Origin of the sequence: Pelagimonas sp. (assembly GCF_050633425.1) — a bacterium.
Classification (GTDB): domain Bacteria; phylum Pseudomonadota; class Alphaproteobacteria; order Rhodobacterales; family Rhodobacteraceae; genus Pelagimonas.
Window position 1 is genome coordinate 396,146 of sequence record NZ_JBOEGM010000008.1, and the last position, 55,950, is coordinate 452,095.

General features: G+C 55.4%; 58 protein-coding genes and 1 tRNA gene (2 of these 59 only partly in view). 37 read left to right on the top strand and 22 right to left on the bottom strand.

Going from position 1 to position 55,950, the window contains the following annotated elements; all coding sequences use genetic code 11:
• The 18 genes from nuoF to ACRBB0_RS07555 form a co-directional block, all read left to right on the top strand.
• Window positions 1-128 carry the 3' portion of an NADH-quinone oxidoreductase subunit NuoF gene (gene nuoF / locus ACRBB0_RS07470; RefSeq protein ID WP_431373782.1) on the top strand. The gene continues 1,171 nt to the left of window position 1, outside the view, so the window shows 128 of its 1,299 coding nt (coding positions 1,172-1,299); its start codon lies beyond the left edge, outside the window; its stop codon occupies window positions 126-128.
• Between the two features lie 427 nt (window positions 129-555).
• On the top strand, window positions 556-903 hold the full coding sequence (locus ACRBB0_RS07475; RefSeq protein WP_431373783.1) for a hypothetical protein: 348 nt from the start codon (window positions 556-558) through the stop codon (window positions 901-903).
• A 119-nt stretch (window positions 904-1,022) separates the two neighbouring features.
• Window positions 1,023-1,415: a DUF5333 domain-containing protein gene (locus ACRBB0_RS07480; RefSeq protein WP_431373784.1), complete on the top strand. Its 393-nt coding sequence runs from the start codon at window positions 1,023-1,025 to the stop codon at window positions 1,413-1,415.
• Between the two features lie 264 nt (window positions 1,416-1,679).
• Entirely contained in the window at window positions 1,680-3,698 is a 2,019-nt protein-coding gene (gene nuoG / locus ACRBB0_RS07485; RefSeq protein ID WP_431373785.1) for an NADH-quinone oxidoreductase subunit NuoG, read from the top strand.
• A gap of 26 nt (window positions 3,699-3,724) precedes the next feature.
• Entirely contained in the window at window positions 3,725-4,099 is a 375-nt protein-coding gene (locus ACRBB0_RS07490; protein ID WP_431373930.1) for a hypothetical protein, read from the top strand.
• 7 nt (window positions 4,100-4,106) lie between these two features.
• Complete coding sequence (gene nuoH / locus ACRBB0_RS07495) at window positions 4,107-5,144, top strand: NADH-quinone oxidoreductase subunit NuoH (protein WP_431373786.1); 1,038 nt, start codon at window positions 4,107-4,109, stop codon at window positions 5,142-5,144.
• A gap of 133 nt (window positions 5,145-5,277) precedes the next feature.
• Window positions 5,278-5,622: a hypothetical protein gene (locus ACRBB0_RS07500; protein WP_431373787.1), complete on the top strand. Its 345-nt coding sequence runs from the start codon at window positions 5,278-5,280 to the stop codon at window positions 5,620-5,622.
• Window positions 5,622-6,116, top strand: coding sequence for an NADH-quinone oxidoreductase subunit NuoI (gene nuoI, locus ACRBB0_RS07505; RefSeq protein ID WP_431373788.1), 495 nt, complete (start codon window positions 5,622-5,624; stop codon window positions 6,114-6,116). The genes ACRBB0_RS07500 and nuoI overlap by 1 nt, the downstream gene beginning before the upstream one ends.
• A 12-nt stretch (window positions 6,117-6,128) precedes the next feature.
• Window positions 6,129-6,656: a hypothetical protein gene (locus ACRBB0_RS07510; protein WP_431373789.1), complete on the top strand. Its 528-nt coding sequence runs from the start codon at window positions 6,129-6,131 to the stop codon at window positions 6,654-6,656.
• Entirely contained in the window at window positions 6,653-7,057 is a 405-nt protein-coding gene (locus ACRBB0_RS07515; RefSeq protein ID WP_431373790.1) for a carboxymuconolactone decarboxylase family protein, read from the top strand. Before ACRBB0_RS07510 ends, ACRBB0_RS07515 begins: the two co-directional genes overlap by 4 nt.
• Window positions 7,054-7,662 (top strand): NADH-quinone oxidoreductase subunit J, encoded by a 609-nt coding sequence (locus tag ACRBB0_RS07520; RefSeq protein WP_431373791.1) that lies wholly within the window; start codon window positions 7,054-7,056, stop codon window positions 7,660-7,662. Before ACRBB0_RS07515 ends, ACRBB0_RS07520 begins: the two co-directional genes overlap by 4 nt.
• A gap of 249 nt (window positions 7,663-7,911) precedes the next feature.
• Window positions 7,912-8,217 (top strand): NADH-quinone oxidoreductase subunit NuoK, encoded by a 306-nt coding sequence (gene nuoK / locus ACRBB0_RS07525; RefSeq protein ID WP_097802727.1) that lies wholly within the window; start codon window positions 7,912-7,914, stop codon window positions 8,215-8,217.
• 5 nt (window positions 8,218-8,222) lie between these two features.
• Window positions 8,223-10,385 carry an NADH-quinone oxidoreductase subunit L gene (gene nuoL, locus ACRBB0_RS07530; protein WP_431373792.1) on the top strand — a complete coding sequence of 721 codons (2,163 nt, stop codon included), beginning with the start codon at window positions 8,223-8,225 and terminating at the stop codon, window positions 10,383-10,385.
• Window positions 10,385-11,941, top strand: a complete 1,557-nt coding sequence (locus tag ACRBB0_RS07535) for an NADH-quinone oxidoreductase subunit M (RefSeq protein WP_431373793.1) — start codon at window positions 10,385-10,387, stop codon at window positions 11,939-11,941. The genes nuoL and ACRBB0_RS07535 overlap by 1 nt, the downstream gene beginning before the upstream one ends.
• Before the next feature lie 12 nt (window positions 11,942-11,953).
• Window positions 11,954-13,396 carry an NADH-quinone oxidoreductase subunit NuoN gene (gene nuoN, locus ACRBB0_RS07540; protein ID WP_431373794.1) on the top strand — a complete coding sequence of 481 codons (1,443 nt, stop codon included), beginning with the start codon at window positions 11,954-11,956 and terminating at the stop codon, window positions 13,394-13,396.
• An 87-nt stretch (window positions 13,397-13,483) separates the two neighbouring features.
• A complete protein-coding gene (locus tag ACRBB0_RS07545) occupies window positions 13,484-14,224 on the top strand; it encodes a biotin--[acetyl-CoA-carboxylase] ligase (protein ID WP_431373795.1) in 741 nt (246 codons plus the stop codon).
• A gap of 12 nt (window positions 14,225-14,236) precedes the next feature.
• Window positions 14,237-15,013 carry a type III pantothenate kinase gene (locus tag ACRBB0_RS07550; RefSeq protein ID WP_431373796.1) on the top strand — a complete coding sequence of 259 codons (777 nt, stop codon included), beginning with the start codon at window positions 14,237-14,239 and terminating at the stop codon, window positions 15,011-15,013.
• A 6-nt stretch (window positions 15,014-15,019) separates the two neighbouring features.
• Window positions 15,020-16,687 carry a ribonuclease J gene (locus tag ACRBB0_RS07555; protein ID WP_431373797.1) on the top strand — a complete coding sequence of 556 codons (1,668 nt, stop codon included), beginning with the start codon at window positions 15,020-15,022 and terminating at the stop codon, window positions 16,685-16,687.
• On the opposite strand, the gene ACRBB0_RS07560 is transcribed toward ACRBB0_RS07555, so the two are convergent.
• The 4 genes from ACRBB0_RS07560 to ACRBB0_RS07575 form a co-directional block, all read right to left on the bottom strand.
• The gene (locus ACRBB0_RS07560) at window positions 16,671-17,042 is read right to left on the bottom strand and encodes a PilZ domain-containing protein (RefSeq protein ID WP_431373798.1); all 372 of its coding nucleotides are present in this window, start codon (window positions 17,040-17,042) and stop codon (window positions 16,671-16,673) included. The two genes, ACRBB0_RS07555 and ACRBB0_RS07560, sit on opposite strands and share 17 nt — an antisense overlap.
• Window positions 17,043-17,203: 161 nt before the next feature.
• Window positions 17,204-18,646 (bottom strand): DEAD/DEAH box helicase, encoded by a 1,443-nt coding sequence (locus tag ACRBB0_RS07565; RefSeq protein WP_431373799.1) that lies wholly within the window; start codon window positions 18,644-18,646, stop codon window positions 17,204-17,206.
• Between the two features lie 196 nt (window positions 18,647-18,842).
• Complete coding sequence (locus ACRBB0_RS07570; protein WP_431373800.1) at window positions 18,843-19,817, bottom strand: glycosyltransferase family 2 protein; 975 nt, start codon at window positions 19,815-19,817, stop codon at window positions 18,843-18,845.
• Window positions 19,814-21,550 (bottom strand): glycosyltransferase family 2 protein, encoded by a 1,737-nt coding sequence (locus ACRBB0_RS07575; protein WP_431373801.1) that lies wholly within the window; start codon window positions 21,548-21,550, stop codon window positions 19,814-19,816. Before ACRBB0_RS07575 ends, ACRBB0_RS07570 begins: the two co-directional genes overlap by 4 nt.
• A gap of 189 nt (window positions 21,551-21,739) precedes the next feature.
• Here ACRBB0_RS07575 and tgt point away from each other — a divergent pair, with 189 nt between their 5' ends.
• The 3 genes from tgt to lon all read left to right on the top strand — a co-directional run bounded on the left by tgt (window position 21,740) and on the right by lon (window position 26,062).
• Window positions 21,740-22,867 (top strand): tRNA guanosine(34) transglycosylase Tgt, encoded by a 1,128-nt coding sequence (gene tgt / locus ACRBB0_RS07580; RefSeq protein ID WP_431373931.1) that lies wholly within the window; start codon window positions 21,740-21,742, stop codon window positions 22,865-22,867.
• 27 nt (window positions 22,868-22,894) lie between these two features.
• Window positions 22,895-23,443 (top strand): hypothetical protein, encoded by a 549-nt coding sequence (locus ACRBB0_RS07585; protein ID WP_431373802.1) that lies wholly within the window; start codon window positions 22,895-22,897, stop codon window positions 23,441-23,443.
• Between the two features lie 213 nt (window positions 23,444-23,656).
• Window positions 23,657-26,062, top strand: a complete 2,406-nt coding sequence (lon, locus tag ACRBB0_RS07590; protein ID WP_431373803.1) for an endopeptidase La — start codon at window positions 23,657-23,659, stop codon at window positions 26,060-26,062.
• 69 nt (window positions 26,063-26,131) lie between these two features.
• Here lon and ACRBB0_RS07595 read toward each other — a convergent pair whose 3' ends face one another.
• The gene (locus ACRBB0_RS07595; RefSeq protein ID WP_431373804.1) at window positions 26,132-26,332 is read right to left on the bottom strand and encodes a hypothetical protein; all 201 of its coding nucleotides are present in this window, start codon (window positions 26,330-26,332) and stop codon (window positions 26,132-26,134) included.
• Between the two features lie 164 nt (window positions 26,333-26,496).
• On the opposite strand from ACRBB0_RS07595, the gene ACRBB0_RS07600 reads away from it, so the two are divergent.
• Complete coding sequence (locus ACRBB0_RS07600) at window positions 26,497-26,901, top strand: HU family DNA-binding protein (RefSeq protein WP_431373805.1); 405 nt, start codon at window positions 26,497-26,499, stop codon at window positions 26,899-26,901.
• A 232-nt stretch (window positions 26,902-27,133) separates the two neighbouring features.
• A tRNA-Val gene (locus ACRBB0_RS07605) sits at window positions 27,134-27,209 on the top strand.
• 110 nt (window positions 27,210-27,319) lie between these two features.
• On the opposite strand, the gene ACRBB0_RS07610 is transcribed toward ACRBB0_RS07605, so the two are convergent.
• The 4 genes from ACRBB0_RS07610 to ACRBB0_RS07625 form a co-directional block, all read right to left on the bottom strand.
• Window positions 27,320-28,504, bottom strand: a complete 1,185-nt coding sequence (locus tag ACRBB0_RS07610; RefSeq protein WP_431373806.1) for a vWA domain-containing protein — start codon at window positions 28,502-28,504, stop codon at window positions 27,320-27,322.
• A gap of 125 nt (window positions 28,505-28,629) precedes the next feature.
• Complete coding sequence (locus ACRBB0_RS07615) at window positions 28,630-28,797, bottom strand: apolipoprotein acyltransferase (RefSeq protein WP_431373807.1); 168 nt, start codon at window positions 28,795-28,797, stop codon at window positions 28,630-28,632.
• Window positions 28,794-30,176 carry a DUF2927 domain-containing protein gene (locus ACRBB0_RS07620; protein WP_431373808.1) on the bottom strand — a complete coding sequence of 461 codons (1,383 nt, stop codon included), beginning with the start codon at window positions 30,174-30,176 and terminating at the stop codon, window positions 28,794-28,796. Before ACRBB0_RS07620 ends, ACRBB0_RS07615 begins: the two co-directional genes overlap by 4 nt.
• A gap of 686 nt (window positions 30,177-30,862) precedes the next feature.
• Window positions 30,863-31,702, bottom strand: a complete 840-nt coding sequence (locus ACRBB0_RS07625; protein ID WP_431373809.1) for an AAA family ATPase — start codon at window positions 31,700-31,702, stop codon at window positions 30,863-30,865.
• 282 nt (window positions 31,703-31,984) lie between these two features.
• Here ACRBB0_RS07625 and dksA point away from each other — a divergent pair, with 282 nt between their 5' ends.
• The 4 genes from dksA to ACRBB0_RS07645 all read left to right on the top strand — a co-directional run bounded on the left by dksA (window position 31,985) and on the right by ACRBB0_RS07645 (window position 35,839).
• Window positions 31,985-32,407, top strand: coding sequence for an RNA polymerase-binding protein DksA (dksA, locus tag ACRBB0_RS07630; RefSeq protein ID WP_431373810.1), 423 nt, complete (start codon window positions 31,985-31,987; stop codon window positions 32,405-32,407).
• Window positions 32,408-32,503: 96 nt separating this feature from the next.
• Window positions 32,504-33,676 carry an FAD-dependent monooxygenase gene (locus tag ACRBB0_RS07635; RefSeq protein ID WP_431373811.1) on the top strand — a complete coding sequence of 391 codons (1,173 nt, stop codon included), beginning with the start codon at window positions 32,504-32,506 and terminating at the stop codon, window positions 33,674-33,676.
• Window positions 33,677-33,881: 205 nt separating this feature from the next.
• Window positions 33,882-34,850 carry an XdhC family protein gene (locus tag ACRBB0_RS07640; protein WP_431373812.1) on the top strand — a complete coding sequence of 323 codons (969 nt, stop codon included), beginning with the start codon at window positions 33,882-33,884 and terminating at the stop codon, window positions 34,848-34,850.
• Entirely contained in the window at window positions 34,847-35,839 is a 993-nt protein-coding gene (locus ACRBB0_RS07645) for a molybdopterin-binding protein (protein ID WP_431373813.1), read from the top strand. The genes ACRBB0_RS07640 and ACRBB0_RS07645 overlap by 4 nt, the downstream gene beginning before the upstream one ends.
• A 120-nt stretch (window positions 35,840-35,959) precedes the next feature.
• Here ACRBB0_RS07645 and infC read toward each other — a convergent pair whose 3' ends face one another.
• Window positions 35,960-36,535: a translation initiation factor IF-3 gene (infC, locus tag ACRBB0_RS07650; RefSeq protein ID WP_431373814.1), complete on the bottom strand. Its 576-nt coding sequence runs from the start codon at window positions 36,533-36,535 to the stop codon at window positions 35,960-35,962.
• 172 nt (window positions 36,536-36,707) lie between these two features.
• Here infC and ACRBB0_RS07655 point away from each other — a divergent pair, with 172 nt between their 5' ends.
• Window positions 36,708-37,820 (top strand): hypothetical protein, encoded by a 1,113-nt coding sequence (locus ACRBB0_RS07655; protein ID WP_431373815.1) that lies wholly within the window; start codon window positions 36,708-36,710, stop codon window positions 37,818-37,820.
• Between the two features lie 66 nt (window positions 37,821-37,886).
• On the opposite strand, the gene ACRBB0_RS07660 is transcribed toward ACRBB0_RS07655, so the two are convergent.
• From ACRBB0_RS07660 to cobA, 7 genes are all read right to left on the bottom strand, one after another.
• Window positions 37,887-38,348 carry a hypothetical protein gene (locus ACRBB0_RS07660; protein WP_431373816.1) on the bottom strand — a complete coding sequence of 154 codons (462 nt, stop codon included), beginning with the start codon at window positions 38,346-38,348 and terminating at the stop codon, window positions 37,887-37,889.
• 88 nt (window positions 38,349-38,436) lie between these two features.
• Window positions 38,437-39,288: a ferredoxin--NADP reductase gene (locus ACRBB0_RS07665; protein ID WP_431373817.1), complete on the bottom strand. Its 852-nt coding sequence runs from the start codon at window positions 39,286-39,288 to the stop codon at window positions 38,437-38,439.
• A 128-nt stretch (window positions 39,289-39,416) separates the two neighbouring features.
• Entirely contained in the window at window positions 39,417-39,797 is a 381-nt protein-coding gene (locus ACRBB0_RS07670) for a DUF934 domain-containing protein (protein ID WP_431373818.1), read from the bottom strand.
• The gene (locus tag ACRBB0_RS07675; RefSeq protein ID WP_431373819.1) at window positions 39,794-40,615 is read right to left on the bottom strand and encodes a phosphoadenylyl-sulfate reductase; all 822 of its coding nucleotides are present in this window, start codon (window positions 40,613-40,615) and stop codon (window positions 39,794-39,796) included. The genes ACRBB0_RS07670 and ACRBB0_RS07675 overlap by 4 nt, the downstream gene beginning before the upstream one ends.
• A gap of 4 nt (window positions 40,616-40,619) precedes the next feature.
• The gene (locus ACRBB0_RS07680; RefSeq protein ID WP_431373820.1) at window positions 40,620-42,296 is read right to left on the bottom strand and encodes a nitrite/sulfite reductase; all 1,677 of its coding nucleotides are present in this window, start codon (window positions 42,294-42,296) and stop codon (window positions 40,620-40,622) included.
• A gap of 23 nt (window positions 42,297-42,319) precedes the next feature.
• Window positions 42,320-42,619 (bottom strand): DUF2849 domain-containing protein, encoded by a 300-nt coding sequence (locus ACRBB0_RS07685; RefSeq protein ID WP_431373821.1) that lies wholly within the window; start codon window positions 42,617-42,619, stop codon window positions 42,320-42,322.
• Between the two features lies 1 nt (window position 42,620).
• Window positions 42,621-43,421 carry a uroporphyrinogen-III C-methyltransferase gene (gene cobA / locus ACRBB0_RS07690; protein ID WP_431373822.1) on the bottom strand — a complete coding sequence of 267 codons (801 nt, stop codon included), beginning with the start codon at window positions 43,419-43,421 and terminating at the stop codon, window positions 42,621-42,623.
• 156 nt (window positions 43,422-43,577) lie between these two features.
• Between cobA and ACRBB0_RS07695 the strand changes: the two genes are divergently transcribed.
• The 6 genes from ACRBB0_RS07695 (at window position 43,578) to ACRBB0_RS07720 (ending at window position 50,591) form a co-directional block, all read left to right on the top strand.
• Window positions 43,578-44,033, top strand: coding sequence for an Lrp/AsnC family transcriptional regulator (locus ACRBB0_RS07695; protein WP_431373823.1), 456 nt, complete (start codon window positions 43,578-43,580; stop codon window positions 44,031-44,033).
• A 31-nt stretch (window positions 44,034-44,064) separates the two neighbouring features.
• Complete coding sequence (locus tag ACRBB0_RS07700) at window positions 44,065-45,903, top strand: sensor histidine kinase (protein WP_431373824.1); 1,839 nt, start codon at window positions 44,065-44,067, stop codon at window positions 45,901-45,903.
• Window positions 45,900-47,129, top strand: coding sequence for a sigma-54-dependent transcriptional regulator (locus tag ACRBB0_RS07705; RefSeq protein ID WP_431373825.1), 1,230 nt, complete (start codon window positions 45,900-45,902; stop codon window positions 47,127-47,129). Before ACRBB0_RS07700 ends, ACRBB0_RS07705 begins: the two co-directional genes overlap by 4 nt.
• A gap of 263 nt (window positions 47,130-47,392) precedes the next feature.
• Entirely contained in the window at window positions 47,393-48,397 is a 1,005-nt protein-coding gene (locus ACRBB0_RS07710; protein WP_431373826.1) for a DctP family TRAP transporter solute-binding subunit, read from the top strand.
• 83 nt (window positions 48,398-48,480) lie between these two features.
• Window positions 48,481-49,209 (top strand): TRAP transporter small permease, encoded by a 729-nt coding sequence (locus ACRBB0_RS07715; protein WP_431373827.1) that lies wholly within the window; start codon window positions 48,481-48,483, stop codon window positions 49,207-49,209.
• 5 nt (window positions 49,210-49,214) lie between these two features.
• Entirely contained in the window at window positions 49,215-50,591 is a 1,377-nt protein-coding gene (locus ACRBB0_RS07720; RefSeq protein ID WP_431373828.1) for a TRAP transporter large permease, read from the top strand.
• 180 nt (window positions 50,592-50,771) lie between these two features.
• On the opposite strand, the gene tpiA is transcribed toward ACRBB0_RS07720, so the two are convergent.
• On the bottom strand, window positions 50,772-51,518 hold the full coding sequence (gene tpiA, locus ACRBB0_RS07725; protein WP_431373829.1) for a triose-phosphate isomerase: 747 nt from the start codon (window positions 51,516-51,518) through the stop codon (window positions 50,772-50,774).
• Window positions 51,519-51,637: 119 nt separating this feature from the next.
• Between tpiA and ACRBB0_RS07730 the strand changes: the two genes are divergently transcribed.
• Window positions 51,638-52,534, top strand: a complete 897-nt coding sequence (locus tag ACRBB0_RS07730) for an isopenicillin N synthase family dioxygenase (RefSeq protein ID WP_431373830.1) — start codon at window positions 51,638-51,640, stop codon at window positions 52,532-52,534.
• A 23-nt stretch (window positions 52,535-52,557) separates the two neighbouring features.
• On the opposite strand, the gene ACRBB0_RS07735 is transcribed toward ACRBB0_RS07730, so the two are convergent.
• Genes ACRBB0_RS07735 through ACRBB0_RS07750 form a run of 4 tightly spaced genes read right to left on the bottom strand, consistent with a single transcriptional unit; the run spans window position 52,558 to window position 54,865 of the window.
• Complete coding sequence (locus ACRBB0_RS07735; RefSeq protein ID WP_431373831.1) at window positions 52,558-52,941, bottom strand: HesB/IscA family protein; 384 nt, start codon at window positions 52,939-52,941, stop codon at window positions 52,558-52,560.
• Window positions 52,942-52,970: 29 nt separating this feature from the next.
• Window positions 52,971-53,807 carry a DUF3307 domain-containing protein gene (locus tag ACRBB0_RS07740; RefSeq protein WP_431373832.1) on the bottom strand — a complete coding sequence of 279 codons (837 nt, stop codon included), beginning with the start codon at window positions 53,805-53,807 and terminating at the stop codon, window positions 52,971-52,973.
• Window positions 53,808-53,844: 37 nt separating this feature from the next.
• Entirely contained in the window at window positions 53,845-54,453 is a 609-nt protein-coding gene (locus ACRBB0_RS07745; RefSeq protein WP_431373833.1) for a MarR family transcriptional regulator, read from the bottom strand.
• Window positions 54,454-54,502: 49 nt separating this feature from the next.
• Complete coding sequence (locus ACRBB0_RS07750; RefSeq protein ID WP_431373834.1) at window positions 54,503-54,865, bottom strand: SUF system Fe-S cluster assembly protein; 363 nt, start codon at window positions 54,863-54,865, stop codon at window positions 54,503-54,505.
• 141 nt (window positions 54,866-55,006) lie between these two features.
• Between ACRBB0_RS07750 and ACRBB0_RS07755 the strand changes: the two genes are divergently transcribed.
• Complete coding sequence (locus ACRBB0_RS07755) at window positions 55,007-55,810, top strand: winged helix-turn-helix domain-containing protein (protein WP_431373835.1); 804 nt, start codon at window positions 55,007-55,009, stop codon at window positions 55,808-55,810.
• A 109-nt stretch (window positions 55,811-55,919) separates the two neighbouring features.
• Window positions 55,920-55,950 carry the 5' portion of a sel1 repeat family protein gene (locus ACRBB0_RS07760; protein WP_431373836.1) on the top strand. The gene runs 530 nt beyond the window's last position, so the window shows 31 of its 561 coding nt (coding positions 1-31); it begins with the start codon at window positions 55,920-55,922; its stop codon lies beyond the right edge, outside the window.

Genomic DNA, 55,950 nt, shown 5'->3' on the forward strand with positions numbered 1-55,950 from the left:
CCATTTGTGCGCTTGGCGATGCGGCGGCTTGGCCGATCCAAGGTTTGATCCGCAACTTCCGCGGCGAAATCGAAGATCGCATCAAGGCACAACAGTCGGGAAAGCTAAGCGCGATTGCTGCTGAGTAACTGTCGGGCATATTCTGTTCTAGAAGAGGGCCAAGGAGCCCTCTTTTTTTGTTTGGAGGATTGAGCTGTTTCGGGGCTTTGGTTCAAGCAACCAGTTGCACCCGGACTTTTGTCCGGTTTGCAAACGGCATCCGTACCCAAAGGACTGCACATGCGCCTGCGGTTTTCGCGGAGGCGAAGGCCCTCATCCGAAAATGAGATTTTCGCACTCAATCCCTGTTACAATTCTTGGCGGTTTGGCCATCGCTTTGGTTTTGGTTGCCTTGCATAAACTCACCAGTTTTTAAGACCTGACTTGACCCTGGCCCAACGAGCGGCAACACTGGACGTGGCCAAGTGACATAATTGGCTTATTGGAATAAAGTGTTTAAAGTGATGGCACGGCACGAATTTTTGTTTTCGCGCGGTTGTGCACAAGGGGTCTGAAATGGGACGTTTCGCAATCTTTTTGATGATGGGTTTGGCGATGGCCGGGTGCTCAAAACTGGGCATGCTTTCCACAGGTAAGAATCCAAGCTTTGATGGGCAGCAATTTCGCGGTGGTGCCAAGGCCAACCGGTCTGATCGCCAGCATTTTGTTGCAACGGTAAAGCCTGTATCGAAATCCTTGGAAGGCGCGATCGGGGCGGCCGAGCATCAAGGGATTCGGCATTGCATCGAATATTTCGGAACCTCTGAAATTGATTGGGAGGTTGGCCCCCAGACCGATCCAGATGCCTTGGTTGTCGAAAACGACACCCTGACATTTATGGGTACTTGTCGCGACGAAGGCTAAGACGGGTCTGAAAATCTGGTGGAAAACTGCCGATTTTCAACGATCTAGACAGCTGATATTGAATATCAACGGCGCTTGGCACCATGTTTTGGTAAATGAGTTCCCAAGGAGGGCCGTTGATGCGCCTGATTCCCGTTGTTTTGATTTCCCTGTGCCTCGCTCATCCGCTGGCCGCAAAGACACCGCTGAGCCAAGTGCCAGCAATTGATGACAAATTGATGGAAATCGCCATTGCAGATGAGATTCGCAAAACCTGCGATGGTATTAACGCGCGTATGTTCCGCGCCCTGTCCCGATTGAACGATCTGCAGGACAAAGCCCTGTCGATGGGCTACTCCAAGGACGAGATCGAAGACTACGTCAGTTCCAAAAAAGAAAAGCGCCGGATGCGTTCAAAAGCAGAGGCGTTTCTTGCTGCAAAGGGCGTTGATCACACGAATGATGCTCAATTGTGCAGCTTTGGTAAGGCAGAAATTGCCCGGCAAACTGGAATCGGTACGCTTTTGCGCTGATCAAAAATGAAGGGGGCCGAAACCTCGGTTCCCTTCAACGAGACCCCGTGATCGTTAACTATTATTACGAAACTGGGCGAATCTATGAATATACATTCAGTTCACTGCATTTAAGAGCCGCCTAATCCTAGGGGGCGCGGCGATTTTTCCCGCAATTCCGTGTTCTAACGACTGGCGCCGCGCGCGTACACAGGCTAGAAGGCGAGCGACCGCGGCGTGTCATAAAGGGGCGCCGTGCCAGCCATGAACGTGGAAAGGCCGGGCATGTCCGATTTGCGCAAGATCATCATTGATGACCATGAAGTAGAAGTAGATGGGGCGATGACGCTCATCCAAGCCTGTGAAGAGGCTGGGATCGAGGTGCCGCGCTTCTGCTATCACGAACGACTATCCATCGCTGGCAATTGCCGGATGTGTTTGGTTGAGGTTGTGGGCGGACCGCCCAAACCCGCCGCATCCTGTGCGATGCAGGTGCGCGATTTGCGCCCTGGCCCGGAAGGGCAGCCGCCGGTCGTGAAAACCAATTCGCCTATGGTGAAAAAGGCCCGCGAAGGTGTGATGGAGTTCATGCTCATCAACCACCCGCTGGATTGCCCGATTTGCGATCAGGGCGGTGAATGCGACCTGCAAGACCAGGCCATGGCATATGGTATGGCGGGCACGCGGTTCAACGAACCCAAACGCGCTGTTGATGATCTCGATCTTGGCCCGCTGGTTGAAACCCATATGACGCGCTGCATCAGTTGTACCCGTTGCGTGCGTTTCACCTCTGAAGTTGCTGGCCTGACCCAGATGGGTCAAACCGGTCGCGGCGAAGATGCTGAGATCACCAGCTACCTGAATCAGACGCTTGATTCGAATCTGCAGGGCAACATCATTGATCTGTGTCCAGTCGGTGCGCTGGTTTCCAAACCTTATGCCTTTACCGCCCGTCCTTGGGAGTTGACCAAGACCGAAACCATCGACGTGATGGATGCGCTTGGCTCCAACATTCGGGTTGATACCAAAGGGCGTGAAGTCAAACGTATCATGCCGCGCAACCATGACGGTGTGAACGAAGAGTGGATTTCCGATAAATCGCGCTTTGTCTGGGATGGTCTGCGTCGTCAGCGTCTCGACACGCCGTTTATCCGGGAGAACGGCAAACTGCGCCCCGCCACCTGGCCCGAAGCATTGGGCAAGGCAGCAAGTGCGATAAAGGGTGCGACGAAACTCGGTGCTCTGGTGGGCGATCTTGCCTCGACCGAAGCGGCGTTTAGCGTCAAACAACTTGTCGAAGGGCAGGGCGGTATTGTCGAATGTCGCGTTGACGGCGCGCGTCTGCCTGCGGGCAATCGCTCGGGTTATGTTGGCACGGCTTGCATCGAAGATATTGATTCTGCCAAGGCGATCATGCTGATCGGAACCAACCCGCGCGACGAAGCGCCGGTGCTGAATGCGCGGATCCGCCAGGCTTGGATCAATGGTGCAACGATTGGTGTGATCGGTGAAAAGGCTGATCTGACCTATGACTATGCGCATTTGGGCACGGATCGTGCCGCATTGTCCAAATTGCTGGACGGCGGCCATGACGGCGCGCTTGGCAAGGACACACTTGTTATTGTCGGGCAGGGTGCTTTGACCGAGGCGGATGGCGCTGCAGTTCTGGCTGCGGCACAGAAATTCGCAGAGGCAACCGAGAGCAAGTTCATGGTGCTGCATACGGCCGCGGGTCGTGTGGGCGCGATGGACGTGGGGGCTGTCAATGATGGCGGCCGCAATGCGGTTTCTGACTGTGATGTCATCTTCAACCTCGGCGCGGACGAAGTCGAAATCGCCGCTGGCCCGTTTGTGATCTATCAAGGCTCGCACGGTGATCGCGGCGCACATCGCGCTGACGTGATTCTGCCGGGGGCCGCCTATACCGAAGAAAACGCACTGTTTGTGAATACCGAAGGGCGTCCGCAATTGGCGATGCGCGCCGGGTTTGCACCGGGTGAAGCCAAGGAAAACTGGGCCATTTTGCGCGCTCTGAGTGCCGAAATCGACGCGACTCAGCCTTGGGATAGCCTTGCAGGTTTGCGTCAGGCGCTGATTGCAGCGGTTCCGCATTTGGCCAAGGTAGATTCCGTTGTCGAAAATGACTGGCAGCTTGAAGAGATGGACACGCTGGGTCGCGCGGATTTCCGCAACGCCATCCGCGATTTCTATCTGACCAATCCGATTGCTCGGGCCTCGGCTTTGATGGCGGATCTGTCACGCGGTGCCAAAGACCGGGCAGCTGCCCCGATCGCGGCGGAATAACGTTGCGCCGCGTCGCGTTCATAACCCTGTTTGGCTTGGCCAGCAGCCTTAGCGCCTGTACGGAGCAATCCGCGCAGGCCGAGCTGCCCTTTGCCCCGGATTATCGCGGCGTTGAAACCCGTCTTTTGGACGGCGATCTGGTGAACTTTCACGTGGCGATGCGCGGTGCGCGTGACGCCAAGGATGTTGATGACTATGCCCGATGTGTTGCGGCGCAATATGCGCTTATTCGCGGCTATGGTTTTGCGCGGCATTTGCGCACGACAGTAAACGAAGAGGGTGGCCTCTGGCAGGGAGATGCGGTTTACACCATCTCGCCGGCGCTGCCCCGTGGGCTCAAGACGATCGACGCAGAAACCGTCGCTTCGGCCTGCGCTGAGAACGGAATACCGATGGTATGAGGACCTGATGGCTGAATTCTTTACCACAACCTACCTAGGCATCGCGATTGTGATCGTGGCACAAATTCTCGCGGTTCTTGTACCACTGCTGGTGGCCTTGGCGTTTTTGATGTGGGGCGACCGCAAAATTTGGGCGGCTGTCCAGATGCGCAAGGGCCCGAACGTCGTTGGTTTCTTTGGACTTGCCCAAAGTTTCGCTGACTTCATCAAATATATCGTCAAAGAAGTCGTTGTGCCCGCGGGCGCTGACCGCTTTGTCTATTTCCTGGCTCCGATGATCTCCTTGGTCATGTCCTTCATCGCTTGGGCGGTTATCCCGTTCAACGACGGTTGGGTCATTTCGGATTTGAACATCGCAATCCTTTATGTCTTCGCGGTGTCTTCTTTGGAAGTGTACGGCGTGATCATGGGTGGTTGGGCGTCAAACTCAAAATACCCCTTCCTTGGTGCTCTGCGCTCTGCGGCTCAGATGGTTTCCTATGAGGTGTCCATCGGTCTGATCATCATCGGCGTTGTTATTTCATCTGGTTCGATGAACTTTGGCGAAATCGTCAAGGCTCAGGACGGTGCAGGCCTGCTCAGCTGGTACTGGATCCCGCATTTCCCAATGCTGATCTTGTTCTTTGTCTCGGCTTTGGCTGAAACCAACCGCCCGCCTTTCGACCTTCCCGAAGCGGAATCGGAACTGGTGGCCGGGTATCAGGTTGAATACAGCTCGACACCGTTCCTGCTCTTTATGATTGGCGAATTGACGGCTGTTGTTCTGATGTGTGCGCTGATCTCGGTGATGTTCTTTGGTGGCTGGTTGTCCCCAATCGAAGGTCTGCCAGACGGGTTGTTCTGGATGGTCATCAAAATGATCATTGTGTTCTTCTTCTTCTCAATGGTGAAGGCGATCACACCGCGTTATCGCTATGATCAATTGATGCGTCTGGGTTGGAAAGTCTTCCTGCCAATGTCGCTGATCTGGGTTGTCTTTGTGGCCTTCGCGGCAAAGTTCGACTGGTTCTGGGGGTTCTACGCACGCTACGTGGTGGGGGGCTGATTGGTGCCGATCTGGAAACACACTGTTTCAGGCCTATTGTGCGGGCGCTCTGTCACGCGCAATCTGCCTAAGCGTGTTACCTCTGATGCAGGGGCGCGCATGATGCGGGCCTGCGTCAAGATCGGAGATCGCCATGAGTAAGCTTAAAGAAGCCCTGTTGAACGCAAAATACATCGACATGATCACCTTGGGTGATTTTGTGGTGCGCGATTGCGGCCTGCCGGAAACGGACGAAGACGGCAACTTGATGCCGCAAGCCAATGAAATCGCCGCGGCATTGTTTCGCTGGGCGGCAGGTGCCGAAGCGATGGCACCTGAAACGGACGATGACCAAGACGAAGACGGCGGTGATGAGGCCGCGTTGGCCGATGACGCCAGCTTTGAAGAATATGACGAAAACGGCGACCCGCTGATGGATGCGGAAACCGCTGAAAAGCTAGAGGCTGATGTAAAAGCCCAAGCCGAGGAGACCAGTTGATGGCGAACATCGATTATGGCCGTGCTGCCAAATACTTTCTGCTTGCGGACTTTGTGAAAGGGTTCCAGCTCGGGTTTAAATACTTCTTCGCCCCCAAGGCGACGTTGAACTACCCGCATGAAAAGGGCCCTCTTAGCCCGCGTTTTCGTGGTGAACACGCGTTGCGCCGCTATCCGAATGGTGAAGAACGTTGCATTGCCTGTAAACTATGCGAAGCGATTTGTCCGGCGCAGGCCATCACCATTGATGCCGAGCCACGCGAAGATGGGTCACGTCGCACAACGCGTTATGACATCGACATGACCAAATGCATCTATTGCGGCTTTTGCCAAGAAGCCTGCCCGGTGGATGCGGTTGTCGAAGGTCCAAACTTTGAATTCGCCACAGAATCCCGTGAAGAGCTGTTCTACGACAAGGCAAAACTGCTTGAAAACGGTGATCGCTGGGAGGCGGAGATCGCCCGCAACCTCGAACTTGATGCTCCCTACCGCTAAGGCCAGACTTTTATGATCCTTCGTTCGACCCTTTTTGCCGCTTTTGCCGTTGCCGTTCAGGCGTCTACGGTAAATTCGGCTGTGGCCGGGTCTGAACTGGGGGCTGAAAAGGGCGATGCGGCATGGATTGCCCTGCGCGCGCAGATTTTCGCGCAGGTCTGTATGGGCAGCGCCCCGGATTTCTCCGATGTGGATGCCAAGGCCAAGGCGGCCGGGTTGCAGCAAACCGACAGCGGCTGGCACATGCCCCCAGAAGTTTTGGTGGATGTTTTGGAACATGACAGCTTTTGCAGTTGTTTCATGACCATGCAGGCCCCGGACCAGGGCGCAATGATTGGCGCGCTTCACGGCCGTTTGATGCAAGACTACGGTGCAAGCTTTAGCGGCCCTGACAGCGGTTTGTCTGCTGTTGCTCCCTTCCAGATCGAAGACCAAGAGGTTGTTTCGATCCTTGAACCTCGCGATTTCGGCGGTGAAACTTGGGTTGCCGCTCGTCTGTCTGTGTTTGGATCCTGCGCCCAAGGGGAGGCCGACGAATGACCGGAAAGACCCCATTTGAGCTGATGATGGAACAAGCTCAGGAAGTGACCAAGGCCTTTAACCCGGCCATGACCTCTTTTGACCCAACGAGCCTCGAAAAGCTGTGGCCAACCATGGGCAAAGAGGCGATGGAAATGTTCTTTGGCAAAGGGCTGTCGCAAAACGGTCTTGATGCTAAAACCCGGCTGTTGCTGACGCTGGCCGGTCTGACAATGCAGGGCGCGCAGGCCGAAGTGCCGCTGCGCTCAACGGTGCGTCACGCTATGGAAGCCGGGGCCACCGAAGAAGAAATCGCCGAAACAATCGCACAAATGTCGATGTTCGCTGGAATTCCCGCCATGACGCGGGCCATGGAAATGGCCAAAGACGTTATGGCTGACAATAAGGATGATGAGACATGATGGTCTTTGCCTTCTATCTTTTTGCACTTGGCGCCATTGCGGGCGGGCTGTTCACCGTGATCAGCCGCAACCCGGTGCATTCCGTGCTTTGGTTGATCTTGGCCTTTATCTCTTCGGCCGGGTTCTTTGTGATGATGGGCGCGGAATTTGTCGCCATGTTGCTGATCATTGTCTATGTCGGCGCGGTTGCTGTTCTTTTCCTCTTTGTTGTCATGATGTTGGATGTTGATTTCGCCGAACTCAAGGCTGAGATGGCAAGATACATGCCGTTGGCGTTGTTGATCGGTTTGGTCATTTTGATGCAGTTGACCATGGCCTTTGGTGCGTGGGATTTTGCGGAAGTGGCGAAATCACAATTGGCGGCCCCGACACCGAACGCCGATGAAATCCATAACACCCAAGCGCTTGGCCTGATCCTTTACGATCAGTACTTTCTGCTCTTCCAACTGGCTGGTCTGATCCTGCTGGTTGCGATGATCGGTGCGATTGTTCTGACATTGCGGCATCGCAAGGACGTCAAGCGTCAGGATATCTTGGCTCAAATCTATCGTGATCCGGCCAAGGCAATGGAACTCAAAGATGTAAAACCAGGGCAGGGCTTGTGATGATGGATATCGTTTTAGCAGCATTGATTGGTATTGCGGCCTTTTTGGCCCTGCCGAAACCGCAAGCCAAACGTCTCCCGGTCAGGATCCCGGTCAAGGCCGAACGCAAAACGCGCGGATTATAAGTTTCGGGTTTGGGCCATATGCCCACCCCCCCGCCGATCGAGGCGGTCAAGTACGAAGCAACGGGTTCAAACCCGCTACGGAATTAGACGAGGCGGCTAACATGCTGCAAAAAGGACGAGGGATATGATCGGATTGGAACATTATCTGACGGTGGCAGCGGTGCTGTTTGTCGTCGGAATTTTCGGGCTCTTCCTGAACCGCAAGAATGTCATCATTTTGTTGATGTCGATTGAACTTATGCTGCTTGCGGTAAATATCAACCTTGTCGCCTTTTCGACCCATCTGGGCGATTTGGTCGGCCAGGTCTTCACGCTCTTTGTGCTGACGGTTGCTGCGGCTGAAGCCGCGATTGGCCTTGCCATTCTCGTCTGCTTCTTCCGGAACCGCGGTACAATTGCCGTGGAAGACGTCAACGTGATGAAAGGCTAACCCAGATGGAGAGCATCATCCTTTTCGCCCCACTTGTGGGCAGCCTGATCGCTGGGTTTGGCTGGAAATTCATTTCGATCCGCGGAGCCCAGTGGGTGACCACTGGCCTGTTGTTCTTGGCCTGTGCGCTAAGCTGGATCGTTTTTCTGACCCACGGCCCGGAAACTCAGCATATCCAAGTGCTTCGCTGGATCGAAAGCGGCACGATGAGCACCGATTGGGGCATCCGTCTGGATCGCCTGACCTCGATCATGTTGATTGTTGTGACCACCGTTTCGGCGCTGGTTCACCTGTATAGCTTTGGCTACATGGCCCACGACAGCCAGTTCAAAGAAGGTGAAGAGAGCTATCGCGCTCGGTTCTTTGCCTATCTGAGCTTTTTCACCTTTGCGATGTTGATGCTGGTGACGTCGGACAACCTTGTTCAGATGTTCTTTGGTTGGGAAGGTGTTGGCGTTGCTTCATATCTGCTGATCGGCTTTTACTACCGCAAACCAACGGCCAATGCCGCCGCTATGAAAGCGTTCATCGTCAACCGTGTCGGCGACTTTGGCTTCGCGCTTGGTATCTTTGGGCTCTACTTTCTGGTCGACAGTGTGAAATTCGACGACATTTTCGCAGCCGCTCCGGCGCTGGCGGAAACCAAGTTGCACTTCCTCTGGGGCACATGGAACGCAGCCGAAGTGCTGGCGGTTCTGCTCTTTGTTGGTGCCATGGGTAAATCGGCACAGCTCTTCCTGCACACATGGCTTCCCGATGCGATGGAAGGCCCGACACCTGTGTCGGCTCTGATCCACGCCGCGACCATGGTTACCGCGGGTGTCTTCCTTGTGTGCCGTATGTCGCCGCTGATGGAATTCGCGCCGAACGCCACTGCGTTCATTACATTCCTCGGGGCCACAACTGCATTTGTTGCGGCAACCATCGGGCTTGTTCAAAACGACATCAAACGCGTCATCGCTTATTCCACAATGTCTCAGCTGGGGTACATGTTCGTTGCCGCAGGGGTTGGTGTCTATTCGGTGGCAATCTTCCACCTGTTCACACACGCGTTCTTTAAGGCGATGTTGTTCTTGGGGGCCGGTTCAGTGATCCATGGCATGCATCACGAACAAGACATGCGCAATTACGGTGGTCTTAAGGATAAACTTCCCAAAACCTTCTGGGCGATGATGATTGGCACGCTGGCCATCACCGGTGTTGGTATTCCTTTGACCCATATTGGTTTCGCGGGCTTCTTGTCCAAAGATGCGGTGATCGAAAGCGCATGGGCGGGCACGCAGGGCGGTTATGCCTTCTGGATGCTGGTTGTTGCCGCGCTGTTCACCAGCTTCTACAGCTGGCGCCTGATGTTCCTGACCTTCTTTGGCAAGCCTCGTGGCGACAAGCACACCCACGAACATGCGCATGAAAGCCCGATGGTCATGTTGGTTCCGCTCGGTGTCTTGTCTCTCGGCGCGGTTTTCTCCGGGATGCTTTGGTACGGGTCGTTCTTTGGCGATCACCACAAGGTCAACACCTTCTTTGGTGTTCCCGATCATCACGCCGAAGCGTCCGAGCATAGTGACGATCATGCGGCACCAGCTGCGGATGATCATGCCGCAGACACTCACAGTGATGATCACGCAGATGATCACGGTGACGCCAAGGATCACGTCGCAGCGCATACCGATGAAGGCCACTCAGCAACAGCGGCTGCCCATCATGGAACAGCCCCTGAGGGCGCGATCTTTACCCATCCTGACAACCACGTCATGGACGAGGCGCATCACGCCCCGATCTGGGTTAAAATCAGCCCATTCATTGCGATGGTTATTGGTTTCATCACGGCCTATTGGTTCTACATTGTGAACCCATCGCTGCCCAAACGTTTGGCCGAGACACAGCGCCCGCTGTACCTGTTCTTGCTCAACAAATGGTACTTTGACGAAATCTACGATTTCCTCTTTGTTCAGCCGTCCAAGGCCGTCGGTCGCTTCCTTTGGAAGAACGTTGACGAGGCCGTCATCAAAGGCACGCTGAACGGTATCGCAATGGGCATCGTTCCCTTCTTCACACGACTTGCCGGTAAGGCGCAGTCTGGTTTCATCTTCACCTATGCCTTTGCGATGGTGATCGGCATGGCCGTTCTCATCACCTGGATGACGCTCAGCGGAGGAGCGCACTAATGGGTAACTTGCTTTCCATAGTCACCTTCCTTCCCGCCCTTGCGGCGCTAATCATGGCGTTCTTGCTGCGCGGTGGGAATGAGGCGGCTGACCGTAACGCCAAATGGCTGGCCATGTTCGCCACCTCGGCAACGTTCTTGATCTCGCTGTTTATCTTGTTTCAATTCGACCCGGCCGACACCGGTTTCCAGATGGTCGAAGAACGTGATTGGCTGCTGGGGCTGCAATACAAAATGGGCGTCGACGGGATTTCGGTTCTGTTTGTGATGCTGACAACCTTTATGATGCCGCTGGTTATCGCCGCATCTTGGGATGTGAACCACCGCGTCAAAGAATACATGATTGCCTTCTTGCTGCTGGAAACGCTGATGCTTGGCGTGTTCATGGCGCTGGACCTGGTGCTCTTCTATCTGTTCTTCGAAGCCGGTTTGATACCAATGTTCCTGATCATCGGCATCTGGGGCGGCAAAGAACGCATCTACGCATCGTTCAAATTCTTCCTCTACACGTTGTTCGGCTCGGTTTTGATGCTGGTTGCAATGGTGGCAATGTATGCCGATGCGGGCACGACTGACATCGTGGCGTTGCTCAAGCATAACTTCGCCTCTGAAAGCTTTAGCATTCTGGGTGTTCAGGTGCTTGGCGGGTTGCAAACCATGTTGTTCTTGGCCTTCTTCGCCAGTTTCGCAGTCAAGATGCCGATGTGGCCGGTCCACACCTGGTTGCCCGAAGCGCACGTTCAGGCCCCAACAGCCGGGTCGGTTGTTCTGGCGGCAATCCTGTTGAAGATGGGCGGGTATGGCTTCTTGCGCTTTAGCCTGCCAATGTTCCCGGTCGGCTCTGACGTGATGGCGAACTTTGTCTTCACACTGTCGGTTATCGCGATCATCTACACCTCTCTGGTGGCGCTGGTCCAAGACGACATGAAAAAGCTGATCGCTTATTCTTCGGTTGCGCATATGGGTTACGTGACCATGGGGATTTTTGCGGCCAACCAACAAGGTATTGATGGTGCGATCTTCCAGATGCTTAGCCACGGCTTTATCTCTGGTGCGCTGTTCTTGTGTGTCGGCGTGATCTATGACCGCATGCATACCCGCGAGATTGACGCCTATGGCGGGCTCGTGAACCGGATGCCGGCCTATGCGCTGATCTTCATGTTCTTCACTATGGCCAATGTCGGCTTGCCGGGCACGTCTGGCTTCATCGGTGAATTCCTGACGTTGATGGGTGTCTTCCAGAAAAACACCTGGGTTGCGGCCGGGGCCACAACCGGTGTGATCCTGTCAGCTGGCTATGCGCTTTGGCTGTATCGCCGGGTGGTTATGGGCGATCTCATCAAAGAAAGCCTCAAGACCATCACCGACATGAACCTGCGTGAAAAGGCGATCTTTGCACCGCTGGTTGTGATGACCATCTGGATGGGGGTCTATCCGGCTCCAATCCTTGATCGCATCGGGCCGTCGGTGACGGCACTTGTTCAACATTATGACACGGCAGTGGCCGCGGCGGACCTTAGTGCGCCAGCAGACACCTCCGACGTCGAACATCATTAAGGGGGCGGGGTTATGATCTCGGCTGATCTCAATATCATCCTGCCGGAAATCTTGCTTTCGGTCTTTGCCATGGGCGCGCTGATTGGCGCGGTCTATACCGGCAAAGACAAGCTGGCCTCGTCCATGACGTGGCTGACTGCGGCGGTTTTCCTGGTTTTGGCCTTCTGGATCGGCATGACCGGCGAAGGCACAGTCCATGGCTTTGACGGCTTGTTCGTGGTTGACGGTTTTGCCCGTTTTGCCAAGGTCGTCATCCTTGCCTCAGCGGCCTGCGTTTTGCTGATGAGCGAAGGTTATATGGCGCGCCGCGGCTTGTTGGTGTTTGAATTCCCAATTCTGGTGGCTCTGTCGGTTGTGGGCATGATGGTCATGGTTTCGGCCTCTGACCTGATGACTCTCTATATGGGCCTCGAGCTGCAATCGCTGGCTTTGTATGTTGTGGCATCCCTGCGCCGTGACAGTGTCAAATCCACAGAAGCGGGCCTGAAGTACTTTGTTCTTGGGGCGCTTAGCTCTGGTTTGCTGCTCTATGGGGCGTCGCTGACATACGGTTTCGCCGGTACGACAAACTTCGAAGGTATCATCGAAGCGGCGGTTCATGGCCATCTGTCAACTGGCTTGCTGATTGGTCTGGTCCTTTTGATCGCCGGTTTGGCGTTCAAGGTCTCCGCCGTGCCGTTCCACATGTGGACACCTGATGTCTACGAAGGCTCGCCGACACCGGTCACCGCGTTCTTTGCCACAGCTCCCAAGGTTGCGGCCATGGCGATGTTTGCACGTGTGATGTTTGATGCCTTCGGTCAGGCGATTTCTGACTGGAGCCAAGTCATCGCGTTGCTGTCGGTTCTGTCGATGTTCCTTGGGGCCATCGCCGCGATTGGTCAGCGCGACATCAAGCGTCTGATGGCCTATTCGTCGATTGCGCATATGGGATTTGCTTTGATGGGCCTTGCCGCCGGTACTCAGTTGGGCGTGCAGGCAATGCTGATCTATATGTCGATCTATGTGACCATGAATATCGGTACCTTTGCCTTTATCATGTCGATGGAACGCGACGGTCAGCCGGTCACGGATATCGAAAGCCTCGGCATGTTCTCAACCCGCGCGCCGGGCAAGGCACTGGCGATGTTGGTCTTGCTGTTCTCATTGGCGGGCATTCCGCCGCTGGTTGGCTTCTTTGGCAAATTCTACGTGCTGCGCGCAGCCTATGAAGCTGACATGGCGTGGCTGGCAATTGCCGGTGTAATTGCTTCGGTTATCGGTGCGTTCTACTACCTGCGGATCGTTTTCTTCATGTATTTCGGTCAGGAACAGGAAGAAGCGCTGGATACCAATCGCTCGCCTATTCTGTCCGGTTTCCTGATGGTGTCGGCTGGGATCATGGTCATTGGTGTGATCAACTTGTTGGGTGTCGAAGGCCTCGCCAAGACCGCTGCCGAAACTCTGATCCAGTGATCGGACTATAATCAAAACCAAACTCAATAGCGGCGCGCCACCCGGCGCGTCGTTTTGCGTTACAGGGTCCAAAAGTAGGAGGGTGCAATGGCTTGGCCGGACGGATATGGAAAACGTGTGCTCGCTGAGGTGGACAGCACAAATGCGGAAGCCACGCGTATTGCTCATGAATTGGCTGGCCCCGAGTGGATATTGGGTCTCTCCCAAACCGCCGCGCGCGGCCGGCGTGGTCGGGCTTGGGTCAACCCGTTGGGGAATTTCGCCGCGACATTGGTGTTGCAGCCGCGTGAAACCCCGGATGTCGTGGCACTCCGTAGCTTTGTTGCTGCTTTGGCCTTGTACGATGCCTTTAAAAACGTCACCGGCACGGCGGCTGGCTTGGCGCTTAAATGGCCGAATGATGTGCTGCTGAATGGGGGCAAGGTTGCTGGGATTTTGCTCGAGGGGATCGGTGGACCCGGTGGGCACTTGGCCATTGGCATTGGGGTTAATCTGATTGCCGCACCCGAGGCAGCGCAGGTTGAAACCCGCGCTATGGCGCCGGTTTCGCTTTTGGCTGAAACCGGAGTTCGTGTGACGCCAGAGGCGATGTTGACCGCCTTGGCCGAAACCTATGCGATCCATGAGGATCGTTTTGTCACCTATGGATTTGCACCAATCCGCCAGGCTTGGATGGACCGTGCCGCCCGTTTGGGCGAGGTGATAACAGCACGATTGGCCAACCATGAGGTCACGGGCACCTTTGAAGAGGTGGACGCGCAGGGCAATCTGGTCTTAAAGACCGCAAAGGGCCGCGAAGAAATCGCAGCCGCCGAAGTGTTTTTCTGAAGGGCTGTAACCATGCTTTTGGCAATTGATTGCGGTAATACCAATACGGTTTTCTCGATCTGGGATGGCGAAACGTTTTTGTGTACGTTGCGCACCTCAACGCATCATTCACGGACAGCGGATGCCTATTTCACCTGGTATTCGACCTTGGTTAATCACTACGGTCTGAACGTTGATATCACCGATGTTATCATCAGTTCGACAGTACCACGGGTGGTGTTTAACCTGCGTGTTTTTGCCGATCGGTTCTTTGGTTGCCGCCCGTTGGTGGTTGGCAAGCCGGGATGTGATTTGCCAATCGCACCGCGTGTTGATGCCGGTACCGGGGTCGGGCCGGACCGTCTCGCCAATGCTGCGGCCGCTTTTGATCGTCATGGTGGTGATGTGGTTGTGGTCGATTTTGGGACGGCGACGAACTTTGATGTTGTGGCCGAAGATGGGGCGTATGTCGGGGGGGTGATTTCTCCGGGCGTGAACCTAAGCCTCGAGGCTTTGCACCAAGGGGCCGCCGCGCTGCCCCATGTCGACATAAGCCAGCCCGAGAAAATTATTGGCACCAACACTGTGGCCTGTATCCAATCCGGTGTGTTTTGGGGCTATGTCGGCCTGATTCAGGGCATTACATCGCGGATCAAGGCCGAATATGGTCGTCCGATGAAGGTAATTGGCACTGGGGGGCTTGCGCCCTTGTTTGCCACGGGTGAAATGCTATTTGACTCTATCGAAGACGACCTGACCATGCATGGGCTGACCGTCATTTATAATCATAACAAGAAAAATGGGGGCTAGCGGCACATGGGTTCGGAGCGGCTGATATATTTACCTTTGGGTGGTGCCGGTGAAATCGGCATGAACTGTTATGTCTACGGCTATGGTAAGCCGGGGCAGGAGCGGTTGATTGTGGTCGATCTGGGCGTGACTTTCCCGGATATGGATAACACGCCGGGCGTTGATTTGATCCTGCCCGACATCACCTGGCTGAAAGAGAACCGCAACCGGATCGAAGCGGTGTTCATCACCCATGCACATGAAGACCATGTCGGTGCGGTGGGCCATTTGTTTGCTGATCTTGGTGCGAAAATCTATGCTCGGGCGTTTACGTCGAACATCGCACGCCATAAGCTTGCGGAATACGGCGTCGAAGGTGGCGCTGTGCAAACCGTTGGGAAATGGCCCGAAACCGTGCAAGCGGGGCCGTTGACCGTTGGGTTCTTACCTATTTCGCACTCGATTCCCGAAAGCAGTGCCCTTGTGATCGACACGCCAGATGGTCGTGTCATCCACACCGGTGATTTCAAGCTCGATACAACGCCGCTTGTTGGCGAAGCCTGGGATCCCGAACTATGGGCCGAGGTCTCCAAAGACGGCGTTAAGGCGCTGATTTGCGATTCCACCAACGTGTTTTCCCGCACCGCAGGTCGCTCCGAGGCCATCGTGACACCGGCGGTGGAACAGTTGGTGGCCGACGCCAAAGAGATGGTGGTTGCCACCACTTTTGCCTCCAACGTTGCGCGGGTGAAATCTCTGGCCGAAGCGGGTGCCAAGGCCGGACGGTCGGTGTGTTTGCTTGGCCGGGCCATGCGCCGAATGATCGAAGCCTCAATTGAAACGGGTGTTCTCAAAGGGTTTCCACCGGTGATTGGCCCCGAAGATGCGGTCAAAATGCCAAGAGACAATGTCATGTTGATCGTTACCGGAAGCCAAGGAGAACGACGCGCCGCGAGCGCGCAACTGGCACGTGGAAAATTCAACGGCATCACGCTAAAGGACGGCGACCTTTTCTTGTTCTCGTCCAAGACCATCCCTGGCAATGAACGCGGAGTGATCCGGATCATGAACCAGTTTTCTGAACTGGGTGTGGATATTGTTGGGGACAGCGACGGCGATTATCATGTGTCCGGTCACGCCAATCGTCCCGATCTTGAAACTATGCAAGACGTTGTAAATCCACAGATTGTTGTGCCAATGCACGGCGAACATCGGCATTTGCGTGAACATGTCAAACTGTCTGAGGCCAAGGGCCGTCAGGGTGTTTTGGCAGTAAATGGTATGATGATCGATCTCAGCGGGAACAAACCCAAAGTGGTCGACTATGTCGAAACCGGTCGGACCTATCTTGATGGGGCCGTGCAAATCGGTGCGCTTGACGGTGTTGTGCGCGACCGGATTCGCATGGCGTTGAACGGTCATGTTTTGGTGACGGTGATCATGGACGAAGATGATGAAGCGCTTGGTGATCCATGGTGCGAGGTTATGGGCCTGCCGGAACAGGGCCGCAGTCATGCGCCGCTGACGGATATTCTGGAAGAAGATCTGTCGCAATTCATGGGCCGGGCAGGGACCAAAACCCTGACCGATGACACTCGGTTGGAGGGCGAGCTGCGTAAAATCACGCGGCAAAGCTGTCTCAACGAGATTGGCAAAAAGCCGGAAGTCACCGTTGTGATCAGCCGGCTTTCCTAAGCGACCTGTTAGGCAGTTTTTCGAATTCAGCGTTTAAGCGTCTGGCGAGAAATTGTTTTACAGAGTCCGAGATCGCAAATTGAACACCGGCGGAAGTGGCTTTGGTCCAACGCAAATCCGCCGGGAACTGTCCAATTTGATGGATATGTACAATGAGTGTCTCAGCCGAGAAGGCTGATTTGGCCACCGGATCAAAGATCAACCGAGCCCCGGTTGATGAAATATTGCTAACAAAGCACGGGATTTCATATCCCTCTTGAATCGCATGAGCCGATAGGCGGGCCAGAAAACGGCGCGCCTCGCGTTTGGGATGGAACGTTTGGTCGACGTCCCGAATGATACGTTCTCTAAACAATCTTTACTCCAAAACAGGTTGGGTGCCCCCACGCGTTCAGGATGGCAGTTGTTCGTTAACGAGGTCTAAACTGATTTGAGTAGCTGTAACCAAATAAAAAGCACCTTGGCATACAGAGACCTGTACCGCCAAGGTGCTGATTCGTAGGCTTTTAATTTATCTTAGCTCGCGCGTCGCTCGTCAAAGCTGAGCGCAATAAACTCCGGCATGTGATCTCCCATACCGACAATTGTATTGTCTCGACCACCAGATGCGCGGCGATTTTCCGGCTTGGCTTTGTCATTTCGGCGGCCGCGCGTGTTCTTGGTATCGCGTGGTTCATCTGACCGGCTGCGGCTTGTATTTTCCGCAGGTTTCTCTGCCGAGTCTCTTTGCGGGGCGGCTTTACGTTCTGTACGTTCACGCACCGGTTTGTCAGATTTTGCTGACTCGGGCTTTGTTGGCCGTTCAACTGGTTTGACAGGGTTCTCGATGCGTGGGATCTCTTTTTGGATCAACGCTTCAACCGCATCAAAATACTTCTCATCACGCGGGATGACGATCGTCATTGCTTTGCCATCGCGTCCTGCGCGCCCTGTACGGCCAATACGGTGTACATAATCTTCGGCGTGACTTGGCACGTCAAAGTTGAATACGTGACTGACCGATGGCACATCCAACCCGCGCGCAGCAACGTCCGAGGCCACCAAAATCCGCAATTCGCCGTTACGGAAACCATCTAGGGTTTTCATGCGCTGCGACTGGTCCAGATCGCCATGGATCGGAGCCGCGTCATAGCCGTATTTCTTGAGCGATTTTGACACGATATCTACATCAACCTTGCGGTTGCAAAAGATAATCGCATTGGTGCATTTGTCGCCTTCACCGTCGATCAACGCCCTCAAAACTTTGCGTTTTTCACTGCCTTCACGATCACGACGTGACGCTTTGAACACAACTGCACCTTGCTCGATTGTCTCAGATGCCGTGGCCTGACGAGCGACTTCGATCCGCGCCGGTGCCGACAGGAACGTGTTGGTGATCCGTTCAATTTCGGGGGCCATTGTGGCCGAGAAAAACAGCGTCTGACGGGTAAATGGCGTCAGGCTGAAGATGCGTTCGATGTCAGGGATGAAGCCCATATCAAGCATACGGTCGGCTTCGTCGACAACCATAACCTGTACGCCGGTCAACAGCAGTTTGCCACGTTCAAAGTGATCGAGCAGACGACCGGGCGTTGCGATCAGGACATCGACGCCTTTGTCGATCAATGCGTCTTGCTCCTTGAAAGAAACGCCACCGATCAAGAGGGCTTTGGTCAGTTTGACATGTTTGGAATAGGTATCGAAGTTTTCCGCCACCTGCGCCGCGAGTTCGCGCGTTGGGCATAACACCAACGACCGGGGCATACGTGCACGGGCACGGCCACGGGCCAACATGGAAATCATCGGAAGGGTAAAGCTGGCTGTTTTGCCGGTGCCGGTCTGGGCAATGCCCAAAACGTCTTTGCCTTCGAGCGCCGGGGGAATGGCACCTGCTTGAATTGGCGTCGGGCTTTCATAGCCGGCCTCATCAACCGCTTTTAAGACTTTTGGGCTTAGGTTCAGGTCACTGAATTTTGTCATTCGGGTCCGTATCTGTGCGGACACTATCCTGGCCCACGCGTCTGTCTAGGGTTAGGCCCTGATGGCCTTGCATGTTTGCATTCACAACCCCTTGGCGCGTGGTTTAGTTAAAACAAGGCCCAAGGTCAATCATGGCGGCACTGTACCGGAAGGTCATTCGCTGACATTGTTTCCAGTGTGGCAACTTTATGTGGTTTTACAGCGCATTGATGCCAGGAAAGTGTTTGTGACGAAGCGTTTGCAAATCCATCTCGTGGCGCCGGAGCAATCCGTTGGCCTTGAGTCTGAGGCAGAGATCAATATCAGCCACGCAGACTTCGTGAAAAAACGCTTTGAGCGCGTCCTCTCCTCCGTCGGATTCGATGGCACGAAACAAATCATGCAAATTCATCGCCCCATCCGTTCGAACCTGTGGTTTGAGTTCTGAGCGATAGGAGCCTTGTGATAGGCGAAACCGATAGCTTTGGATAAAATGTTGCCAACTGTCGGCATGAAAATGGCCGAGCTCAATCTCGTCCAGTTCCACTTGTCCGGGGTTTTGGACGCCGTTTAGAATGACATTGTGGATCTTGATCTGCAGCCCTTTTTGCCCGGTGCGAAAAAACAGTTTTCCGGCGACATGAGACAAAAATCCACCAGACAGATAGGGCCCCCAGTTGGGAAAACAGGCCAAAGACGCCGCTTGCCGCTGTTTCTGGTTCAGATGAAAAGCCTTAAAAACCGTTTCGCCGGGTTCGACCGCATCGCCCGGCGCAAGGGCTTCGATGGGGCGCACGCGGGCACAGAGCGCCTGCTCAGAAAGGGCGGCCAAAGGCGCGGCGACATCACCTGATGGCAATAAGAATTCATCGACATCAATATGCGTCAACCAATCGACTTCGACCCGGCGGTTATTGGCATGGCGCGCATTGAGGCTTTGCCGTACCTGATGTTTGTCGGGGCGGCCTTTGCGTTTGTCCCAATAGACGGCATCAGTATGCATCACCTTGATTTTTGGATGAGATTTCAACGCGGCCAGCGTCTCGGGCACATCGTCATCAAGGTAAATATAAATCCGATGCGCGCCCAGTTCAAAATGCCAAGCGGCGAAATTTAAGATCGCGACAAGAGGGGCTTTGATCGTCGAAATGACTCCCCATTTCACGGCGGATTGGGGCGCATCGACAGTCATGGCAACCTTCCAAAGACACGGGTGACGGCGGCGTCGAAATCAAACCTGTGACGCAACAACATATTGCGTTCTTTCAAACGGGCCCGCAACTCTGGGGTGTCGGCGCAGACCTCATCGAAAAAGGCGCGCAACCCGTCATCCCCTTCTTCGTCGGCTAGAAATTTCAGCAATTCCGCTTGGCCCAATTCGGGGCGGTCTGAGCGTGGTCGATAGCTGCCTTTGCTCTGGCGAAAGCCGAGATGACCGCGGAAATGTTCCCAACTCGGGGCATGGAAATGCGCCAGGTAAAGACCATCGGGCTTTTCACGATTGCTGGCATCTTCGCCGTTATATTTGAGCGTGTGGATACCAAGGCGGGTGTCGGGAATGCCCGTTCTTGCAAAGACTTTTCCAGAACTATGCGACAAAAACCCGGCATAGAGATGCAGGCCGAATGTAGGATAAATGTCTTGCAGGTCTGATTTTTTCACCCCTGCTTGCTTGTGGGTCAGCTTAAAATGGGTCGGCGTGCCGCGCTCAGGCGCGAGGGCCTCGGCCGGTGGCATTCGCACCATTGACATCGCGGGGCCGATATCGGCCAACTTCTGAGCCAAGGGTTGATCGGTCAGAATAAACTCATCCACATCAATATGGCCGAGCCAATCCAAATCGTCCTGCGTCGCACGCAATGTCCGCGTCGCATTATGCGCCTGACGCAGCTGATGCGCTTCCATACGGCGCTTGCCTGTTGCCTCCCAATAAGCGTCATCGCACATCGTAACATGCACTTTGGGGTGACGCATCAGAAAGGCGGCGGTTTTCGGGTTTGGCTCGTCCAGATAAATGTGTAGCGCTTGTGCGCCAAGTTCCAGATGATGCGCCGCAAACCGGGCGATCTGGCTTACCGGTGCTTTGATCGTGCTCACCAGCCCCCAGCGCAACTTATCGGGGTCCAAATGCAAACGATCCACCGGAACAGGTGCGATATTGGATTTGGCCTTTGATTTTTTCTGTCTCAGCTTGCGTTGTTTCATCACCTGAAGGCGGCGGAACAGCGTTCGCTCATCGTGGATCAACAGATCAATCAAATGATGGGCGAGGGGGGCAATCACCGCGTCTCCCTCCGCCTCTTGCCACAACCGTGCAATCAGGTTCACATCAAGCCCACCACCGGTGAGCGAATAGCTGTCCATCTCAAGCGGCAATTGTGCAGTCACGCGCCGTGTCAGAGTAAAGGGTTGGTGTGGGGTAAGACCAGAATACATCCGCTCTGATTCATACAGTTTCATCGTGCCAAACAGGGCTGTCATCGACAGGCCCGTGGCGCGTTGGGTCGCTGTATTACCGTGGTCGCCAAATGTGGTAATCGCCGACACAAGCCAGCGTTGATCCAGCTCTTTGATCAACAGCGCACCATGTTCAGCCCAAAGCCGGATAAAAAGGGCAGGTGCATGATCTGGAAAACTGCGCTTGCGTAAATGCGCAATGAGCATTCCGTTCAAATATGCCAGTTCAGACAGGCCTTGCAGCTCCTCACGCAGCTGGAACCGCTTGCGATGGTAAGAGGAGCGGAACGGTCTGCATTCCGCTTCTATGGTCTCAGGATCAGGGACGGTTTCGCCGGACATCGCCGCCAAATCCACGTCCAAAGGCGGGATCGCTTCGCCTGCCGCATAGCTAAAACTGTCTCGGCGGCCCTCATACTGGGCCAGTAGGGCCTTGATGCCGCCCTTATATGTAGGTGTTCTGCTCATGGGGGTATCTTCTGTCGACCGGTCGTTGGGGGCAAGGGGCGGATCACCTGTAGAGGGTAGGTTTTGCAACCTGTGACCTGTGCGCCGCTGGCTGCGATCCACGATCACGCAACGGTCTGCTTTGGCTCAGGCCGGGGGGCTGGCATCAAAGGGCTTGGCAAGCGCGCAGGCATGGGGCAAACCGGCGCAATGGCACAGACATCTTTTGAACTTCACGCCCAAGATGGGCAGGCCCGCACCGGCGTCATCAAAACCCCGCGCGGCGATATCCGAACCCCGGCTTTTATGCCGGTTGGCACCGCAGCTACCGTCAAGGGCATGATGCCCGACAGCGTGCGCGCCACTGGGGCCGATATTTTGCTGGGCAACACCTATCACCTGATGCTGCGCCCCGGCGCTGAGCGGATCGACCGCTTGGGCGGTCTGCACAAATTCATGAATTGGGAGCGTCCGATTCTCACCGATAGCGGCGGATTTCAGGTGATGAGCCTGTCTGACCTGCGCAAGCTGACCGAAGAGGGCGTGACCTTCAAATCGCATATCGACGGGTCCAAACACCACCTGACCCCCGAACGTTCGATGGAGATCCAAAAGCTGCTGGGCTCGGACATTGTCATGGCCTTTGATGAATGTCCGGCACTGCCTGCGGACCGGGATCGCATCGCAGAAAGCATGCGCCTGTCGATGCGGTGGGCCCAGCGGTCGCGCGATGCCTTTGGCGATCGCCCCGGCCATATGCTCTTTGGGATCATGCAAGGTGGCCTTGAAAGCGATCTCCGAGAAGAGAGCGCTAAGGCGTTGGTTGATATAGGTTTTGATGGCTACGCGGTTGGTGGTCTGGCCGTCGGCGAAGGCCAGGAAGCAATGTTTGGCTGCCTCGATTACGCCCCCGGTTATCTGCCACAGGACAAGCCGCGCTATTTGATGGGCGTGGGCAAACCCGACGACATCGTTGGCGCTGTCAAACGTGGCATTGACATGATGGATTGCGTGTTGCCATCGCGCTCGGGGCGCACAGGACAGGCCTGGACACGGCGTGGTCAGATCAACATCAAAAACGCCCGTCACGCCGATGATCCGCGCCCGATTGACGAGCATTGCACATGCCCGGCCTGCACCGGATACAGCCGCGCCTATTTGCACCATGTTTTCCGCTCACATGAAATGATCAGCGGCATGCTCCTGACTTGGCACAATCTGCATTACTTTCAGGAAATCATGCAAGGTATGCGCGACGCGATCTCAAACGGGTCCTTTGATGCATGGGAGGCCGAATTTCATGCACAAAGAGCCCTTGGCGACATTGAGCAACTTTGAACGCACAACATAAGCGGAGAAAATCAGATGAAAAACCTTGGTTGTGTCGTGATGTTGTGCCTGCCCGGTGCGGCCCTTGCTGATGGCTTTTGCAATGTTACTGATCCTGTGCAAATTGCCGAAAGGCTGGCCGGTGATTGGTCGCGTGAAGGGGCCATGTCGATTGAAAATGCGGGCACGTCGGCGTTGGAACCCTCAACCGATTACAAGGTTACGTTCAATGCGGATTTCACTGTCGCAACTGAGTTTTTCGAACAATTGACGGGCAGGGCGCATCCATGGGATTTGGCCGATCCAAAGCTTTATGACGTCGATGGCGTTGATGACATGCTCGACACAACAGAACGGACTGATCTGGCGGATATTCTGTCTGATACCAAATGCGGTCCGGGGGCGTTGCCGCAAATGGTTGTGCATTTGACCGAGAGCCATTTGGATATGGAGGTGGCGGGCACGTCGGTGTTTATTCCGTACTTTGATGACCGGATTCTTGAAGTCACTGAATTGACATTGAAAATGGATGAAACTGTGCTTTTTGTGACCGAAACCGTGCTTTTAACGCCCACCACAGAATAACAACCGGTAAGCGAATTCGCCTCAATCTGCGGCAAAACCCCACTTGCGCCGAGCGATGCACAGGGCCATTCTATTGCGCAAAGGCGGCGCTTTTGGGGAAGTCGCGCTTGAACTCGCGCGCTATTAACCCCAGATTAAGCTTCCGAGACCGGAGACGGACATTCGCTGCCGCTGAGCGGGGCCAGTTCCGTCTTGCTAATACAGGAAACGAGCATGAAACAGCATCTTAATCCCTCTTACCCCGTGCTGCCGCTGCGCGACATTGTCGTGTTCCCCCATATGATCGTGCCGCTTTTTGTCGGACGTGAAAAATCAGTGCGCGCGCTCGAAGAGGTCATGAATGATGACAAGCAAATCTTGCTGGCCAGCCAGATTGATCCGGCAATAGACGATCCCGATACGGATGGCATTTACAAGGCTGGCGTTCTGGCCAATGTCTTGCAACTGCTCAAACTGCCCGATGGCACTGTCAAGGTGTTGGTCGAGGGCCAGACGCGCGTTCGCATCACTGAATACCTTGAAAACGATAGCTTCTTTGAAGCCAGCTGTGACTATCTGACCGAAATGCCCGGCGACCCTGCTGCGCTTGAGGCGCTGGTTCACACCGTGTCCGAAGAGTTTGAGCGCTACGCCAAGGTCAAGAAGAACATCCCAGAAGAGGCGCTCTCGGCTGTCGGAGAAGCAACCGAACCGGCGCAATTGGCGGATCTTGTTGCGGGGCATCTGGGCATTGAAGTTCCGCAGAAACAAGAGCTTCTTGAAACCCTGTCGATTTCGGAGCGGCTTGAGAAAGTCTATGGCTTGATGCAGGGTGAAATGTCGGTTCTGCAGGTCGAGAAAAAGATCAAAACCCGCGTCAAAACCCAGATGGAGAAGACCCAGCGCGAATACTACCTGAATGAGCAAATGAAGGCCATTCAGAAGGAATTGGGTGATGGCGAGGATGGCAGCAATGAAATTGCTGAACTTGAAGAGAAAATTGCCGAAACAAAGCTTAGCAAAGAGGCCAAGGAAAAGGCCGACGCTGAGGTCAAGAAGCTGAAAAACATGTCGCCCATGTCGGCCGAGGCGACGGTTGTGCGCAACTATCTTGACTGGATGCTATCGATCCCTTGGGGCTCAAAGAGCCGGGTCAAGAAAGACTTGAACCGTGCGCAAGAAGTCCTTGATAAGGATCACTATTCCCTTGAAAAGGTCAAAGAGCGGATCGTCGAATATCTCGCGGTTCAGGCGCGTTCGACCAAGCTCAAAGGCCCAATCATGTGCCTTGTTGGCCCTCCCGGTGTTGGTAAAACATCGCTTGGAAAATCTATGGCCAAGGCCACGGGGCGTGAATTCATTCGCATCAGCCTCGGCGGTGTGCGTGACGAATCCGAAATTCGGGGCCATCGCCGGACCTATATCGGGTCTATGCCCGGTAAAATCATTCAGGCCTTGAAAAAGGCAAAGACCACCAATCCTCTGATCTTGCTCGACGAAATCGACAAGATGGGTCAGGATTTCCGAGGCGATCCTGCCTCTGCAATGCTTGAGGTTCTCGATCCTGAACAGAACGCGACATTTGTCGATCATTATCTTGAGGTTGAATATGACCTGTCGAACGTGATGTTTGTCACCACGTCGAACAGCTATAACATGCCCGGACCATTGCTTGATCGGATGGAGATCATCCCGCTCTCTGGTTACACCGAGGACGAGAAGATTGAGATTGCCAAGCGCCATTTGCTTGACAAACAGGTCAAAAACCACGGTTTGAAAAAGGGTGAGTTTGAGGTCAAAGACAGCGCGTTGACTGCGATTGTGCGTTATTACACCCGCGAAGCCGGGGTGCGAAACCTTGAGCGCGAGATTGCAAAACTTGCCCGTAAAGCCGTGACCAAGATCGTTAAGAAAGAGGAAAAGAAAGTCACTGTTACCGCTGATAACATTGATGATTTCCTTGGTGTTAAAAAACACCGCTACGGCCTTGCTGAAGAGGAAAACCAAGTTGGTGTGGTCACCGGGTTGGCCTATACCTCGGTTGGCGGCGATCTTTTGCATATCGAAGCGCTCAAACTGCCCGGCAAGGGGCGTATGAAGACCACCGGTAAGCTTGGCGATGTGATGAAAGAGTCGATCGAAGCTGCGGCTAGTTACGTGCGTTCAATCTCGCCCGAGATTGGTGTGAAACCGCCTAAGTTCGACAAGCTTGATATTCATGTTCACGTGCCCGATGGGGCGACGCCCAAGGATGGCCCTTCGGCCGGTTTGGCAATGGTGACGTCGATTGTGTCTGTTTTGACCGGCATTCCTGTCCGTAGCGATATCGCCATGACCGGCGAAGTCTCTCTTCGGGGGAATGCGATGCCCATTGGCGGCCTAAAAGAGAAACTCTTGGCGGCGTTGCGCGGCGGAATCACCACTGTTTTCATTCCGCAAGAGAATGAAAAAGACCTGGCCGAACTGCCCGATAATGTCAAAAACGGCCTTGAGATCATCCCCGTCAAACACGTGTCGGAAGTTCTTGACCAAGCATTGACCGCCAAGCCTGAACCGATTGAATGGGATGAGGCGGCAGAAGAAGCCAAGGCAGCGGCCCTTAAATCCCAAGACAGCGTGTCGGGTGCAATCGCGCACTAATCGCGACAAAACCAAACAAAAAAGGCCCCGAAGAGAGATCTTCGGGGCCTTTTTTAAGCCGACATGGGCTTACTGGCCGAGTGCTGCGCCAAAGACAATCAATGTTGTCAAAGTCATAACCAAGGCCGCCGAGGGCGCGCTGCTTGCTGCAGCGTCATCCGCGATCATAACCGGTGGAACAACGGGTTCCACGATAGGATCGCTCATCGCGCCAGCCTGGGCTGTGGACGCGGAAATCACAAAGAATGCAGCGGCAGCTAGATTTTTCATCGTATGTCCTCAATCGAAACGAAAATCCGAAGCACGTTGCACGGATTTTCCCGGCCGAGTCAAGCAACTGCTGGTCACAAACGCCTTTTTACGATAGGATTCAGTCAGAGAGCATGAGCTCCAACGCGTAAAATGAACGCAAATCAAGAGCAGAGACAGATAAAATGGCAATTACGACCCGGAAGACGACCCGTTCGACAACGGCGTCCAAAGCAAAAACCGAACCAAAAGATCAGACCCCCATGGCACCGGAAGCTGAAAACAAGGTTCAGTTTGAAGAGCAGCCCGTATCGCCACGCGATGAGCTGAAGAAAAAAGAACTGATCGAACTGGCAGTTGAACGCAGCGGTATAAAAAAGCGTGACGCAAAACCGGCGATCGAAGCCGCGTTGGCGATATTGGGTGAGGCCCTTGCCGAAGCCCGTGAAATTAACATGCGCCCGATGGGGAAGATCAAAGTGAATCGCATCAAAAAAGGTGTGAATGGGCAGGTGATTATTGCCCGGATTCGTCAGCCCGAGACCAATGATGTAATTGATCTTGATCCTCTTGCGCAGGCCGCCGAGTAACAAGACCGGGCAGGGGATTGCTTGCTTAGCCGTCCGTTAAGCAACTCGCCTGCTTTTCGTCCTTGGACAAAATTTGGTATCAAAAACGCGCTCTGAACGGGGCGCGTTTTTGCATGTCGGGGGCTGCAAATCTCGTTGAAATCGACCCTGTGAAAGTTTCTGCAAAAAGCCTGCAAAAAATTGCATTTTGCCTCTTGCGCCGGTCTGTCGCCTTGGCTAAACAACGCCTCACGGGTGATTAGCTCAGTTGGTAGAGCGCTTCGTTTACACCGAAGATGTCGGGAGTTCGAGCCTCTCATCACCCACCATTCCCCCACATAAACAAGCAGTTACCAACCGTCTTTGACGCTTTGCTTGTGGTTGCGGTGCGGGGGCTGGCCCCGCAATTCCTACCCTTTTAGCACTCGATGCGTCGCGATTAACGACCAAGCGTGCGCATGCCGCGATCAATGCCATCCAGCGTCATCGGCACCATGCGATCCTCGAAAATCTCGCGGATCATTTGGATCGACTGCGTGTATTGCCAATGCTTTTCTGGCACCGGGTTGATCCACAGATGATTGGCCCATTGTGCCCGCATCCGTTCAAGCCACACCTGTCCCGCCTCTTGGTTCCAATGCTCGTTCGCCCCGCCCGGATAGGCGATTTCATAGGGCGACATCGACGCATCTCCGACGAAAATGCATTTGTAGTCAGCGCCATACGTGTTGAGCACGTCCCATGTCGGTGTCTGAGCATCCCAGCGGCGACGATTGTCTCTCCACAGGCCCTCGTAGACGCAGTTGTGGAAATAGAAATGCTCAAGATGTTTGAATTCGACACGGGCCGCCGAGAACAGCTCTTCTACGATTTTCACGTAGGGGTCCATTGACCCGCCCGCATCCAGAAACAGCAAAACCTTTACGGCATTGCGGCGCTCAGGACGGGTTTGAACATCGAGATATCCGTGTTCGGCGGTCGCCTGAATGGTGCCATCAAGATCCAGCTCGTCATGTGCGCCCGAGCGCACCCAGCGCCGCAGCCGTTTCAGCGCGACCTTGATGTTGCGCGTCCCCAGCTCGACCGAGTCGTCAAGATTCTTGAACTCGCGTTTGTCCCAGACCTTCACCGCGCGTTGATGGCGGGATTCGTTCTGGCCAATGCGCACCCCTTCGGGGTTATAGCCATAGGCCCCAAAGGGCGATGTTCCGGCGGTCCCGATCCATTTGTTGCCACCTTGATGGCGCCCTTGCTGTTCCTTGAGCCGCTCTTTGAGCGTCTCCATCAGCTTGTCAAAACCACCAAGCGCTTCGATTTCGGCCTTTTCCTCAGCGCTCAGATGCTTTTCTGCCATTTTAGCAAGCCAATCAGCGGGGAGATCGACCGCATCCAGAACCTGTTGTGGCGTGATGTTTTCCAAGCCCTTGAAACTGGCTGAAAAGGCGCGGTCATAGCGATCAAGATGACGCTCATCCTTGACCATGGCGCTACGTCCGAGAAAGTAAAAGCTTTCAACGTCATAGGTGGCCAGTCCAGCGACCATGCCATCGAGAAAAGCCAGGTATTCACGCAAGGAAACCGGCACACCGGCTTGGCGTAGATTTTCAAAGAAAGGTACAAACATGTGCGCGACATTAGGCCTGTGCGCAGCGCCCCGCAATACACGCCGTTGCGTTCCTGGATCAGTTCACAAAACAGCACAAAAAAACGCACCGGATGTCTCCGAGGCGCATTTGCAACCCGGCCGGTTTAGGCCAGAAGTTTTTCGATCGTGATCGTGGCAATCACACCAACGAGGGCAAAGGCAATCGCATATCCAATGGCGTATTGAGCAATATCAGCCTTGTCGCCGTTGCGACGTTTGGCGGTGAATCCGCCGATAAGAGCCCCGATCAATGCGCCTAAGATGACTATCATAACCCGCCCATTCTCCGTCTCGTGGGGTTGAGTGAGCCGATTTCGCGCAGCTTCGCACGCACAGCCCAATCTGAGCCGAACCCGTATCGCGCCCAGCCAAGCGAGTCCAGTCGGACTTGGCGGCCCTCGGTGGTGCGCCCGGTCATTTCAAGCGCTTCGGCGCGCAGCATCATCAGCGTTGCCAAGAGGGCAGCGTTTTCATGGCGCATTGCGGTGTCGAGATGCGGTGTCAAAAGGTACAAGGCATCATTGCCACGGCCTGCGCTGATCGCATAAGCGGACAGCTGTGACGCCACGTATGCCCGGTGCAAAGCGGTATCGGCCCCTGAGCCAAAATGGCGTTGCGACAGAACAAAGTGGTCTTGCGCGGCCTCGGGATCAACCGCTTGTAACAAACGGCCCATGGCATAATGCGAAAACGCCAGACGGTGATCGGACCAGCCCATGGCCTTGGCAACCTGCAAGGCTTCGCTTGCGGCGGCCCGGCGTTGCGCGGGATTAGCTCCGGGGCCAAGCGCGGTTTGCACGGCGTCGATCCATACACGCGGCGTTTTGTTCAAACGGCGTGCGGGTTTGCCCTGACCTTGCGGATTGATGCGGGCGAAAATCGTTGGCAAACGATCGGCGACCTGACTGCGGGTCATACCATTTCGCAGGGATGGATCGTAATAGGCACGCAGCATCGTCATGTCGAAACCGGTCAAAACCGTATGCACGTTGTCGTCGTTAAAGACGCTGTCGGGCAGGCGATAGAGATCGTTCAACGGGCCAAGCGCCTGTGCCAATTCTTCGTGCAGGCAATCGCGAACCTCTTGGGCGCTGGCATCGTTGGGAATAAAGATCGCCAGCTTTTCGCGTTTGGTGAGCTGTGACCAGCTGGTCTTGCGGGTGCGGCGATTGGCTTTGTATTCCTGCAATGTCGAGACATTCGGCACAACAAAACACGCGGCTTGCGGCAGATATTTGCGGATATCGGCACGGGTCACCGCTTGAATGGTGATATTGGCGCGGGCCGAATTGGTCAGGTTGATATTGAGCCCGGCCTCATTGCGCAAACGGTGCAACAGACGGGTCAGATCCGGGGCTAGCGAAGGAGGGGGCGCACCGGCGACAGCCACGGTGATCGGGCCTTCAAAACGGGTCAACGTACTGAGTGTACGACCCGATTCCAATGTGAAGGCCAGATCAAGAAAGTCGCGTGCCATATCGGAATTCGACGCCACGGGGGCGGCGGGTCGCGGCACGGAAAAGACCTTCATAGGAGGCAGACCAGTGTCCACAGCGGTGGCCGAGCGGGTCGGCGTATCTGATTGCGATACCGGCATACAAGCACCAAGCATCAGATAAAGGGGAAGAAGAAGACGACGGGTTCTACGCATCACAGCCTCTGAACTTTGAGGAACGGTGTGACAACGCCAATCGGGCCAAGAGGCCGCGGGCGGTGACATTGAAGTCCTGAGACAACGTGATGAGAGATGCGGATGCAAAACGGCTGCCCAAAAGGCACGCTCGGGGCGAGGTAAAGATCACATATGGCAAAAGGATACCATAGAAAGACGCAACGCCTTTCTGCACATCATTTTGCACTGGACCGCCCTCGGCACGCAAAGCGCGCTCGGTCTTAGCCTTTAGTTGGGACACTATTTGAAGCCTGCCTGCTCATTGTTTACTCAGATGTTCAAGACATCCGGTGTTTTTCTGTCCTCTGTAGGGAGACTATAGGGCAAAAACACGGTTTCTGCACAGAGCAGAGATGGGCCTTGCCCAAAAAATTTTCCCGCGACCGGGATTATGAAGAATTTGTATAAAATGTAGGTGTTTGCGAGGTGCAAGGATGCAACATTGCCCCGATCTTCAGGCGGTTTTTGGCCAGTCAAACGGGGCGGTAATGCGGCTTTTGCATAGGGTGACGTATGGGCAAAGCCGCCGATTGGGCGCAAAAGTGTTTAAACTTTGTTAAGCAATCTTAACGCGCGTCCAGTTGGTGGCCGTAGGTGCAAAAACCGCCGCCGACATCTTTGCCACCGTCGCCACCACCACCATGTTACGTCAGGTTGAAACGCGATTAACGCTCGCGTCGGGCCATAAAGGCAAGGCGTTCAAACAAATGCACATCTTGCTCGTTTTTTAACAGGGCACCATGCAAACGGGGCAGGGCGTTTGCCCCATCGCGTTTGAGATCCTCTGCGCTCAGGTCTTCGGCCAAAAGCAGTTTGAGCCAATCCAAGACTTCGGATGTGGATGGCTTTTTCTTGAGCCCCGGCTGATCCCGTACCTCATAAAACTGAGTGAGCGCTGTGGTCAGCAGTGCATCTTTGAGTCCCGGGTGATGGACTTCTACGATTTTGCGAAGTGTGTCCTGCTCTGGGAACTTGATATAGTGAAAGAAACAGCGCCGCAAAAACGCGTCGGGAAGTTCCTTTTCATTGTTTGATGTGATGATCACAATCGGCCTGTTCTGGGCCTTGATTGTTTCGCCGGTCTCATAAACATGGAATTCCATCTTATCGAGCTCTTGCAGCAAATCGTTGGGGAATTCGATGTCGGCCTTGTCGATTTCATCAATCAACAGCACCACTTTTTCTTTCGCATCAAAGGCTTGCCAGAGCTTGCCCTTGCGAATGTAGTTCTTTACATCATTGACGCGCTCATCGCCCAACTGGCTGTCGCGCAACCGGCTGACCGCGTCATATTCATAAAGACCCTGTTGGGCCTTGGTGGTGGATTTGATGTTCCATTCGATCATCGGGGCCCCAAGCGCCGTGGCGACCTGACGCGCCAACTCGGTCTTACCTGTCCCTGGTTCACCCTTGACCAAAAGCGGACGCTCCAGCGTCACAGCAGCGTTCACTGCCATCGTCAGATCATCGGTTGCAACATAGGAATCGGTGCCTTGAAAGCGCATGGAACTCTCCTGAATATAATGCGCTAGGGGTAGCTAGCCCAAACGCGCTTGGCAAGACGCACCGTTTCGTCACTTTTGCAGTGCAAAAGTTAATCTGCTTAAGGAAGTGACTTGTTTACGGGAGTTTAGGAGGAGTTGTTGTACTCTCTTTTTCCGTGTCCTGAATTGGCGCTTTCGCTAGTGACATCGCCGCGGCCATGCGGTAGATGCTGCGCCAAGGGGCACCAATACTCTGGAGAGAACCTAAACATGTCGGATATTGGTGGTGATAACGGGGGTAACATGAAACCTGAGAATTTCCTTCCCGACGATTATCGTCCGGTTGATAACGAACCTTTCATGAATGAACGGCAGCTCGAGTATTTTCGCCGCAAGCTGTTGGCTTGGAAGACCGATCTGATGGCTGACAGCCGCGATACCATTGAAACTTTGCAGGAGGGGACGCGTAACATCCCCGACGTCAATGATCGCGCCAGCGAAGAAACCGACCGTGCGCTCGAACTGCGCACGCGGGATCGTCAGCGGAAACTGGTCAACAAAATCGACGCGGCCCTGCGCCGGATCGATGAGGGTGAATACGGGTATTGCGAAAAAACCGGTGAGCCAATCAGCCTGAAACGGCTGGATGCGCGTCCGATCGCAACCATGACACTCGAAGCCCAAGAACGCCACGAGCGGCGCGAAAAGGTCCATCGCGACGACTGATGTGGTCTGTGCGGGCTTAAGGCGCGCAATCGCGATGACAGACATGAGCGCCGGGGCTTTTTGGCTCCGGCGTTTTGCTATTCAAAGGAAGTGAACATGGCGCTTGATGGCACAGGCATCACGATTATCGGTGGTGGCATTGGTGGTTTGACGGCCGCATTGGCGCTGCGCTCCAGGGGGGCGAATGTTCGTGTTTTGGAGCAGGCCGATGCCATCCGCGAAGTTGGCGCAGGCATTCAAGTAAGCCCGAACGGGTTTCGCGTTCTGGACGCACTTGGGCTTGGTGATGCTTTCCGCGCCATCACAGTTGCGGGGCAGGCGGTGTCATTGCGCGACTACAAACGTGGTGGCGAAGTGATGCGGCTTGATCTGACATCGCTGCCCGAGACCGAAACCTATCGGTTTGTGCATCGCGCTGATTTGGTTGAGCTTTTGGCGGAAACGGCACGTCAGGCTGGGGTCCAAATCCGGCTGTTGCAAAAGGCTGATACAGTGGTGCCCGGCCCTAAACCGCGGGTCGACATGGTCAATGGCGATCACATTGATGACGATCTGATCATTGGCGCAGATGGGCTGCATTCAGTGCTCCGCCCGGTTTTGAATGGCGTTGAGGCCCCGTTTTTCACCGGCCAAGTGGCATGGCGTGCGGTTGTTCCGAACCTTATGGGGCACCCACCTGAGGCACGTGTTCACATGGGGCCGGGCCGCCATTTGGTCAGCTACCCATTGCGCAATTGTCAGGCCGTTAACATTGTCGCGGTAGAAGAGCGGCGCGAATGGCAGGCCGAAGGGTGGAGCCATACCGACGATCCAGCCAGCCTGCGCGCAGCGTTTTCGAGCTTTGGTGGTATGGTGCCAGAAATGCTGCACGCGGTTGATGCGCCCGGTGTTTGGGGGCTCTTTCGCCATAATGTTGCGCGCAAATGGTTTGGGGAAAATGTGGCGTTGTTGGGCGATGCGGCTCACCCAACTTTGCCGTTTATGGCGCAGGGGGCCGTTATGGCGATCGAAGATGCCTGGGTTCTGGCGGATGCATTGCACAAAGCGCCCGATTTTGCTGAAGGGTTACACTCCTACCAGACACGGCGTGCGGGTCGGGTGCGACGCGTGGTTGAGGCCGCCAATGGCAATGCTTGGAAATACCATTTGCGCAATCCGCTGGTGCGGGGCGTGGCCCATTTGGGGCTTGGTGCGCTTGGTCGTTTGGCTCCGGATCGGATGCTTGGTCAATTTGACTGGATTTATAAGCACGACGTCACGGTTGGCTAACCAAACTTGTGCGCCCAAACTTGCGCACAGGGTCGCGCTTGCGCGCACCAGTTTCAGACGCGTCCCCCAACCTGTCCTTCCCCCGGATTCGCAGGGCAGGACATGGCCCCGCCCGTGCCCTTGAAAAATCCTGCCAAGTGCAGACTTTAGAAGGGGGCGACTTTGGTCGCCGCCGTGATAAACCTTGGGGGAGGAGGAGTGGGCGATGGATCGATTTGACAAAATACCTGAGCAGGCATTGGCATGGCACAAGGCCGGGACAGGCGCTGTTTTGGCCACCGTGATCGAGACATGGGGCTCTGCTCCGCGTCGGGTTGGCGCGCAACTCGCGGTATCTGGCAATGGCCAAATCGAAGGCTCGGTCTCTGGCGGCTGTGTTGAGGGTGCGGTGATCGCGGAAGCCATGGAGGCCCTAGAGGTCGGCGAGGCACGCGAACTCGAATTTGGCGTGTCAGACGGGGATGCCTTTGCGGTCGGTTTGGCCTGCGGAGGCACAATCCGCGTGTTGCTGGAACCGGTCGGAACAGTGCTCCCCCAAGAGATGCTGGCGCAATTGGTGGCGGCGCGGGCTGAACGTCGGGCCGTCGCCTATGTGGTTGATCTCGATAGCGGAACACGGCGTGTAGATGGCACCGGCCACAAAGACCGTTTCCGCATGGATCGCTCTGGGTTCGAACCTGAAAGCCGGGTATTTGTGGCCATTCACAATCCACCTTTGCGTTTGATCGTGGTCGGGGCGGTGCATATAACCCAGGCCTTGCTGCCCATGGCGCGCATTGCCGGATATGATCCGGTTATCATTGATCCGCGCGAAACCTTTGGATCAGATGCGCGTTTTCCCGGCGAGACGATCTTGCATGATTGGCCTGACGAGGCTGTTCAAGAGCTTGGCCTGGATGGCCGCACCGCCTTGGTTCTGCTGACACACGACCCGAAATTGGACGATCCAGCCCTGATGCAGGCTCTGCGCTCGGGGTGTTTTTACATCGGGGCATTGGGCTCAACGCGGACCCACGCCAAACGCGTTGAACGTCTGGAACAGGCCGGTTTTAGCGCTGACGAAATTGCCCGAATTCATGGGCCGATTGGCCTTGATCTTGGAGCATCGGGACCGGCAGAGATTGCGGTCTCTATCCTATCCCAAATGGTTGGCGTGCTAAGGAAAGGCGCATGAAATTTGGGTCTGTTGCGATAGCGCAAGCCAATGGGGCGGTACTGGCCCATTCGATCACCTATTCCGGTGGCCGATTGCGCAAAGGACGTCAACTTGACAAGGCTGATTTGGAAGAGCTGGCAGCCCATGGCATCACGGACGTTGTTGTGGCGCAATTGGAACCCGGCGACATTGGTGAAGATGCCGCCGCTGAGCAATTGGCGCAGTCTCTTGTCCCTGACGCGGAACGGGCTGGGCTTCGACTTGGCAAAGCGTCGACTGGGCGGGTCAATATCTATGCCAAAGATGTTGGCGTCGTTGAAGTTTTATCGGACAGGATCCATGCGCTTAACGCGCTGCACCCGATGATAACCGTCGCGACGGTCCCCGAATGGCAACGCACGGCCCCCCGCAATATGGTCGCAACGGTTAAGATTATTTCCTATGCGGTTCCCCAAGCGGCCCTTGAGGCGGCGTGCCTTGCCGGGCAATCGGCGCTCAGATTGCGGCGGGTGGCATGCAAATCCGCGGCGTTGATCCAGACGTCTGTTGGCGATGGCGACACCGGTGAAAAAGGCCATAAAGTCACCGCAGAACGGCTTGACCGAATGAGCGTCGCACTTGCCCCGTCGCATGTCGTGGCCCATGACATCACTCCGCTGAGCGAAGCTTTGCTTCAATCCGACGCAGATATATTGCTCATTTTGACCGGCTCAGCGACGTCGGATGCGCAGGATGTTGCGCCCGAAGCCTTGCGCCAAGCGGGCGGTGAGGTGACACATTTTGGCATGCCGGTTGATCCGGGGAACCTGTTGTTTTTCGGCCATTTGCGGGGCCGGCCGGTGATCGGCCTTCCGGGCTGTGCGAAATCGCCGGCGATGAATGGTGCCGATTGGGTGCTTGAGCGGCTCTTATGCGCTGTGCCTGTGACGCCGCGCGATATCGCCGGTATGGGGGTCGGCGGATTGCTTAAGGAAATTCCGCAACGCGGGCGTTTGCGCGACGCATGAGCGCTGTCACATTATGTGCTGCGCACGCTTATTTACGATTGTCGCGCCCAGACGATCCCATGAACCCATAGAAAAACCCGCCGAAGAATCGGCGGGTTACTTTTTGACGGGCGAAACCAATTATTTCGGCAGCGGCCCGATCATCATGACCATTTGGCGGCCTTCCATTTTGGGCATGTTTTCGATCTTGCCCAATTCTTTGACGTCTTGCGCCACGCGCTCAAGCAATTCCCGGCCCAGCTGTTGGTGCGCCATTTCACGGCCGCGGAAGCGCAAGGTCACTTTGACTTTGTCTCCGCCTTCCAGGAACTTATAGACGTTACGCATTTTGACTTCGTAGTCATGAGTATCAGTTCCCGGGCGGAACTTTACCTCTTTGACTTCAATAGTCTTTTGCTTTTTGCGAGCCTCGGATTCACGCTTTTGCTGTTCGTATTTGAACTTACCGTAATCCATGATCTTACAGACCGGTGGATTGGCGTTGGGCGAGATTTCGACGAGGTCCAGACCGGCTTGGTCAGCCATATCCATGGCGCGCGCAGGTGTCACAACACCTACGTTTTCACCTTCAGCGCCGATCAGGCGGATTTCATTGGCGCGAATGCGGTCATTCACACGGGGGCCAGTGTCGCGCTGTGGAGGCGCGTTATGCGGTCGGCGGGCTATGGGTTTGCTCCGATTTGTTGTCTCAATCAAGGCGGCAACGTAAACTTGACGCGAGTGTGATTCAAGCGGCAAATCGCCTTGGTTGCGTTAGTTTGCACGCCTTTCCCCCTTGCGGTGCCTGAAAAGCGGCGTCAAACCCCTATCTGAAAGCGCGCGGGAGAGTCGCTTGCGCTTGGTGTCAGGTATTTACAAGGAGTTCGACATGAAAAAGTTGATCCTAGTTGTTATTGCGGCGATCGTCGCAGGTGGTGGGTATTTTTGGTATTCGAACCAATCGGCAAAGGATGCGGCCAAAGAGGCAGCAGCTTCGGTTGAAGAAACGGCCAAGGATGTCGTTGAAGAGACAGCGGAAGACGCTGCGGATGTCGCCGAGGATGTTGCAGAGGCAGTCGAAGAGACCAAAGACGACGTTGCTGATGCCGTCGATGCCGTTGCGGATAAGGTTGATGAGGCAGTTGCCGACGTCGCAGATGCGGCTGAAGAGGCCGTTGAAGCAGTAGAAGAGACCGCCGAAGAGGTGGCTGAAACTGTTAAGGATGCAGCGGATAGTGCTGCGGATGCGGCTGTTGACGCGGTTGCCGATGCTGTTGAAGGCACTGGTGTTCTGGGTGACGCAGTTGTCGATGCGGCTTCGGATGCGGCAAATTTGGTCAAGGATGGCGTTGCTGAAGCGGCAGAAAGCGCAGCTGATGCCGCCACGGGCGTTGCTGAAGACGCGGCCGATACAGCCTCAGATGTTGTTGAATCGGTTGCCGACAAAGCTGTCGACACCGTCGACGCAGCCGCAGACACTGCGGATGCAGCGGGTGATGCGGCGGCCGACACTGCTGAGACAGCGGTAGAAGCTGCTGACGATGCCGGTGATGCTGCTGCTGATGTGGCTGAGGACACAGCGGAAGCCGCCGCGGACACGGCAGAAGAGGCTGCTGACGCGGCCGCTGATACCGCTGAGACGGCTGTTGAAACCGCCGAAGAGGCCGGCGAGGTTGCTGAAGAGGTTGCTGAGGATACAGCGGAAGCCCCAGCCGACACTGCAGAAGAAGCCGTAGAAGCCGCCGCTGAAACCGCCGAAGAGGCCGGTGACGCAGCCGCAGATACAGCCGAAGCTGCTGCCGAAACCGCTGATGAGACAAGCATCACAGACCTACTGACAGTGGACGGTTTCAACTACGACAAAGTGGCCGAATACATTGATGGAACCGATCTAAACGTGGTTGCCAAAACAGGTGCTAAGGCGTTGCTTGAACAAGCCAAAAACAATCCAGACGCCCTCCAGGGGACATTGGACCAGCTCAAAGGCGCTTTGGGTCTCTGACCCGAGCACAAACTGACAGAGTAGAACAGGCCGCAGGGGAACCTTCGCGGCCTGTTTCTTTTGTCGTTATTCCTGATTTTGATGTGAAGCGTTTGCATCTTCGCCCAAAAACGCCTCAGTGCGATCGCGGATCATGGTCAGGAAGGTGATAAACTGATCCCAGTTTTCGGTCGTGTCTCCGGCGCGTTGGGCAACCCCACGTTGATCTGCGGCAACATCCAGCATGTTGACCTGAACCGACGCATTGTAAGCAATGCCGGTGATTTCAGCCAAATGGTCCAAGAACCGTTCCCCAAAGCTTGACAGCATAAGCAAATCAGCATTCAGCGGCTGCCCGTGAGTGAGCATTTCTTCGACAAAAGCGTCGATGTCGCGCGGTGAAATATTGCGGATGTCATAGCTCGCCATCAAACGATCTAGCTGAATGCGCTTGGCTTTGATCGACGAAAATGCGTTCGACACCGGGTTAACAGCCGGGGTAACAGGTGGTGTCGCGACAGGGTCTGATCTACGGGGGGTGGTGTCCATTCTGGCCTCCAAATTGCGTTGCGGCAAGGAGGCCAGAAGAAAGTGGATATCAGGTTAAGCGGGCCATTTTTGGCCCGTTTGGTGATTTTTAATCGAGAAACGCTTTTTCAACCACATAGTGTTTTGGGTCCGAATTGGCACCTTCTTCCAGGCCATATTCTTCAAACATTTCCTTGAGTTCCAAGTTGAACGCCAAGTTTCCACAGATCATTGCGCGATCTGATTCGGCGTTCAACGGCTCAACACCCAAATCCTTGAACGCTTCGCCCGAGCGCATCAAATCAGTTATACGACCCATCTTTGGGCTCTCTTCACGGGTGGTCGTTGGATAGTATTTGATCTTTTTCCAGAACCCGTCGCCAATCACTTCGTTCAGCAATTCGTCGGTTTTCAGATCTTCGATCAGGTCGCGACCATAGGTTAGCTCGCCCACTTCACGGCAGGTATGAGTGATAATGATCTCATCATAATCCTCATAGGTCTGGGGTTCGCGCAGCAGTGACGCAAAAGGCGCAAACCCGGTGCCAGTGGCGAAAAACCAAATCCGTTTGCCCGGCAAAAGCGCATCATGCACCAAAGTTCCAACCGGTTTGGGGCGCAAAATGATCTCGTCGCCGACTTTGATATGCTGCAGGCGTGATGTCAAAGGGCCGTCCTGCACCTTGATCGAATAGAATTCCAGCTCTTCATCCCAACTTGGCGAGGCAATGGAATAGGCGCGCAGCAATGGCTTTTCCTTGCCGGTCTTTTCGTTCATCGCCATCAGGCCGATCATCACAAATTCGCCCGACCGGAATCGCATGGATGCGGGGCGGGTGCAGCGGAACGAAAACAAACGGTCCGTATAGTGTTTCACTTCGGTTACGGTCTGCGCATCCGGCATTGCCGGCTTTTTGGCTTCTTTGACGGGGGCGTCTGTCACTGCGGTCATCTCTGTCATGATTCCTTTGCCGGTTTATAAAACCGGTAACTCAGATTTAGCTTTGATTTATGTCAGGTGAAAGCCGCCGCCAGTTCTATTTAACTGCCGGCGGTCCATAACGGTGCAAATGTTGCAAGAGTTTGGGGTTACCCGCGCATGCGCGCCTGATAATTGTGCTCTTGCCAATTGGCGCGTGATGTCCAGTGGTCTTCGGGTTGACGGGCCGCAAGATCACTGTCGATCTCAACCTCATCAAAGCCGCTGCGCCGCGCCATCGCGTATTGTTCGTTGATCACATGGCCCTTGGCGCGCAACCGCCCGTTATAGCCACGCAAGCGCAACAAACGCGCAATGGTGAACCCGCGCCCATCCGCAAAGCTTGGGAAATCGACGCGAATGATCTGCGCATCATCAAAGGCCACAGTGCTCGGATCCACGTCCGAGGCCAGGTCTAGCGCGATGTCGCTGCCAAACCCCAATGTCCAGTCATCAGCAGCAAAGCCGCTATCGGTCACGATCACGCTCATGCCGTTTCTCCTTGTTTCGTGTCGCCCGTCTGTTGGTCACTGTTTTGGCCTGGGCGTACTGCGCGGCCATTCACAAAATGAATGCCGCACTCTTCTTTCTCTTCGCCGCGCCAGCGTCCGGCGCGGGGGTCTTCGCCCGGAGCCACTTTGCTGGTGCAGGGGGCGCAACCGATGCTGGGATAGCCTTTGGCCACCAGCGGATGTTTGGGCAGGCGGTTGGCATCCATATAGTCGCGCACATCTGTCGGGCCCCAATGGGCCAGCGGGTTAACCTTGATCCGGCCGGTTTCCTCTTCGAGCTCAAAGAACTCCAGATTGGCGCGGCTGGCACTTTGGTAGCGTTTGCGGCCAGTGATCCAGCCATCATACCCGTTCAACGCGCGCTCCAATGGTTCGGTCTTGCGCAAGTTACAGCAGGCATCCCGATCCCCAAACCGTAGCCCGCCATAGGGGTCGCGCTTGGCCAGCGTTTCGTCATCGGCGCGGATGATTTGCAAGTTCTCAAGGCGCAGCCGTTCGGCCAATTCCTGTTGATAAACAAGCGTTTCCGCAAACAAAAGCTGGGTGTCGATGAACAAAACCGGGGTCTTGCGATCAACCATCGCCACCAGGTGAAGCAACGCCACGCTCTCGGCCCCAAAGCTGGACACCATGGCAATGCGTCCCGCCTCAGGGTCGCGCAGAGCACCCTCAAGAACAGCCGTCGCGGAGTGATGGCGATAGCGTGTGTTCAGGGCCTCTACGCGATTCTTAAGCGCAAGATGATCGGGGACAGCCCCAGTGTTGCGGCCGGGAAAACCGGCGGATGTGTTTGTCATGGGATCAGGCTGCCTTGGACCGTTTGTTCACGACGTCGCCATACAGCGCCTCTTTGAAAGGCGGCATGCCGATGCGGCGATAGGTTTCAAGGAAGGTTTCTTCCTCGCTCAGACGCTGCTCCATATAGGCCGCGATCAGGCGTTCGATGGCCGGAACGATCTCATCATAGCCAAAGCCGGGGCCGGTCCGTGTGCCAATCTCGGCGTTTTCTGTATGATCGCCCCCCAGAGTGATCTGGTAGGTTTCAACGCCACCGCGATCCAAACCAAGGATGCCGATATGGGCCACATGGTGGTGACCGCAGGCATTGATACAGCCCGAGATCTTGATCTTGAGATCACCAATGTCGTTTTCCAGCTTCAGCTCGTCAAAACGGGTGGCAATCTGCTGGGCGACTGGGATCGAGCGCGCCGTGGCCAGCGCACAGTAATCCATGCCGGGGCAGGCGATGATATCGCTGATCTTGCCGATATTCGCGGTGGCCAGGTCGTGCGATTTCAGGCGCGCGTGAATCTCGGGGAGATCGTCTTTGTGAACATGGGGCAGAACAACGTTTTGCTCATGGCTGATGCGCAGCTCATCATGGCCAAATTCGGCGGCAATATCCGCCATGACCCGCATCTGTTCGCTGGTGGCATCGCCCGGTGTCTGGCCATGTTTCTTGATCGAGATTTGCGCGATGGCATATCCCGGTGCCTTGTGTTCAGACAGGTTGGTATCGGCCCAGCTGCGGAAAACCGGATCGGCGTTATAGGCGCGCTCAAAGGCTGAAAGAGGGCGGTTTGCGAACTCTGGGGCCGCAAACTGTGCTTCAATGGCCTTTAACTGTGCTTGGTCGGCCCCTGTATAGAGAGGCTTGATTTCCTCAAACCGCGCTTCCGTCAGGCGCTGAATTTCTTCGATACCGTGCTCGTGCACAGTGATCTTGATCCGGGCTTTGTACTTGTTGTCACGACGACCAAGCATGTTCCAAACCGACACGACCGCTTCGGAATAGGCCAGCAGGTCTTCTTGGGGCAGGAAATCACGCAGCACTTTGCCAACCATGGGCGTGCGGCCCAAACCGCCACCCACGATCACCTCATAACCGGGTTCACCGGCCTCGTTGCGCACCATGCGATAGGCAAGGTCATGCGCCTTGGTGACCGCGCGGTCATTTGGCGAACCGGTGACGGCAATCTTGAACTTGCGAGGCATGAACTGAAACTCGGGGTGATCTGTCGACCACTGACGCAGCAATTCCGCAACCGGGCGCGGATCGGCGATCTCATCGGCCGCGGCCCCGGCGAAATGATCCGCCGTTACGTTGCGAATGGTATTGCCCGATGTTTGGATGGCATGCATCTCAACCTCGGCCAGCGCCTCCAGCATTTCAGGAATATCCGCCAGTTTAGGCCAGTTATACTGAATGTTTTGCCGCGTGGTGAAGTGGCCGTACCCCTGATCCCAACGATCGGCAATATCCGCCAGCTTGTGCATCTGGCGGCTGTTGAGCGTGCCATAAGGAATGGCCACGCGCAGCATATAGGCGTGCAATTGCAGGTAAACGCCGTTCATCAGACGCAGCGGTTTGAATTCATCCTCGGTCAGCGCCCCAGACAGGCGGCGCGAGACTTGGTCACGAAACTGGCGGTTACGCTGCGCAACAAAAGCCGCGTCAAAATCGGAATAGCTATACATGGCAAATCTCCTACAGAGTTGGCTTAGAGGCTGGCTTGTTTGCCGTGGAAGTAGTTGGATGGACCGCGGCGGCGGAATTCTTCGCGAAAATGAACCGGTTCGGGGCCGTTTACCCCGGCTTTCATATCGGCCAGATAAACACCAACGACGATGTCATGTTGGGTGCTGGCCTCGACCAAACGCGCTTCGGCGATGGCTTCATCGGTGATCAGCTCGGCTTGCGACAGGTCGCGAACCCACACATCATTGGCGTCAAGATACACAACATCCCCTTCAGACAGGGCGTTTGCGGTGATAACTTTGGGGGTGAAGGCTTTGGCCATATCAGGCAAGCTCCTGCTGTAAAACGGGGTGGGCGGCGGCGTCACGCGGGGCAAGGCCCCACAGCATCAACGCCGGTCCAGATGGGTTGGCCTGATCAACAACATCAGGCAAATTCAAAAGGTTGGTGGCCAAGATCGACTGATCAGCGCGGCTTGCATTTTCAACAAGGGTCACTGGCGTGGTCGGATCGGCCCCATGCATCAGCAAACGGCCCTGAATGAACCGCGCTGCGCGTTTGCCCATATAAATGGCGGCCACCTCACCGGATTGCGCCAAAGCGCGCCAGTCGTGATCGGCAAAACCTTTCATATCGTGGCCTGTCAAAATCCGGGCCGAGGCATTGCGCCCGCGTTTGGTCAGCGATTGACCAATCGCCGCCAAAGACGCCGAAGCCGCCGTGATTCCCGGCACGATCTCATAGCGGATCCCATGCTCTTCAAGCGCCTCGATCTCTTCGTCGAGACGGGCAAAAACGGTGGGATCACCCCCCTTGAGGCGCACAACCCGGTGACCCCGAAGGGCATTTTCCACGATCCGCGCGTTGATGTCGCTTTGCGGCGTATGGTGGCCAAAGCCCTTTTTGCCGACAGGAATGAACTTGTGCGCGCTCTGGGCCAGCTGCACAATCTGGGCTGGAACCAAGCCGTCATGAATGACAACATCGGCCTCTTGCAAGGCGCGCAGCGCCTTCACCGTGAGCAGGTCGGCATCCCCTGGGCCGGCTCCAACAAAACGCACCTCACCGGCTGGTCGGGCAGGGCGCTTGGGCCGTAGGTTTGATATGATCTGTTTCAGGGGCATGATGGACTCAGGATGTACCTATGACTGTTTCTTGCCCTCAATATAGGAAATTTTCCCTTGGTGTTGCCAGATCGCTGGGCAAATAAGGAATGCTGTTCTAAGATGTGTAACGAAGGGGAGCATGGTTCCTCTTTTGGCGAAAAACAGGAACGATGCATGAAGATCGACGATACAGACCGGAAAATCCTTGTTGCGCTGCAGCGTGATGCCTCGCAATCATTGGATGAAATCGCCCGTGATGTGGGCTCTTCTAAGACGCCTGTTTGGAATCGTATCCGCAAAATGCGCGAGGCCGGGGTGATCGGGGCGCAGACCGTTGTGCTTGATGCTGAAGCGCTTGGGTTTGAAGCGACCTTTTTTGTTTTGATCCGAACCTCGGAACATGAAGCCGACTGGCAGCAAAAGTTTCTCGCTGCGCTGCAGGCCCGCCCCGAAGTCCAAGAGGCGCACCGTTTGGCCGGTGATATTGATTACATTCTCAAAGTCCGGGTCAAAAACGCCCGCGCCTATGATGAATTTTACCAAGCGTTGATTTCCGAAGTCAAAGTCCACAACGTGACGGCGCTTTTGTCGATGGAAGAGATCAAGGCGACAACAGCGCTTCCGCTGTGACGCACGGGTGGCGTTGGGGCAGGGGATAGAGATGTTAAAACACCGCATCAGAAAAATGTCGATCAATCGCGGCTGGGCGGCATTGCTGTACCTGGTCTGTGTGGCCGGTCTGTCGTGGGGCGCGTGGAGCTATGGGTATAGCCAGGCGCTTGGCCAGTTGGCGGCGCGCGGCGAGGCCGATTTGGCGCTGGCGTCTGATCGGTTGGTCGCGGGGTTGCTGCGCTATCGTGCAACGGCTGTTTTGCTCTCGGATCATCCGGCTTTGGCGGTGCTGCACGCCGGTGGGTCTCAGGATGACGCCACTCAATTGCTGCTCGAAACCGTTGATAAGACCGGGGCTTTGACCGCTTATTACCTCAATGACAGGGGCGATGTCTTGGCGGGGTCCCATGATGGCGGCGTGGTAAGTTTTGTCACCAGTCCATTTTTCCAACGCGCCAAAGATGGGGCCTTGGGGGCCGGGCACGGGGTGAGCGATCTGTTTGACCGTCGTGCCTATTATTTTGCTGCCCCCAGCTTTGCAGAAAATGGCCGTGTGCGCGGCGTTTTGGTGGTGGCTGTCGATATTGATACGCTGGAACAAGAATGGCGCGCCTCACGTCCGGCGGTGTTTTTCAGCAATGAATCTGGGGAGGTTTTTGTCACAAGCCGATCCGAGTTGTTGTTTTGGAAGAGCGTTTTAGGTGGATTTGTTGATCCAAAAGGTGAAGTTCTGTCAGTGGATCGACGCCAAGAGCACGGGTTTGAGATGTGGCACCAAAACCTGAGCCCCTATGTTCCGAAAAAAGCGATGTATCTGAAACAGCCGTTGCCTGTGATCGGAATGACCGGCGAGGCTTTGCTCGACATTGGGCCGGCGCAACGATTGGCGGGTCTTCAAGCCGCTGTCGTCGCCGCTCTTTGTCTTGGGCTTGGGGCGTTTTTGCTGTTTGCGGGGACGCGCAGGCGGGCTTTGGCCAAGGCAAACCTGGTCCTCGAAAGCCGTGTCAAAGCCCGGACGTCGGACTTGGAAAACGCCAACTTTGCCCTCAGACGAGAGGTGGTTGAGCGCGAGGACGCAGAGGCGGCGCTTCGCAAAGCGCAAGCGGAGTTGGTTCAGGCCGGTAAACTGAGCGCTTTGGGGCAAATGTCCGCCGGGATCAGCCATGAGTTAAACCAACCGCTGATGGCGATTCAGCAATACGCCGAAAACGGCGAAGCCTTTCTGGTGCGTGGCCGTCCAGAGAAAGCGGGTGAAAATCTGGCGCGGATTTCAGGATTGGCGGCGCGGGCGGCGCGCATCATCACCAACCTTAGGGCCTTTTCACGCAATGAAAGTGAAAAGATGGGGAAGGTCGATCTTGTCGCGGTGATCCAATCTGCCGTTGAATTGACCGAGGCGCATTTGCGCAATGATGATGTAGCTTTGATCTGGGAGCCGACGGCGACCGGCGGGCCGATTTATGCGCTTGGTGGCGAGGTGCGTCTCAGTCAGGTTTTTGTGAATTTGATCAATAATGCCGCCGATGCCATGACGGGGCAGGATCGAAAGCGCATTGAAATCAACATTAATTCTGGCCCGCAACTCTCTGTAACAGTGCGGGATTGTGGCCCTGGTATTGCGGACCCTGAGCGTATTTTTGAACCGTTTTACTCGACCAAGGAAGTCGGAGAAGGCATGGGGCTTGGCCTGTCCATTTCTTATGGTTTGGTGCAAAGCTTTGGGGGGATAATTCGGGGGGCCAATGGGCCTGAAGGGGCGATCTTTACAGTTGAGCTGGATTATTGGCGTGACGATGGGGACGCCGCTCAGGCTGTGCCTGTCGCCCCGCCCGCCATCCCACTCAGCCTGTCAGGAAACACCGCCAAATATAAAAAGGACAGGGCATGAAAGTATTGCTTGTCGATGATGATCATGAGGTGCGCGAGGCCTTGTCACAAACCCTGGAATTGGCGGATATCCATGCGCTGAGCGCCGGGTCGTTTCTCGAAGCCAAGGATCATATTTCCGCTGATTTCGAAGGCATTATCGTTTCGGATATTCGCATGCCGGGGCGCGACGGTTTCTATTTGCTCGACCATTCGAGCCGGCTTGACCGCGACCTACCTGTCATCTTGCTGACCGGTGAGGGGGATATCCCAATGGCGGTGCGTGCAATGTCACTCGGGGCCTTTGGCTTTTTGGAAAAACCGTGTTCTGCCAAAGATCTACTGGCCGTTGTTGAACGAGCACTTCATGTTCGCGAGATGGTTCTCGAAAATCGCCGCCTCAAGGTGCAGATCGAAACCGGCGATCCGGCTGCGCGTTTGATCTTTGGTATTTCACCTCAGGCAGACGCGTTGCGGATCAGGGCGCGGGCGGCTGCTCAGGCTGGAACAGACGTGCTTGTCTCAGGGGCACCGGGGTCTGGCGTGTCCAAGATTGCCGAAGTTGTGCATCTGGGCTCACAGCGCGCTAAGGGACCGTTCGAAAAACGGGCTGCTGCAGGTTTGGACCGGTCGGATTTGGCCGAATTATGGGACCTGTGCAGCGCGGGCACGCTGTTTTTGGATGAAATCGGGGCTCTCACCATGGATGCGCAAGTGGCGCTGATGGATCTGATGGATCGCGGCGGGGCCAAGCTCATTGGTGGCACAACCCAAGACCTGTCAAAACGTGTCCAACAGGGCCAGTTTTCCTCAGACCTGTTTTATCGCCTGGATATTATGACCCTGCGCATCCCGGCGCTGAGCGAGCGGCCCGAGGATATACCGGTGATTTTCCGTCATTATGTGGTTCAGGCGGCAGAACAGGCCGGGCAGGCGATGCCGGATATTCCCGATGAACTTTTGGCGGATTTGGTGGCCCGTGACTGGCCTGGTAATGCCCGTGCCCTGATGTCAGAGGCGATGCGTTTGGTTCTTGGGCTCGGCTCCGAAGGTTTGAGCGATCAGGGTGAACTTGGTTTGACCGAGCGTTTGGCACAGGTTGAGCGGTCCTTTTTGGTAGAGGCGTTGGGAAAGGCTGGCGGGCAGGCGCGTTTGGCGGCCGAAGCGCTCAAAATTCCGCGCAAGACATTCTATGACAAGCTGGCCAAGTACAGTCTCAAACCAGAAGACTTTCGCAAACAAGACTAACCGAATCGCGATTCGCAGAATCTGTGCGGATTTTCGCACACTCTGCGCTAACGCCTGTGCGGGATTTCGCACAGGTCACCTGTTTCTGCCCGGTCAGGATTGCGCGTAAATTGATCAAAATATTGTTTTTAAATGAAAAAATAAGCCATTTGTCCGGGCGTCATGTGACCGCTTGATCCGATTCGACGCACAAGGCTTTGTTAACGCGTCAGCCACCCGAGGAGGGGTGGCGCAGCATAAAATCAACTTTGGGGAGGATACCCATGAAAAAGTTTTTGATGTCCGCCGTTGCGGCATCCGCTCTGGTCACTGGTGCAACCGGCGCAATGGCCGCCTGTGACGAAGGTGAGATCGTCATCAAGTTCAGCCACGTCACCAACACTGACAAGCACCCAAAAGGTATCGCCGCGAGCCTGCTGGAACAGCGCGTCAATGACGAGATGAACGGCAAAGCCTGCCTTGAAGTGTTCCCGAACTCGACGCTTTACAACGACAATCAGGTTCTCGAAGCCATGCTGAACGGCGATGTTCAACTGGCCGCGCCTTCGCTGTCCAAGTTCGAGCAGTTCACCAAGACATTCCGTCTCTTTGACCTGCCATTCATGTTCAAAAACATGGATGCTGTGAACGCGTTCCAGAACTCTGAAACCGGTCAGGCGATGAAAGAATCCATGACCCGCCGTGGTCTTTTGGGTCTGGGTTTTTGGCACAATGGCATGAAGCAAATGTCGGCCAACAAGCCACTTGAATCCCCGACAGATGCCGAAGGTCTGAAGTTCCGTGTACAGAACTCCGAAGTTCTCAAGGCACAGATGGCCGCGCTTGGTGGCTCACCCCAGCCGATGGCCTTCTCCGAAGTTTATGGCGCGCTGCAAACCGGCGTTGTTGACGGTCAGGAAAACACCTGGTCCAACATTTACGGCAAAAAGTTCTTTGAAGTTCAGGATGGTGTGACTGAAACCAACCACGGCATCATCGACTATCTGCTCGTCACCTCGACCGATTTCTGGGACAGCCTGCCTGACGATGTACGTGACCAGCTGGCCACCATCATCGACGAAGTCACCGAGACACGTAACGGCGAAGCCTACACCGTGAACCAAGCGGCCAAACAGGCTGTGATTGACGCGGGTGGTGTCGTTCGTGAACTTGACGCCGCACAGCGTGAAGCCTGGGTCGCGACCATGATGCCGGTTTGGGATCAGTTCAAAGATGACGTAGGTCAGGAAAACATCGACGCAGCGCAAAAAGTGAACGCGATGTACTAAGGCCCCGCGCCTTATTTCATAACCCGGCCCACTCTGTTTTGGGCCGGGTTTTTCATATCCTCTTTGGACAGTGGAGGACGGGCATGTCTCAACATCCCCATAATCCCTCAATGCTTGGCGGCTTTATCGACGAGCTTGAGGAATCCGTAATTGCGATCATTCTGGGCCTGATGACGATCATCACTTTTGTGAATGTCATTGTGCGCTACGTTTTTAATGCCAGCTGGTGGCGTTCCTTTGAGGGCGTGATCGGCATCGAGGCCCCGCGCACGCTTATCTGGGCGTTTGAGGCGACCTCGTTTTTGTTCGCCTGGCTTGTGCTGTTTGGCATCAGCTATGCGGTTAAAAAGACCGCCAACTTGGGTGTCGATGTGGTGCTCAACATGGTGGCCCCGCCGCTGCGCCGTGTCTTGGGGCTGACGGCTGCTGCGGTCTGTGTGATTTATGCGCTGCTGCTCTTCAAAGGTGCGTGGGATTACTGGGCACCATTTGCCGGGTTCAATGCCACAGACGGCCACTGGTTCCCGACCGGTTTCGCCAATAGCCGCGATCAGGCATGGTATGAGGTTGACGATATCCGGATGACCGAATGGCTGCGGTTTATCGAACCCATCTTCAACCAAGGCGAGAGCTACGAAAAGATCCCGCGCTTTATCCCTTATGCCATTTTGCCCTTTGGGGCGGCGATGCTCTTGCTTCGTTTCTGCCAAGCCAGCTGGAAAATCTGGATCGGCACAGAAGAAAGCCTGATCGTCAGCCACGAAGCCGAAGATGCGGTCGATGACGTCGCCCATCTGAACCGCGAGGACTAATTCCAATGGAAGTTGCCATTCTCTTTATCATGGTCATTGGCCTGATGCTGATCGGTGTGCCGATCGCCGTTAGCCTTGGCTTTTCGTCGGTGGTGTTCCTTTTGGTTCTCTCCGACACCTCGCTCGCCTCCGTTGCTCAAAGCTTTTTCCAAGCAATGGCAGGACATTACACGCTGCTTGCGATCCCGTTCTTCATCCTCGCTTCGTCCTTTATGTCGACAGGCGGTGTGGCTCGGCGCATCATTCGCTTTTCAATCGCCATCGTTGGCCACTTCCACGGTGGTCTGGCGATTGCGGGTGTGTTTGCCTGTATGCTCTTTGCGGCTCTGTCGGGTTCTAGCCCGGCAACAGTGGTCGCCATTGGCTCGATCGTAATCGCGGGTATGCGCCAGGTTGGGTATTCCAAAGACTTTGCTGCGGGCGTGATCGCCAATGCGGGGACTCTGGGCATCCTGATCCCACCTTCTATCGTTATGGTTGTTTATGCTTCTGCGGTCGAAGTCTCTGTTGGCCGGATGTTCCTCGCGGGTGTGATCCCCGGATTGCTGGCGGGCACGATGCTCATGGTCACCATCTATGTCATTGCCCGCATCAAGAACCTGCCCAAAGGCGAATGGCGCGGTTGGGGTGAAGTCTTGGAAGCTGGCGGTGATGCGGTTTGGGGTCTGTTCCTGATCGTCATCATTCTGGGCGGCATCTATGGTGGTTTGTTCACCCCGACAGAAGCGGCGGCGGTGGCGGCGGTCTATGCCTTCTTTATCGCGAACTTTATCTATCGTGATATGGGGCCCTTGGCGGGCAAAAATGGCGCGCCAAATCTGTCCCTGCTTCGCAAGCCTATCGCGATCTTCACGGCCTTCTTTCACAAAGACACCAAAGACACGCTGTTTGAAGCTGGCAAGCTGACCATCACCTTGATGTTTATCATCGCCAATGCCTTGATCCTCAAGCATGTTTTGACCGATGAACAGATCCCACAACAGATCGCAGGCGCGATGATTTCGGCCGGGTTTGGTGCGGTGATGTTCCTGGTGATTGTGAATATCATCCTGCTGATTGGGGGCCAGTTTATGGAACCCTCAGGTCTGATCGTGATTGTTGCCCCTCTGGTCTTCCCAATTGCCATTGAGCTTGGCGTCGATCCGATCCATCTCGGCATCATCATGGTGGTAAACATGGAAATCGGCATGATCACACCACCGGTTGGTCTCAACCTGTTTGTGACCTCGGGCGTGGCGGGCATGCCAATGATGCGGGTCGTTCGCGCATCTTTGCCCTTCCTCGCTGTGCTCTTCGTGTTCCTGATTATGGTGACATATATCCCGTGGATCTCAACTTATTTGCCCACCAAGTTTATGGGTCCTGAGATTATCACACACTAGGAACCGATCAAAGGGAGCGCGCCCGCGCGCTCTTTTCCTAGAAATGCTCTGAGGCGACGCTCCATATGGGGCGTCGTTTCGCTTTGAATCGGGGGGATTTGAAGGGAGAGACCAAGAAGACGCAAAAGCCTGCCTCTCCTTGGTCGCCCCAAGAGGCCTGAGCCTCTTGGGGATTGTTTTTTAATCCGCAGAGGCGGCAAGCGCCGAAATGATCGGGGTGAAGTCGGCCGCTTTTAGCGATGCGCCGCCAACCAAGGCCCCGTCGACATTGGACACTGCAAAGATTTCCTCGGCGTTGGAGGCCTTGACCGATCCGCCATAGAGCAGGCTGAATCCGTCGGCGACCTCGGCCCCAAATCGGCCAGTCAGTTCCGCGCGCATAAAATCATGCACTTCTGCGATCAAATCAGGCGTTGGCACTTTGCCGGTGCCGATGGCCCAGACCGGTTCATAGGCGATAACCGTGGTGCTGGCGGTGGCGCCGTCCGGGATCGAGCCCGCGAGCTGGCGACCAATCACATCAAGCGTGTCGCCGCTTTCCCGTTCTTGCAGCGTTTCACCAATGCAAACCACGGCCATCAGGCCGGCATTCCAAGCCGCGAGGGTCTTTGCTGCAACATCGGCGTCACTTTCTGCATGATCGCTGCGGCGTTCCGAATGTCCGGTGATGACATAGCGCGCGCCAGCATCTTGGAGCATGGCCGCTGACAGATCACCGGTATGTGCCCCAGAGTCCTTTGCGTGGCAGTCTTGGCCACCAATGGCGATACCGCCTGACATGGCGGCGGCCTGTGCGATCAATGTGGCGGGGGGACAGATCAGCACGTCAACCCCCGGTGTCAGGGCGGCTTTCATCGCGTCGATTTCGCTTAGCGCAGCTGTCGTGCCGTTCATTTTCCAATTGCCAGCGGCCAGTTTGCGTCTCATGGGATCTCCTCGTTTGTTTGCGCTATCAGGGTCTGATCATCACAGCAGGCCGTTGGTGGTCAAGCCCAGTTGCGCGCATCTTCCTGTCATGGCATGGATCGCGGGCAGGAGGAAGGCGCATGATCCCCAGATTAGATGCTCAAAAAATCAAAGACCGTGATCCCGAAACGCTTGAGGCGTTGCGGCTTGGCGCTGAGCAGACTGGTTTTCTAACCATCTACAATTCTGCAATCACGCCCGAGCGTATGTGTGCAGTCATTGACGTATATCGTGCATTTTTTACCCTGCCTGAGGCGCAAAAGCGCGAAATCGACATGGCTCAGACCGGATCAAACCGCGGGTGGGGGGCGCCTTTGGCCGAACAGGTCGATCCTGAGGCCAATCCTGATTACAAGCAGGTCTTTGACTGTGGCTTTGAGATTCCAGACAGTGATTTGCCTGTCTATGCCACCAACCTGTGGCCGAAAACGCCCCAGACCTTCCAAGCCGAAATCCAGAGCTATTACCAAGAGGCGCTGACAGTCGCGCTAGATATTTTGCGCGGTGTTGCCGAGGCGATTGGTCAGGATCGGCGTTATTTTGACGATAAATTTGATCGTCCCATGGCGTTGCTGCGTGGCAATTACTATCCACCGCGTCCTGATTGGGCTGGCGACAAGGATTTTGGCATCGCGGCCCATACTGATTATGGCTGTCTCACGCTGCTGGGAACCGATGGCGTGCCGGGGCTTGAGGTTCAGCTCGGCAATGGAACCTGGCTGCCGGTTCAGGCCGAACCGGGCGAGTTTATTATCAACTTTGGTGAGATGTTGGAAATGTGGACCGGCGGGCGGGTCAAAGCCACGCTGCACCGGGTCAAAGGTTCGAGCCAAGAACGAATCTCAGTTCCGCTGTTCTTCAATCCAAACGTGGAAACCAATGTTGCACCGCTCGGTGCCGCAGAGGAGATTCACGCAGGGGATCATTTGCAAAAGCGGTTCAATGAAACCTATCTTCACCTTAAGAAAACACCTTAAGATAATCCTGTAAGGGGAGGTATTTAAACGTTATTGGCCTGTTCAGCCTCAAGTTCAGATACGTCTTTGAACTTGATTGATTCCCCACATCCGCAGGCGTCGGTCACATTTGGATTGCGAAATTTGAACCCGCTTTCCAAAAGCGACACTTCATAATCAATCTCAGTGCCAAACAGGAACATCTGCGCCATTGGGGCGATCATCACCCGTGCGCCATCTTGTTCGACGGTCTCATCGCTGGGGTCGGCTTCGTCGACGTAATCCATGGTGTATTCCATGCCCGCACAGCCGCCTTTCTTGACGCCAATGCGCAGCCCGTGACGACCATCGCGGTCCATCAGCTTGGTGATCTGCTTGACCGCCGCCGGGGTCATTGTGACCGCCTGTTTGCCGGGAATGCTGAACATGAGATACCTCTTTTCCTTAGACACTCTACTTAGGGCACCGGCACAGCAATCTCAAGAACTGCAATCTCAAGAAGGGCGAGGGTCACATATGTTGCGCCCAGCGCCCAGGCGAAAGATGCCAGCGTGCCGATGATCACATATTCACTGGCCTGCCGCCCTTGTTTGGCGGTGTCGAGCCGTAAAACCGATTTTGCGGCGATCAAAAACCCAACACCGGCGGGTTGGCCGATCATCACCAGCAAAAAGATCATGCAACGTTCCAATTGCCCGATCAAGCGACCCGCATCCGGTAACCCAGAATCCAACAGGCCTAAATCCGAATGGCCCGCGTCCGACAGGCCCGCATCCTGTAGATCTGATTCGGGCAGGTCAGGTTTGGGCATATTCCCTATCGCCTGATAGCGCCCGGTTAACATGCCAACAACATAGCCGCCCGCAGTTACCGATGTGATAAAACCGGCCAGTAAAATCACCAGGGGCAGGGCGATAGGCGCATATTCGGCCCAGGCACCTTGGGCAATTGCGCCGGGCCACCACAGAGCGGCCGCGATTAATGTGATCATATGCGCGCCTTGGTCGATCAAAAATGCCGTGAGGCTTGAGCGCATCGGCTCGGGCAGGGCCCATGTTTTGACCGCGTCGATCACCAAATGGGCCAGCGCCACCAGCAAAGCCACCTGCCAAACCCCGCCAAGAAGTGCGGTGGACAGGATAAACACCATGGCGATATGTAGCAGCAAAACCAATGGCTTGCGTTTGTTTTGCACCATCCAATTGGTTTGAAACGTGAAATCCGCCAACACATGCGCCAAGAGCAGCGCAGCAAAACATTGGGCGGTATTGGGATCAATAGGAAGAGAAAGCATCGTCACCTTCTTTGGTTCAAAGGAAGCGAAAAGAGTTTCATTCCGAATGTTCCCAGTCTTTGATGGCGGTGTCCAAGGCCGGAAACCCAGCGGACCACAGCGCCTGATTCACAGCCGGGCGTGAAACCCCAAGGCGTTTGGCCGCCTCTTCGCGTGGACCGGCGTCAGGGGGGAGCATTTCGCAGAGGGATCGGGCCTGGGCCTGTGTCCAGCCTTGGGAAATATAGTCGGCCAAAACCAGCGTGGCGTTCTTGGTCCCGCATCCGGAATGGGCCATGTGAATATGCCCCGAAATCCGATCGAGAAGCCGCCCCGATGAGACAAAAACCGCCCCATGGGCGCTATTGACGTCTTGGTTTTCTGGTAAATGGCCCTCGCCGGTGGCCAAGGACATCCGGCTTGCCAGCGATTTGTCCAATCTGCGCAGACAGGCTTGCAGATACAGGGCCGCGCGCAGGCCACGGGCCGGGTTGCCCAGCGCCAATTGCCAGCCATCGCCGCTGCTGCGTCCAAACAGGCTTGGCGCGCTGTCCCAGCCTGAAATTTCAGAGGCCGCGTCTGACAAGGCCAACATGGCCTGATCCAACGCAGCGCTGTCCAATTTGGTTGAGTCGACGATATCGCCGGTGAGAACAGTCAGGATCATGGGAAAGCCATAGCACTTTCTTTGCGGAAAAGAAAGTAAAATGACTTCCTTACATAAAGCCCAATTCCAAACGTGCCTCATCAGACATCATTTCCATGCCCCAGGGCGGTTCCCAGGTCAGTTCAACATTGACCATCTTCACACCGGGCACCGGTTCGATGGCCTCTTGAACCCAGCCGGGCATTTCGCCCGCAACCGGACATCCCGGCGCGGTTAGGGTCATGATCACGTTCACCTCGTTTTCATCATTGATCTCAACCGTATAAACAAGGCCAAGGTCAAAGATGTTCACCGGGATTTCCGGGTCAAAAACAGTGCGGCATGCCTCGACAATTGTGTCGTGGAGCGGGTGTTCCGTGCTAGAGGGCGCGATCAAGGGCGCACCTTCCATTTGGGGGCTGGCATCGGTCATTGCCGGTCCTTCCGAATTATTCTTGAGAAAAACATATAGGAAAACGATTGGCCGGGGTAAAGGGCCGACCGAAGTCGCATGGTGTTTCTTACTGCGACCTCTTAGCCTAGCGCGGCGCGACGCTTCTTAAATCACGGGCCTATGAAACAGATTCTCACATTTGGCGCGGTCGTTGGGCTGTGCAGCGGCGGGGTGGCTTTGGCGGCCCCCATCGACGAAATGGTGCAAAAACTGCCCAAAACCGTGCAGGAAATGCGCTTTCACATCGCCGAGACCCCCGAATTGATTGGGGTGATCCGTTGGGATGGGACCGGGCAGGTGGTCTATCCCCCTCAGGGGAGTGTGCCACATCACAGCGATTCCATCGTTCTCAACAATGCAACAGAGCTGCACAGCATCAGCCAAAGCGCCGGGGCTGGCAAAACCGTGGCCAGCGCCCTATCGCCTGACCGCCTGTATCATTGCCGCTCAGAACCTGCGCTATGCCTTGTGCTCGACGCCGAATCTATGGGGGCACCGGCCTCTGTCGATGATCCCTATTTCGCCTATTTTGAAAAGGTGATGGTCTGGTTCTACGTCGTTATCGCTGTGCTGTTGGTTGTTGTGATTGGGTTTTTCTGGGCGTTGCGCCGCCGCCCGGCGATTCCAACCGATCCCGAAAGCTTTGCTATTGGGCCGGTGCAAATCAATCCGCGCCGCAGCAGTTGCATTGTAGATGGTGTCGAAGAACAGCTGAGCGCCCGAGACATCGTGATTTTGCGCGTCTTTGCCGATCATCCCGGCGAGGTGGTTCGCAAAGATGCGCTCTATGATGCGGGATGGGGCAGGGACTACATGCCCAATTCACGGGCGTTGGATCAACATATGCTGGCGCTGCGGCGCAAGCTCGGGGATGCAGAGCTGATCGAGACGGTACATGGCCAAGGGTATCGGCTCCCGAATTGATTCTGTCAAATTCGCCGATTTTGCAAATTTCTTGCATGGCTCTTGCGCGGTTCTGACACCTGTCAGGGCCGTTTTTGCTTTGTCTGGGGGCAGATCAGGAGGAAAGACCATGCTAAGATTTGCACTATTGTTCTGTTTGG

Coding starts and splice junctions, on each gene's coding strand:
- tgt (WP_431373931.1), top strand. CDS start 21,740: ATGGCACAGACATCTTTTGAACTTCACGCCCAAGATGGGCAGGCCCGC.
- ACRBB0_RS07515 (WP_431373790.1), top strand. CDS start 6,653: ATGACCGGAAAGACCCCATTTGAGCTGATGATGGAACAAGCTCAGGAA.
- nuoH (WP_431373786.1), top strand. CDS start 4,107: ATGGCTGAATTCTTTACCACAACCTACCTAGGCATCGCGATTGTGATC.
- lon (WP_431373803.1), top strand. CDS start 23,657: ATGAAACAGCATCTTAATCCCTCTTACCCCGTGCTGCCGCTGCGCGAC.
- ACRBB0_RS07550 (WP_431373796.1), top strand. CDS start 14,237: ATGCTTTTGGCAATTGATTGCGGTAATACCAATACGGTTTTCTCGATC.
- ACRBB0_RS07480 (WP_431373784.1), top strand. CDS start 1,023: ATGCGCCTGATTCCCGTTGTTTTGATTTCCCTGTGCCTCGCTCATCCG.
- ACRBB0_RS07645 (WP_431373813.1), top strand. CDS start 34,847: ATGAAATTTGGGTCTGTTGCGATAGCGCAAGCCAATGGGGCGGTACTG.
- ACRBB0_RS07665 (WP_431373817.1), bottom strand. CDS start 39,288: ATGACAGAGATGACCGCAGTGACAGACGCCCCCGTCAAAGAAGCCAAA.
- ACRBB0_RS07510 (WP_431373789.1), top strand. CDS start 6,129: ATGATCCTTCGTTCGACCCTTTTTGCCGCTTTTGCCGTTGCCGTTCAG.
- ACRBB0_RS07670 (WP_431373818.1), bottom strand. CDS start 39,797: ATGAGCGTGATCGTGACCGATAGCGGCTTTGCTGCTGATGACTGGACA.
- ACRBB0_RS07615 (WP_431373807.1), bottom strand. CDS start 28,797: ATGATAGTCATCTTAGGCGCATTGATCGGGGCTCTTATCGGCGGATTC.
- ACRBB0_RS07475 (WP_431373783.1), top strand. CDS start 556: ATGGGACGTTTCGCAATCTTTTTGATGATGGGTTTGGCGATGGCCGGG.
- ACRBB0_RS07700 (WP_431373824.1), top strand. CDS start 44,065: ATGTTAAAACACCGCATCAGAAAAATGTCGATCAATCGCGGCTGGGCG.
- ACRBB0_RS07555 (WP_431373797.1), top strand. CDS start 15,020: ATGGGTTCGGAGCGGCTGATATATTTACCTTTGGGTGGTGCCGGTGAA.
- ACRBB0_RS07695 (WP_431373823.1), top strand. CDS start 43,578: ATGAAGATCGACGATACAGACCGGAAAATCCTTGTTGCGCTGCAGCGT.
- ACRBB0_RS07730 (WP_431373830.1), top strand. CDS start 51,638: ATGATCCCCAGATTAGATGCTCAAAAAATCAAAGACCGTGATCCCGAA.
- ACRBB0_RS07610 (WP_431373806.1), bottom strand. CDS start 28,504: ATGTTTGTACCTTTCTTTGAAAATCTACGCCAAGCCGGTGTGCCGGTT.
- ACRBB0_RS07595 (WP_431373804.1), bottom strand. CDS start 26,332: ATGAAAAATCTAGCTGCCGCTGCATTCTTTGTGATTTCCGCGTCCACA.
- ACRBB0_RS07660 (WP_431373816.1), bottom strand. CDS start 38,348: ATGGACACCACCCCCCGTAGATCAGACCCTGTCGCGACACCACCTGTT.
- ACRBB0_RS07600 (WP_431373805.1), top strand. CDS start 26,497: ATGGCAATTACGACCCGGAAGACGACCCGTTCGACAACGGCGTCCAAA.
- ACRBB0_RS07720 (WP_431373828.1), top strand. CDS start 49,215: ATGGAAGTTGCCATTCTCTTTATCATGGTCATTGGCCTGATGCTGATC.
- ACRBB0_RS07565 (WP_431373799.1), bottom strand. CDS start 18,646: ATGACAAAATTCAGTGACCTGAACCTAAGCCCAAAAGTCTTAAAAGCG.
- tpiA (WP_431373829.1), bottom strand. CDS start 51,518: ATGAGACGCAAACTGGCCGCTGGCAATTGGAAAATGAACGGCACGACA.
- nuoI (WP_431373788.1), top strand. CDS start 5,622: ATGGCGAACATCGATTATGGCCGTGCTGCCAAATACTTTCTGCTTGCG.
- ACRBB0_RS07735 (WP_431373831.1), bottom strand. CDS start 52,941: ATGTTCAGCATTCCCGGCAAACAGGCGGTCACAATGACCCCGGCGGCG.
- cobA (WP_431373822.1), bottom strand. CDS start 43,421: ATGCCCCTGAAACAGATCATATCAAACCTACGGCCCAAGCGCCCTGCC.
- nuoK (WP_097802727.1), top strand. CDS start 7,912: ATGATCGGATTGGAACATTATCTGACGGTGGCAGCGGTGCTGTTTGTC.
- ACRBB0_RS07635 (WP_431373811.1), top strand. CDS start 32,504: ATGGCGCTTGATGGCACAGGCATCACGATTATCGGTGGTGGCATTGGT.
- ACRBB0_RS07640 (WP_431373812.1), top strand. CDS start 33,882: ATGGATCGATTTGACAAAATACCTGAGCAGGCATTGGCATGGCACAAG.
- nuoL (WP_431373792.1), top strand. CDS start 8,223: ATGGAGAGCATCATCCTTTTCGCCCCACTTGTGGGCAGCCTGATCGCT.
- nuoG (WP_431373785.1), top strand. CDS start 1,680: ATGTCCGATTTGCGCAAGATCATCATTGATGACCATGAAGTAGAAGTA.
- ACRBB0_RS07755 (WP_431373835.1), top strand. CDS start 55,007: ATGAAACAGATTCTCACATTTGGCGCGGTCGTTGGGCTGTGCAGCGGC.
- ACRBB0_RS07625 (WP_431373809.1), bottom strand. CDS start 31,702: ATGCGCTTTCAAGGCACCGATTCCTATGTTGCAACCGATGATCTGACG.
- ACRBB0_RS07520 (WP_431373791.1), top strand. CDS start 7,054: ATGATGGTCTTTGCCTTCTATCTTTTTGCACTTGGCGCCATTGCGGGC.
- ACRBB0_RS07620 (WP_431373808.1), bottom strand. CDS start 30,176: ATGCGTAGAACCCGTCGTCTTCTTCTTCCCCTTTATCTGATGCTTGGT.
- ACRBB0_RS07655 (WP_431373815.1), top strand. CDS start 36,708: ATGAAAAAGTTGATCCTAGTTGTTATTGCGGCGATCGTCGCAGGTGGT.
- ACRBB0_RS07750 (WP_431373834.1), bottom strand. CDS start 54,865: ATGACCGATGCCAGCCCCCAAATGGAAGGTGCGCCCTTGATCGCGCCC.
- ACRBB0_RS07710 (WP_431373826.1), top strand. CDS start 47,393: ATGAAAAAGTTTTTGATGTCCGCCGTTGCGGCATCCGCTCTGGTCACT.
- ACRBB0_RS07680 (WP_431373820.1), bottom strand. CDS start 42,296: ATGTATAGCTATTCCGATTTTGACGCGGCTTTTGTTGCGCAGCGTAAC.
- dksA (WP_431373810.1), top strand. CDS start 31,985: ATGAAACCTGAGAATTTCCTTCCCGACGATTATCGTCCGGTTGATAAC.
- ACRBB0_RS07705 (WP_431373825.1), top strand. CDS start 45,900: ATGAAAGTATTGCTTGTCGATGATGATCATGAGGTGCGCGAGGCCTTG.
- ACRBB0_RS07575 (WP_431373801.1), bottom strand. CDS start 21,550: ATGAGCAGAACACCTACATATAAGGGCGGCATCAAGGCCCTACTGGCC.
- ACRBB0_RS07685 (WP_431373821.1), bottom strand. CDS start 42,619: ATGGCCAAAGCCTTCACCCCCAAAGTTATCACCGCAAACGCCCTGTCT.
- nuoN (WP_431373794.1), top strand. CDS start 11,954: ATGATCTCGGCTGATCTCAATATCATCCTGCCGGAAATCTTGCTTTCG.
- ACRBB0_RS07745 (WP_431373833.1), bottom strand. CDS start 54,453: ATGATCCTGACTGTTCTCACCGGCGATATCGTCGACTCAACCAAATTG.
- ACRBB0_RS07715 (WP_431373827.1), top strand. CDS start 48,481: ATGTCTCAACATCCCCATAATCCCTCAATGCTTGGCGGCTTTATCGAC.
- ACRBB0_RS07675 (WP_431373819.1), bottom strand. CDS start 40,615: ATGACAAACACATCCGCCGGTTTTCCCGGCCGCAACACTGGGGCTGTC.
- ACRBB0_RS07570 (WP_431373800.1), bottom strand. CDS start 19,817: ATGACTGTCGATGCGCCCCAATCCGCCGTGAAATGGGGAGTCATTTCG.
- ACRBB0_RS07500 (WP_431373787.1), top strand. CDS start 5,278: ATGAGTAAGCTTAAAGAAGCCCTGTTGAACGCAAAATACATCGACATG.
- ACRBB0_RS07545 (WP_431373795.1), top strand. CDS start 13,484: ATGGCTTGGCCGGACGGATATGGAAAACGTGTGCTCGCTGAGGTGGAC.
- ACRBB0_RS07535 (WP_431373793.1), top strand. CDS start 10,385: ATGGGTAACTTGCTTTCCATAGTCACCTTCCTTCCCGCCCTTGCGGCG.
- ACRBB0_RS07585 (WP_431373802.1), top strand. CDS start 22,895: ATGAAAAACCTTGGTTGTGTCGTGATGTTGTGCCTGCCCGGTGCGGCC.
- ACRBB0_RS07740 (WP_431373832.1), bottom strand. CDS start 53,807: ATGCTTTCTCTTCCTATTGATCCCAATACCGCCCAATGTTTTGCTGCG.